This is a genomic window from Ornithinibacter aureus, assembly GCF_009858245.1.
Classification (GTDB): Bacteria; Actinomycetota; Actinomycetes; order Actinomycetales; family Dermatophilaceae; genus Fodinibacter; species Fodinibacter aureus.
The window spans coordinates 3415713-3473383 of record NZ_VMSB01000001.1 but is presented as its reverse complement, the minus strand read 5'-3'; the positions used below and the strand labels follow the sequence as shown (position 1 = coordinate 3473383).

The 57671-nt window shown below is 69.4% G+C and carries 41 protein-coding genes, 3 rRNA genes and 3 pseudogenes (2 of these 47 cut by a window edge); 20 read left to right on the top strand and 27 right to left on the bottom strand.

The features are described 5' to 3' along the window. Nucleotides 1–424, top strand: the 3' portion of a protein-coding gene (locus tag C8E84_RS16555) for a coenzyme F420-0:L-glutamate ligase (protein ID WP_246197002.1). Its footprint begins 770 nt before the window's first position; 424 of the gene's 1194 nt are visible here — the last part of the coding sequence; its start codon lies beyond the left edge, outside the window; the stop codon is at nucleotides 422–424. 135 nt (nucleotides 425–559) lie between these two features. Here the strand turns inward: C8E84_RS16555 and C8E84_RS16550 are convergent, their stop codons facing one another. From C8E84_RS16550 to C8E84_RS16520, 7 genes are all read right to left on the bottom strand, one after another. Then, nucleotides 560–1336 (bottom strand): endonuclease domain-containing protein, encoded by a 777-nt coding sequence (locus C8E84_RS16550; protein ID WP_246197001.1) that lies wholly within the window; start codon nucleotides 1334–1336, stop codon nucleotides 560–562. Between the two features lie 434 nt (nucleotides 1337–1770). Continuing rightward, nucleotides 1771–2703: a DNA-3-methyladenine glycosylase family protein gene (locus C8E84_RS16545; RefSeq protein ID WP_159903901.1), complete on the bottom strand. Its 933-nt coding sequence runs from the start codon at nucleotides 2701–2703 to the stop codon at nucleotides 1771–1773. Between the two features lie 21 nt (nucleotides 2704–2724). Beyond that, the gene (locus C8E84_RS16540; RefSeq protein ID WP_246196999.1) at nucleotides 2725–3534 is read right to left on the bottom strand and encodes a class I SAM-dependent methyltransferase; all 810 of its coding nucleotides are present in this window, start codon (nucleotides 3532–3534) and stop codon (nucleotides 2725–2727) included. Next, a complete protein-coding gene (locus tag C8E84_RS16535; RefSeq protein WP_159903899.1) occupies nucleotides 3531–4511 on the bottom strand; it encodes a lysylphosphatidylglycerol synthase domain-containing protein in 981 nt (326 codons plus the stop codon). The genes C8E84_RS16540 and C8E84_RS16535 overlap by 4 nt, the downstream gene beginning before the upstream one ends. A gap of 15 nt (nucleotides 4512–4526) precedes the next feature. Continuing rightward, on the bottom strand, nucleotides 4527–6455 hold the full coding sequence (locus tag C8E84_RS16530) for a glycosyltransferase family 4 protein (RefSeq protein ID WP_159903897.1): 1929 nt from the start codon (nucleotides 6453–6455) through the stop codon (nucleotides 4527–4529). Then, a complete protein-coding gene (locus C8E84_RS16525) occupies nucleotides 6448–7593 on the bottom strand; it encodes a glycosyltransferase family 2 protein (RefSeq protein ID WP_246196998.1) in 1146 nt (381 codons plus the stop codon). Before C8E84_RS16525 ends, C8E84_RS16530 begins: the two co-directional genes overlap by 8 nt. A 195-nt stretch (nucleotides 7594–7788) precedes the next feature. Continuing rightward, nucleotides 7789–8796, bottom strand: coding sequence for a DNA topoisomerase IB (locus tag C8E84_RS16520; protein ID WP_159903895.1), 1008 nt, complete (start codon nucleotides 8794–8796; stop codon nucleotides 7789–7791). A 90-nt stretch (nucleotides 8797–8886) separates the two neighbouring features. Here C8E84_RS16520 and C8E84_RS16515 point away from each other — a divergent pair, with 90 nt between their 5' ends. Together C8E84_RS16515 and C8E84_RS16510 are read left to right on the top strand one after the other, a co-directional pair. Next, the gene (locus C8E84_RS16515) at nucleotides 8887–9681 is read left to right on the top strand and encodes an inositol monophosphatase family protein (protein ID WP_343041762.1); all 795 of its coding nucleotides are present in this window, start codon (nucleotides 8887–8889) and stop codon (nucleotides 9679–9681) included. Between the two features lie 192 nt (nucleotides 9682–9873). Then, on the top strand, nucleotides 9874–11187 hold the full coding sequence (locus tag C8E84_RS16510; protein ID WP_159903037.1) for an ISL3 family transposase: 1314 nt from the start codon (nucleotides 9874–9876) through the stop codon (nucleotides 11185–11187). A 98-nt stretch (nucleotides 11188–11285) separates the two neighbouring features. Here C8E84_RS16510 and rrf read toward each other — a convergent pair. The 5 genes from rrf to C8E84_RS16485 form a co-directional block, all read right to left on the bottom strand. Next, nucleotides 11286–11402, bottom strand: a 5S ribosomal RNA gene (rrf, locus tag C8E84_RS16505). Nucleotides 11403–11488: 86 nt separating this feature from the next. Next, nucleotides 11489–14620: ribosomal RNA gene (locus C8E84_RS16500) — 23S ribosomal RNA — on the bottom strand. 379 nt (nucleotides 14621–14999) lie between these two features. Continuing rightward, nucleotides 15000–16532: ribosomal RNA gene (locus C8E84_RS16495) — 16S ribosomal RNA — on the bottom strand. Together the 16S, 23S and 5S rRNA genes form the textbook arrangement of a ribosomal RNA operon. Before the next feature lie 629 nt (nucleotides 16533–17161). After that, nucleotides 17162–19330 carry a hypothetical protein gene (locus C8E84_RS16490; RefSeq protein ID WP_159903893.1) on the bottom strand — a complete coding sequence of 723 codons (2169 nt, stop codon included), beginning with the start codon at nucleotides 19328–19330 and terminating at the stop codon, nucleotides 17162–17164. Further along, on the bottom strand, nucleotides 19327–19731 hold the full coding sequence (locus C8E84_RS16485; protein WP_159903891.1) for an FAD synthase family protein: 405 nt from the start codon (nucleotides 19729–19731) through the stop codon (nucleotides 19327–19329). Before C8E84_RS16485 ends, C8E84_RS16490 begins: the two co-directional genes overlap by 4 nt. 87 nt (nucleotides 19732–19818) lie before the next feature. Here C8E84_RS16485 and C8E84_RS16480 point away from each other — a divergent pair, with 87 nt between their 5' ends. Then, nucleotides 19819–20598, top strand: coding sequence for a TIGR03089 family protein (locus tag C8E84_RS16480; protein WP_246196997.1), 780 nt, complete (start codon nucleotides 19819–19821; stop codon nucleotides 20596–20598). Between the two features lie 60 nt (nucleotides 20599–20658). Here C8E84_RS16480 and C8E84_RS16475 read toward each other — a convergent pair whose 3' ends face one another. Continuing rightward, complete coding sequence (locus tag C8E84_RS16475; RefSeq protein WP_159903889.1) at nucleotides 20659–22416, bottom strand: peptidoglycan-binding domain-containing protein; 1758 nt, start codon at nucleotides 22414–22416, stop codon at nucleotides 20659–20661. A gap of 388 nt (nucleotides 22417–22804) precedes the next feature. Between C8E84_RS16475 and C8E84_RS16470 the strand changes: the two genes are divergently transcribed. Then, on the top strand, nucleotides 22805–23605 hold the full coding sequence (locus C8E84_RS16470; protein ID WP_159903887.1) for a CoA transferase subunit A: 801 nt from the start codon (nucleotides 22805–22807) through the stop codon (nucleotides 23603–23605). A 3-nt stretch (nucleotides 23606–23608) separates the two neighbouring features. Continuing rightward, nucleotides 23609–24247, top strand: a complete 639-nt coding sequence (locus tag C8E84_RS16465; protein ID WP_159903885.1) for a CoA transferase subunit B — start codon at nucleotides 23609–23611, stop codon at nucleotides 24245–24247. 28 nt (nucleotides 24248–24275) lie between these two features. On the opposite strand, the gene C8E84_RS16460 is transcribed toward C8E84_RS16465, so the two are convergent. Beyond that, a complete protein-coding gene (locus C8E84_RS16460; protein ID WP_159903883.1) occupies nucleotides 24276–26261 on the bottom strand; it encodes a SpoIID/LytB domain-containing protein in 1986 nt (661 codons plus the stop codon). A 242-nt stretch (nucleotides 26262–26503) separates the two neighbouring features. Between C8E84_RS16460 and C8E84_RS16455 the strand changes: the two genes are divergently transcribed. Next, the gene (locus tag C8E84_RS16455; protein ID WP_159903881.1) at nucleotides 26504–27202 is read left to right on the top strand and encodes a glycosyltransferase family 2 protein; all 699 of its coding nucleotides are present in this window, start codon (nucleotides 26504–26506) and stop codon (nucleotides 27200–27202) included. Further along, on the top strand, nucleotides 27199–27561 hold the full coding sequence (locus C8E84_RS16450; protein WP_159903879.1) for a DUF2304 domain-containing protein: 363 nt from the start codon (nucleotides 27199–27201) through the stop codon (nucleotides 27559–27561). The genes C8E84_RS16455 and C8E84_RS16450 overlap by 4 nt, the downstream gene beginning before the upstream one ends. Nucleotides 27562–27635: 74 nt before the next feature. On the opposite strand, the gene C8E84_RS16445 is transcribed toward C8E84_RS16450, so the two are convergent. The 4 genes from C8E84_RS16445 to C8E84_RS16430 all read right to left on the bottom strand — a co-directional run bounded on the left by C8E84_RS16445 (nucleotide 27636) and on the right by C8E84_RS16430 (nucleotide 33102). Beyond that, complete coding sequence (locus C8E84_RS16445; protein ID WP_159903877.1) at nucleotides 27636–28373, bottom strand: ABC transporter ATP-binding protein; 738 nt, start codon at nucleotides 28371–28373, stop codon at nucleotides 27636–27638. A gap of 4 nt (nucleotides 28374–28377) precedes the next feature. Continuing rightward, a complete protein-coding gene (locus C8E84_RS16440; RefSeq protein WP_246196996.1) occupies nucleotides 28378–29172 on the bottom strand; it encodes an ABC transporter permease in 795 nt (264 codons plus the stop codon). A gap of 100 nt (nucleotides 29173–29272) precedes the next feature. Beyond that, nucleotides 29273–30355 carry a LicD family protein gene (locus C8E84_RS16435; protein ID WP_159903875.1) on the bottom strand — a complete coding sequence of 361 codons (1083 nt, stop codon included), beginning with the start codon at nucleotides 30353–30355 and terminating at the stop codon, nucleotides 29273–29275. 131 nt (nucleotides 30356–30486) lie between these two features. After that, nucleotides 30487–33102: a glycosyltransferase gene (locus C8E84_RS16430; protein ID WP_159903873.1), complete on the bottom strand. Its 2616-nt coding sequence runs from the start codon at nucleotides 33100–33102 to the stop codon at nucleotides 30487–30489. 94 nt (nucleotides 33103–33196) lie between these two features. On the opposite strand from C8E84_RS16430, the gene C8E84_RS16425 reads away from it, so the two are divergent. Together C8E84_RS16425 and C8E84_RS16420 are read left to right on the top strand one after the other, a co-directional pair. Then, nucleotides 33197–35296, top strand: coding sequence for a DUF6541 family protein (locus C8E84_RS16425; protein ID WP_159903871.1), 2100 nt, complete (start codon nucleotides 33197–33199; stop codon nucleotides 35294–35296). A 95-nt stretch (nucleotides 35297–35391) separates the two neighbouring features. Further along, a pseudogene (locus C8E84_RS16420) lies at nucleotides 35392–36725 on the top strand (ISL3 family transposase). A 110-nt stretch (nucleotides 36726–36835) separates the two neighbouring features. Here the strand turns inward: C8E84_RS16420 and C8E84_RS16415 are convergent. Continuing rightward, nucleotides 36836–38326 carry an LCP family protein gene (locus C8E84_RS16415; RefSeq protein ID WP_159903870.1) on the bottom strand — a complete coding sequence of 497 codons (1491 nt, stop codon included), beginning with the start codon at nucleotides 38324–38326 and terminating at the stop codon, nucleotides 36836–36838. A 407-nt stretch (nucleotides 38327–38733) separates the two neighbouring features. Here C8E84_RS16415 and C8E84_RS16410 point away from each other — a divergent pair, with 407 nt between their 5' ends. Further along, complete coding sequence (locus tag C8E84_RS16410; protein WP_246196995.1) at nucleotides 38734–39792, top strand: LCP family protein; 1059 nt, start codon at nucleotides 38734–38736, stop codon at nucleotides 39790–39792. Nucleotides 39793–39828: 36 nt separating this feature from the next. On the opposite strand, the gene C8E84_RS16405 is transcribed toward C8E84_RS16410, so the two are convergent. Beyond that, nucleotides 39829–40995, bottom strand: coding sequence for an acyl-CoA dehydrogenase family protein (locus C8E84_RS16405; RefSeq protein WP_159903848.1), 1167 nt, complete (start codon nucleotides 40993–40995; stop codon nucleotides 39829–39831). A 126-nt stretch (nucleotides 40996–41121) separates the two neighbouring features. Here C8E84_RS16405 and C8E84_RS16400 point away from each other — a divergent pair, with 126 nt between their 5' ends. Genes C8E84_RS16400 through C8E84_RS16390 form a run of 3 tightly spaced genes read left to right on the top strand, consistent with a single transcriptional unit; the run spans nucleotide 41122 to nucleotide 44755 of the window. Then, nucleotides 41122–42270, top strand: coding sequence for a glycosyltransferase (locus C8E84_RS16400; protein WP_159903866.1), 1149 nt, complete (start codon nucleotides 41122–41124; stop codon nucleotides 42268–42270). Continuing rightward, nucleotides 42267–43265 (top strand): glycosyltransferase family protein, encoded by a 999-nt coding sequence (locus C8E84_RS16395; protein ID WP_159903864.1) that lies wholly within the window; start codon nucleotides 42267–42269, stop codon nucleotides 43263–43265. Before C8E84_RS16400 ends, C8E84_RS16395 begins: the two co-directional genes overlap by 4 nt. Continuing rightward, complete coding sequence (locus tag C8E84_RS16390) at nucleotides 43262–44755, top strand: lipopolysaccharide biosynthesis protein (protein WP_159903862.1); 1494 nt, start codon at nucleotides 43262–43264, stop codon at nucleotides 44753–44755. Before C8E84_RS16395 ends, C8E84_RS16390 begins: the two co-directional genes overlap by 4 nt. A gap of 10 nt (nucleotides 44756–44765) precedes the next feature. Here the strand turns inward: C8E84_RS16390 and C8E84_RS16385 are convergent, their stop codons facing one another. The 5 genes and pseudogenes from C8E84_RS16385 to C8E84_RS16365 all read right to left on the bottom strand — a co-directional run bounded on the left by C8E84_RS16385 (nucleotide 44766) and on the right by C8E84_RS16365 (nucleotide 49109). Beyond that, nucleotides 44766–45767 carry a hypothetical protein gene (locus tag C8E84_RS16385; RefSeq protein WP_159903860.1) on the bottom strand — a complete coding sequence of 334 codons (1002 nt, stop codon included), beginning with the start codon at nucleotides 45765–45767 and terminating at the stop codon, nucleotides 44766–44768. Nucleotides 45768–45770: 3 nt separating this feature from the next. After that, complete coding sequence (locus tag C8E84_RS16380; RefSeq protein ID WP_159903858.1) at nucleotides 45771–46244, bottom strand: hypothetical protein; 474 nt, start codon at nucleotides 46242–46244, stop codon at nucleotides 45771–45773. A gap of 110 nt (nucleotides 46245–46354) precedes the next feature. Beyond that, nucleotides 46355–47431: an IS110 family RNA-guided transposase gene (locus C8E84_RS16375; RefSeq protein ID WP_159903856.1), complete on the bottom strand. Its 1077-nt coding sequence runs from the start codon at nucleotides 47429–47431 to the stop codon at nucleotides 46355–46357. A 245-nt stretch (nucleotides 47432–47676) separates the two neighbouring features. Beyond that, nucleotides 47677–48502: pseudogene (locus C8E84_RS18265) on the bottom strand (IS5 family transposase); the annotation flags it as partial. Further along, a complete protein-coding gene (locus tag C8E84_RS16365; protein WP_159903854.1) occupies nucleotides 48408–49109 on the bottom strand; it encodes a GNAT family N-acetyltransferase in 702 nt (233 codons plus the stop codon). The gene C8E84_RS16365 and the pseudogene C8E84_RS18265, both read right to left, overlap by 95 nt. A gap of 158 nt (nucleotides 49110–49267) precedes the next feature. On the opposite strand from C8E84_RS16365, the gene C8E84_RS16360 reads away from it, so the two are divergent. After that, entirely contained in the window at nucleotides 49268–50464 is a 1197-nt protein-coding gene (locus C8E84_RS16360; RefSeq protein WP_159903852.1) for a glycosyltransferase, read from the top strand. A gap of 16 nt (nucleotides 50465–50480) precedes the next feature. Here the strand turns inward: C8E84_RS16360 and C8E84_RS16355 are convergent. Then, nucleotides 50481–51333 (bottom strand): annotated as a pseudogene (locus tag C8E84_RS16355) (Gfo/Idh/MocA family protein); the annotation flags it as partial. On the opposite strand from C8E84_RS16355, the gene C8E84_RS16350 reads away from it, so the two are divergent. Next, nucleotides 51302–51766 carry an LCP family protein gene (locus C8E84_RS16350; protein ID WP_343041756.1) on the top strand — a complete coding sequence of 155 codons (465 nt, stop codon included), beginning with the start codon at nucleotides 51302–51304 and terminating at the stop codon, nucleotides 51764–51766. The pseudogene C8E84_RS16355 and the gene C8E84_RS16350 overlap by 32 nt on opposite strands. A 36-nt stretch (nucleotides 51767–51802) precedes the next feature. On the opposite strand, the gene C8E84_RS16345 is transcribed toward C8E84_RS16350, so the two are convergent. Continuing rightward, nucleotides 51803–52969, bottom strand: coding sequence for an acyl-CoA dehydrogenase family protein (locus tag C8E84_RS16345; protein ID WP_159903848.1), 1167 nt, complete (start codon nucleotides 52967–52969; stop codon nucleotides 51803–51805). Between the two features lie 156 nt (nucleotides 52970–53125). Between C8E84_RS16345 and C8E84_RS16340 the strand changes: the two genes are divergently transcribed. The 4 genes in view from C8E84_RS16340 to C8E84_RS16325 are tightly spaced (at most 46 nt apart) and all read left to right on the top strand, a layout consistent with a single transcriptional unit that may run on beyond the window. Then, nucleotides 53126–54385 (top strand): nucleotide sugar dehydrogenase, encoded by a 1260-nt coding sequence (locus tag C8E84_RS16340; RefSeq protein ID WP_159903846.1) that lies wholly within the window; start codon nucleotides 53126–53128, stop codon nucleotides 54383–54385. Nucleotides 54386–54431: 46 nt separating this feature from the next. Beyond that, nucleotides 54432–55556 (top strand): glycosyltransferase family protein, encoded by a 1125-nt coding sequence (locus C8E84_RS16335; protein ID WP_159903833.1) that lies wholly within the window; start codon nucleotides 54432–54434, stop codon nucleotides 55554–55556. After that, nucleotides 55553–57034, top strand: coding sequence for a lipopolysaccharide biosynthesis protein (locus C8E84_RS16330; protein WP_159903831.1), 1482 nt, complete (start codon nucleotides 55553–55555; stop codon nucleotides 57032–57034). The genes C8E84_RS16335 and C8E84_RS16330 overlap by 4 nt, the downstream gene beginning before the upstream one ends. Next, nucleotides 57031–57671, top strand: partial view of a glycosyltransferase gene (locus C8E84_RS16325; protein ID WP_159903830.1) — the 5' portion only. It continues 547 nt past the right edge of the window; 641 of the gene's 1188 nt are visible here — the first part of the coding sequence; it begins with the start codon at nucleotides 57031–57033; the stop codon falls past the right edge of the window. Before C8E84_RS16330 ends, C8E84_RS16325 begins: the two co-directional genes overlap by 4 nt.

The following is a 57671-nucleotide window of genomic DNA, read 5'->3' as shown; positions in this document are numbered from 1 at the left end:
CCTCGGGCACGTCGAGGCGGTGCGGACTGCGCTGGGTGCGGCGCCGGGCAGCGACGAGGCGCTCGAGGTGGGCGTCGCATCGGCCGGTGACCGCGACGACGTGGTGGCCCGGGTGGGTCGCGTCGTCGCGCTGGCCCTGCTCGAGGTCCCCGAGGGGTCGGCCGACGTCGACGTCCGATCGGCACGGGGAGCCGACGCCGCCAAGGACACCACGCAGGACGGGGCCCGCGGAGCAGCCGTCGCCGAGATCGCCCTCGCCGCGCCCGAGGACTACGAGCTCGGCCGCCTGGTGACCCGCCTCGAGGTCGCGGCACACAGTGAGGGCCTGCGCGCCACCGTCACTGCGAGAGGTCCGCTCTGCGTGACGCTGACCCTGTCGGAACCCGATCCAGCGGTCACATCGCACGCTTCGCGGCAATCCTGAGAGAGCCTCAGGGGGTGCTGTACAGGGTCGTTTCCCCGGGCAAGGAATTCCCTTCACCCGGCAACGACGCCAGCACCAAGGGATGCCAACCGCGCAACCAGCCGCGCCCCTGACACCCCACCCCGCCGGCCGAGTTCAGGCAGCCGCGGCGCTCAGGAGTCGGTGCGCCTCAACGACCTGAGCCATGAACTGATCAGGTACCAACCGCAGCCCGAGCACGGGGACGCGGAGCACGCGCTCTTCCCGCAGGACGACCGAGTTCTGGCGCAGCGCATCGTCGACGACATGGAGCGCGAGAGCGTGGTGCCCTCCATCGACCTCCACCACAAGACCGACGTCCTCCCACGCGGCATCGAGATACACCCGGCCGCTCGGGAGAGCCCTCACCACCTGTCGGCTCGGCTCGGGGAGTCCGTACTCACGGCAGAGGCCAGCGAAGTCGAGCTCACCCAACGAGTGTGCCCCGTTGCACAGGTCACCAAGCGTGACCCTCAGCAGCGCTTGGCGAGCCGGAGACATGCGGGTCCTGCACTCGTTCCAGGCCGCGGACAACCGTTCAGGCGTGGTGAGCCTCTGCTGCAGCACGAGGCAGAGAATCAGGACGGCCTGCCGGTCGCTCACAGCCCACGCCGCGCCGTTGATCGCCGCCAACGGCACGTCAACTCGAGGCAAGCCCGACCTGCGGGAGGCAGGCATGATCCGCCGCCGGTGTCGTCGCACTCCCTCGACCTGCCTGCTCCGATTCGCCTTCGGCACGGAGACATCGATGACCGACGGCTCGTACATGGTGAGGCCGGAGGCGACCAGCGCTGACACTCCGTCGAGGACGGACCCAGCACCGGTCTCCCAGACTGCGCGCCAGAGCAGGGCTCTGCCCGTGGGCTCCCCATTGCCGACGACGACGGTCTGCACGCCCCTCGTGAGCCATCGGCCGGCCGAGACCTCACTTCGCACATCGGCACGGGTGATGCCGACGGATCGCAGGTCGGACCGATGGGCAACCCCGTCGTGGTCACCTGCGACCGACTCGGCCAGTCGGGCCCGATCCGGTCGAGCCAGTCTCGACCGTCGGGGCCTTGGGGCGGTGCCAGCCTGAGGTTGCGCGCTCTCCATCGGCCAACTCTCGCGCGGATCCACGACTGATTGGCGATATCCACAGGTCGCGGGTGCCGATGAGCTTGCTCAGAGCTGCTCATGGGGTGCCAACCGCGCAACCAACCGCGCCCCTGACACCCCACTCCGCCGTCATCCCCACCCCAAGGGATGCCAACCGCGCAACCAACCGCGCCCCTGACACCCCACCCCACCAGGCGCCCCCTCCGCGAGCCACCCGACACCAGGTCCGATCAGCGCCCGCGCACGGGCAGGTGGGTTCGCGGCGACATCCGCGGGCCGCGCCGAGGCCGATTGGCCCCGGCCAGCTCGAGCAGCCGCTGGACGCGGTAGCGGTGCCCGGCATACGGCTGAAGCAACTCCGCCAGCCCGTCGTCGTCGACGGGTGTGCCGGTCAGCGCCCAGCCGATGTTCTTCGCCACGTGGTAGTCGCCGAAGCTCACCTCGTCGGCCAGCCCCAGCGCCCGCTGCGCCACCTCGGCCCACGTCCAGCGCCCCACTCCGGGCAGCGCCTGCAGCCGAGCACGGGCAGCCTCCACCGGCAGGTCGGCACACTCCTCGATCCGCCTCGCATGACGAACCGCGTGCACGACGGTGCGCGAGCGAGCCGGATCGACACCGGCGGCCAACCACTCCCACGACGGGATGCCGGCCCACCCCGCCGCGCTCGGTGGCACCTTGAGAGCGAGGTCGGCTCCCGGCCCGGGCGCAGGCTCCCCGAAGCGGGTCACCAATCGCCGGTACCCCGAGAAGGCCTCCTGCCCGGTCACCTTCTGCTCGATCACCGAGGGCACCAGCGCCTGGAGCACCAGACCCGAGCGCGGCACCCGCCACCCGGGGAAGACCCGCCACGCCTGCGCCACGGGGGCGTGGTGCGGCTCGAACCCCGCGGGGTCGTCTCGCTCACCGACGAGATCGGGCACCTGCTCGAGGGCCCACGCCGAGCCGGCCCCCCAGGCCTGCGCCGCCACCTCGCCCGCGGCAGCAGCGACCGACAGCCTGAGCGTCACCGGGCCGTCGGGCGTGAGCCAGCCGAACCACCAGGCGTCATGCTCGCGCCGGCTCGTGGGGTCTCCCCCGCCCCGGCGGAACACCGAGACCACCGCCCCGAGCGGCACCGGCCGGGAGGTGTGGACCACCCGCGAACGAGGCTCATTCACCGGCATCCGAACGGGTCGCCTCCCGAATCAGGAGCCGAGGTGGCGGGGAGCCACCCGCAGGGCAGGACCGCTCGGGGTGGACGCACCCTTGAAGGCAGCCCACACGTAGGTCGGCACGAGCGGCAGGGCCGCCCGGAACACGGCCGGCGGCACCCGGCGCGACCACGCGGGCACGTTGTCACCAGCGGCGAACGCGCTGGGGTCCGACAGCACCGGGACGGTGTAGTCCCACACGTCGAAGTCGGCGAAGAGGCGGCGCAACCCGGCCGGGGTGTAGTAGCGCTCGTAGTAGTGCTCGCCCTTGCCGGTCAGCCATATGTAGCGGTCCGCGGCACCGCGCGGCAGCCAGGACAGGAACGGCAGCCGGTGGTGCGGTTCGAGCACCTGCCAGCGGTGGCCGATGCCGAGGTAGAGCACCCCGCCCGGGCGCAGCACCCGGTGGATGTCGGCGACGACGGCTTCGGGGTCGACCACGTGTTCGTAGATGTGGTTGAGCACGACGATGTCGAACGTGTCGTCGTCGGACGGCAGCGCCTCACCGCGGGCCACCCGGAAGTCGACCCGCTCGCCGAAGCGGGCCCGGGCCTTCGCCAGCCCGGGTTCGTCGATGTCGACGCCGGTCGTGCTCGCCCCGGCGAGGGCGAGCTCGTCGGCGATGAAGCCCGCCGAGCAGCCGACGTCGAGGGCGCGCAGCCCGTCGAGCCGCTCGACCCCGAGGGCGTGGCGCACGACCGCGATGAGCTTGGCCGCCTTCTGCCGCCGGGCCTGCTCGTCGAGCATCTTGGCCATCGTCTCGGAGTAGGCCAGCTGCTCCTCTCGGCCCTGGTCGTCGGTCACGGGGTCGATCCTAGGAGGTGGTGGCGACGCCCCCAGGCCCAGGCGGCGCCGGCGAGCACGAGGTCCGCGAGGACGGCGAGGAACCGGGCGACGACGACCACCGCGGTCGCCGCCGGCAGCGGCATGAGGGTGACGAGCAGGAGGGCGAGCAGGCCGTCGCGCACCCCGACGCCGGCTGGCACGAGGATGCTGAACATGCCGGCCGCGGACGCGAGCGCGAAGCCGCACACGCTCGTGACGAGCAGCGGGCCGAGCGGCACCTCGGGTGCCACGCTGCGCGCGAGCACGAAGGTCCCGAGCCCCGTGGAGACCCACGCGCCGACGAACCAGGCCGAGGTCAGGGCGATCGCCCGCCCCGACAGCTCGTGCTCGAGGGGCTCTCGCCGCAGCAGCCGCAGCCCCCGGGTGATGGCGGCGTTGAGCAGCCGGGGCCACAGCAACACCGCCCCGAGACCGACGGCGAGCGCGATCCACCACCACGAGAAGGCGTCGGCGTCACGGTCGACGAGCCGCGGCAGGGCGGGGACCCCGAGCACGCACCCGGTGAGCACCGCCAAACCGATCGACAGGATGCCGACGACGGCCATCCGCCGCCGTGGCACGTGCAGCCGGGCCCCCATCTCGGTCTGGGCCACGACGGACCAGACCGACCCGGGCAGGTACTTGCCGAGCTGCCCCACGAGGAAGACGCTGGATGCCGGTGCCGCCGGGAGGTGGGTGCCGAGGTCCGCGAGCAGCACGCGCCACCCCATGAGGGTGAGCACCGGCGCGGCGACGACGAGCACGAACGCCAGCGCCACGGTGGCCCAGCCCATCTCGCCGAGCTCACCCGAGACCTGCGCCCAGTTGCGCCAGAGCGCGACCCCGGCCGCCGCGAGGACCACCGCGAGCGCCACCCAGCGCAGGGTGTCGAACAGGCTGCGGCGCCGCCCGACAGCAGCCTCGGTCGGCAGCGCGTCGTCGCCCAGACCGGTCATGTCAACGCCGCCACGTCAGCGCCGCCGGAAGGTCAGGCGGAGCATCGCGTAGGCCGGGGAGTCGCCGCCCGTGGCCTCGGCGCGGGCGTCACGCATGCGGTCGAGCACGTCACCGTCGGCGTCTCCGACGAGCCTCAGCCCGAGGTCGTCGGCGCGCGCGAGGATGCCGCGCACGTCGGCTGGGCGCACCGCGAAGTCGGGGTCGTCGTCGCCGATGGGCAGGGTGAGGATGAGCAGCCCGCCCGAGCGCAGCGCCCAGGACGCCTGGCCGATGGCGACGTCGACGTCGGATGCCGTGCAGCCGCCGGGATGCAGCCGGGTGATGACGTCCAGGCTCGCGGTGTCGATGTCGAGCACGGCGACGGCGGCACGGTGACCGGTCAGCTCGAGCTCGACGGGGGCGAACCCGACGGCCCTGGCCCAGCGACCGAGCGGGCTCCCGCTGCCGGACTCGTCGACGATGACCGAGGAGCGGTGCCCGTCGTCGCGGATGCGCACCACCGCGGCGAGCGCCCCGAGGGCCGCCCAGGCCGCCACCGGCTCGCCGGGCCGGGGCAGCCCGAGCCCCCGGGCGATGGCGACGGCGTCGACGGCGTCGGAGTCCAGGGCCAGCACGTCGGTCGCTCGCACCCGCGACGGGATGTCGCCCGGAGCGATCTCGACGACGGGACGACGGCGCGCCCGGATGCCGGCCACGGTCGCCTTCGCGCGTGCCACCGGGCCGAGCCGGAGCCCGGCCCCGTCGACCTCGGACAGGGCCTCGTCGACGGGGTCGAGCGGGGCAGCGGCAAGCGCCTCGATGCCCCCGACGTAGTTCGCCCACGGCCCGGAGAGGTCAGGGGGGCGCACGGCCGAGCGCAGCGCCTCGGTGGCGCCGGGCTCGGTCAGACGGCGCAGGGCCTCGACCAGGGCCGCCCGGTCGCCCGGTGGCACGAGCAGCCCGTCGACGCCGTCCCTGATCTGCTCGGGGAAGGTGCCGACGGTGGTCGCGAGCACCGGCAGGCCATGCTTGCGCGCGAGCAGCACGTTCTGCGACGCGGTGGCCGAGCGGTAGGTCAGGGCGAGCACGTCGTGCTGGGCGAGCAGCCCGGCGATCCGGTCGGCGGGCACGTACCCCGGGTGCAGCTCGACGCGACCCACCACGCGCGGGTCGTTGGCGAGCTCGCGAACGGTGCGACCGGCATCCCCCCACAGCTCCCCCGCGATGGTGAGGTGGATGCCGGGCACGTCGCGCACCGCGTCGACGAGGAGGTCGACCCCCTTGTAGTCGCGCACGATGCCGAGAGCGAGCACCCGCACGGGGGTCTCGCCTGCATCGGCGTCGTTGGCCACGCGGGGCTCGGGGTCTCCCCCGGGCAGGTGCGGTGGCAGGTCGAGCTCGCGCACGTGGTGCGCGACGAGGGTGGCCGCGAGGCGGGCCTGCTCGTCGGAGTGGACCACGACGGCATCCACCCGCTGCACGAGCGCCTCGACGAGCTGGCGGGCACCTGGGTGGCTCTCGTGCGGGAGCACGTTGTGGGCGATGAGGATCGTGCGCGGGCCGTGCCCGGATGCCGTGGCGCGGCCGGCGCCGGCGGCGCGCAGCAGGGCCAGGTGGGCGGGGACCACGGCGGGGATGACGTGCACGACGATGATGACGTCGACGTCACGCAGGCGTCGACCGGCGCGCAGCCAGGTGTCCGGGCGGGCCCAGGAGAGCACCCGCAGAGTGCGCGGGAACGGCTCGACGTCGGGGGCGCCGCCGGGCACGGACTGCTCGCCGGGGTAGAGCGCACTCGGGTAGAGGTGGCTCCACGACACGAGGGTGACGTCGTGACCGGCTTCGCTCAGCTCGTGCGCCAGGGTCGTCGTGTGGGCCGCCACCCCACCCTTGAAGGGGTGCGTGGGGCCGACGAGCGCGACGGTGAGCGCGGCGCTGCCCGACGACGCGTCGCGCTCAGACACCGTCTCGCGATCTCACCACGAGGTCGGAGAGCAGGGCCAGGCTGGCGATCATGATGCCGCTGACGATGAGCAGCACCGTGCTCGCCGGGAAGTAGAACGGGTGACGCACCATGTCGACGACCGCCTTGCCGACGCCGAGGACGATCATCCACAGCGCCGGGGGCATGAGCACCTTGAGCGGGTCGAAGTACATCACCATGCGCAGCACCTGGAGGATGTAGCGGTAGGCGTCCCCGACGAAGTGGAACTTGCTCACCCCGGCGCGCTTGGCGTAGCTGGTCTCGACGTACTTGATGTCGTGCTGGTTGGACAGGAACGCGATGGTGATCGTCGTGACGCAGGAGAACCCGGCCGGCAGCAGGCGCAGGTAGGGCAGCGACACCTCGCGGCGGAAGGCCCGCAGACCCGAGTTCAGGTCGGGGATCTTGGTCTTGGTCAGCCACTGGGCGATGTTGCGGATGAGCCACTTGGCGGGCACGCGAGCCCACTTGTGGGTGCCCTCCTCGGTGGTGCGGGCGCCGACGACCTGGTCGTAGGTGGCGTCGTCGCGCAGGATCCGCACGAGCTCGGGGATGCGCTCGTTCTCGTAGGTCATGTCGGCGTCGGTCCACACGACGATCTCGCCGCGGGCCTGCTGGGTGCCGATGCGCCGGGCCGTGCCCGAGCCGCCGTTGCGCCGGAACGGCAGGATGCGCAGGTTCGGGTAGTTCTGCTGGGCGTGGCGCAGCACGTCGAGGGTGTCGTCGGTGCTGGCGTCGTCGATGCAGAGCAGCTCGTACGTCAGCTCGCTGGCGGTCATCGCCGCGGTGATGCGGTCGATCTCCTTCAGCACGTGCGCGCCCTCGTTGTAGCAGGGCAGCACGATCGTGACGTACGGCGCGGGGCCGGGGCCTGCGGGGCCGTCCTCGATCGGGTAGCTCGGGTGGCCGGTGCGCGCTCCGGGTGCGGCCACCTCGCTGGCGCCGGTCGGGGATGCCGGGCCGGCCGGGTCGTTGCTGCGCCCGGCCATCTCCCCGGAGCGCACCGAGATCTTCTCGGTGGGGGCCGCGTGCAGGTGCGCGTGGTCGTCGGCGCCAGCGGGCGTGGGGACTGCTCGAGTGTCGGCGCCCGAGGGCACGGCTTCAGGGTGCTCATTCATCACCCGTGAGCCTACCGGCGGCGCGCTCCCCCACTGGCTTCGAGCACCCCCACCCCCGCCTCAACTTTCTCGCTCGGTGCCAGGACCTTCACCTTCACAGGACATCCTTTCCCCTGCGAAGGTCAACCTTGTGGTGTGAGCACGACGGGCTGGCTCCGCTCGTGGGGCAGATGTCGTTGGTGCAGGCTGCGTCCGTCAGTCGGCTCCGTCGATGAGCCGCCCGACGGCCTTCTCGATGGCCGCCTGCCGTGCGGTGTCGTCGCGGTACTTCTTGGAGAGAGTGCCCGCGACAGTGACCCCGGCCTCGTACTGGTCGATGACCCGTGGGTCGATGTACGACTTCTTGGCGATCGTCGGGGTGTTCCCCAGGTACGCGGACACCTCCTCGACAGCGGCCTTGACCGCACGCTTCTGCGAGGCCTTGGTGTCTCCGCGCTCCGGGGACTCTGCCAGGGCGACGGCAGCCAGGACGGTGGCGTGCCACGTGCGGAAGTCCTTGGCCGTGAGGTCCTCGGCGACCATCTCGGAGATGTAGGAGTTGACGGCGCTGGCGTCGAGGTCGGCCCAGCGCGCCGGCCCGCGGTAGGCCAGCAGTCGGGTCGACCCGCCGCGCCGCTTGCGCATGAGATTGAGCGACTCGATGACGTGCGGGTCGCTGATGGTGATGGAGTGCTCGATGCCGGACTTCCCGACGAAACTGAACACAAGGTCCTGCCCACGGCGCCGCACGTGCCGCCGCTCCAGGGTGGTCAGGCCGAACGAACCGTTGGCGTCGGTGTAGGCGTCACTGCCGATGCGGAAGTAGCCGAGGTCGAGCAGCCGGGTCGCGGTCGCGGCTGCTCGGGCTAGCGGCATCCCTTCGGCCCGCAGGTCGCCGATGATCCGCTCACGTGCCTTGGCCAACCGGGTGCCGGCCCCCTTGACCCGGTCGAACTTCAGCTCGTCGCGCTTGGCTCGCCACACCGGGTGGTAGAGGTACTGGCGCCGACCCGCGGCATCCGTGCCGATCGCCTGGATGTGCCCGTTGGGCCACGGACAGATCCACACATCCTGCCACGCCGGCGGGATGGCCAGACCCCGGATTCGCTCCACGTCCTCCTTGGGCAGACGGGCTCCGTCCGAGTCGAGGTACGCGAACCCCTTGCCTGCCCGGCGCCGTGTCCACCCCTTCATCTGCGGGGACACCCGCCGCAACCTGGCCATGCCTGCGACTCTAGGTGCCCGCGGGTCGTGGTTGAGGCTGCGCCTCGACCCAATCGCGCTGACGGCACGTAGATGTGACACGGTTGCTCCATGCCCGGATTGTCGACGGATGCCGTTCTGGACCTGCTGCGTGATGTCGCCGCCGAGGTGATCACTCCTCGCTTTCGCGCACTGGCCGCTGGTGAGGTGATCGAGAAGAACCCCGGTGACCTCGTGACGATCGCTGATCGTGAGGCCGAGGTGATCATCACGGCCGCGTTGCTCGAGGCCTACCCGGATGCCGTGGTGCTGGGCGAGGAGGCTCATTCGCTCGACCACTCGGTGATGGAGCGCTATCTCGCGGCGGAGCATGCATTCACGGTCGACCCGGTCGACGGGACGAAGAACTTCGTCCACGGGTCGCCGGACCATGCGGTCATGGTGTCCGAGACCGTGGGTGGGCAGGCCGTGCGCGCCTGGATCTGGCAGCCCGAGCACCAGGTCGCTTGGGTCGCCGAACGCGGGGCCGGCACCTGGCGCGACGGCGTCCGCCAGCACGTCAATTCAGTGGCAGCTGATGAGCAGCCTCGTGGGGTGACGTCGATCTGGGCGATGCGCGACCAACAGCTGGGCACCCTCCCCCGGATGGGACTGTCCTGGGTGTGCTGCGGAGTGGACTACCCGAAGCTCATCTCGGGGGATGCTGACTACATCCTCTACAGCCGCACCAACCCGTGGGACCACGTCCCCGGATCGCTCATGGTCACCGAGGCCGGCGGCTTCGTGGGCCACCCGGACGGGACGGTCTACAGCGCCCGGTCCTTGCGACCTGGCCTCATCCCCGCAGCGGACCACGCGACCTACGTCGCCGTGCAACGGCACGCTCAGGCTGCCTTCACCCGCTGACGGCCCACACTCTTCTGGACAGGCCTGTTCTTCGCTGGGGAAGCGTTGTCACGCAGAGTGTGGGTTTATCGGCTCTTCCCAATCGAGGGTGTAGGGCCTGACTTCGCCGTGGTCGGCGCGTCGGTGCGGGGATAGGCGTCGAGGCCTTCGCAGGATGGAAGTTCTGACGCTGCCCACCTGGAAGACCTCGACGTGCCTGACGCTACCTTCACCAGCCCTGACCTGACCACGTTCGCCCGCCTTGACGAGCTCGGCCTCGAGGCGGTGGGGCAGCGGGTGGAGCGTGACCGTGCGGTGATCGCGTGCCGGGTGGTCGAGCCTGATCAGTGGTGCCGGCGGTGTGGGTGCGAGGGCGCACCGCGGGACACGGTTACCAGGGTGTTGGCGCACGAACCGTTCGGGTGGCGCCCGACCACGCTGGTGGTGACGGTCCGTCGGTACCGGTGTGCGCACTGCGGCCACGTGTGGCGCCAAGACACCACCGCCGCGGCGGAGCCGCGGGCGAAGTTGTCACGTCAGGGGCTGCGGTGGGCACTGGAGGCGATCGTGCTCAAACACCTCACGGTGGCGCGGGTCGCCGAAGGACTCGCGGTCGCGTGGAACACCGCCAACAACGCCGTCCTGGCCGAGGGCAAACGGGCCCTGATCGACGACCCGGGACGCTTCGACGGCGTCACCGCGATCGGCGTCGACGAGCACGTGTGGCGCCACACCCGCACGGGCGACAAGTACGTCACCGTGATCATCGACCTCACCGGGATCCGTGACGGCACCGGTCCAGCCCGGCTGCTCGACATGGTCGAGGGCCGCTCCAAGGCGGCGTTCAAGACCTGGCTCGCGCACCGCCCCCAAGCGTGGCGTGACGCTGTGGAGGTGGTCGCGATGGACGGGTTCACCGGGTTCAAGACCGCCACCGCCGAGGAACTACCCGACGCGGTCACCGTCATGGATCCCTTTCACGTCGTGCGCTTGGCCGGGGACGCCCTGGACACCTGCCGGCGCCGCGTCCAACAAGACCTGCACGGCCACCGCGGCCGCAAGAGCGACCCGCTCTACCGGGCCCGGCGGACCCTGCACACCGGCGCTGACCTGCTCACCGACACACAGGCCGAGCGGCTCACCGCCCTGTTCACGCCAGACGAGCACGTGCAGGTCGAGGCGACCTGGGGCATCTACCAGAGAATGATCGCCGCCTACCGGCACGAAGACCGCGCGACAGGACGTGAGCTGATGGTCAAGCTCATCGACTCCGTCAGCACCGGCGTCCCCACCGCGCTGGTCGAGGTCACCAAACTCGGCCGGACCCTGAAGACCCGAGCCGCTGATGTCCTGGCCTACTTCGACCGCCCCGGCACCAGCAACGGACCCACCGAAGCCATCAACGGTCGCCTCGAGCACCTACGCGGATCAGCCCTCGGGTTCCGCAACCTCACCAACTACATCGCCAGATGCCTCCTCGAATCCGGCGGCTTCAGACCCCAACTCCTACACCCTCGATTGGGATGAGCCGGTTTATCGGGTGACCCGATAAACCCGTCGGGAGATGTCTGGGGTATGGGAAAAGGGCCCACCAGGTGTGTGGTGGGCCCTCTTCGTGAATGTTTGTCCGGCTGCGTCCTACTCTCCCACACCGTCACCAGTGCAGTACCATCGGCGCTGAAGGGCTTAGCTTCCGGGTTCGGAATGGGACCGGGCGTTTCCCCTTCGCTATGACAGCCGAAACTCTATGGAGATGTCAGTGGTTTCCCGACCGTATCTCGGGAACTGCACAGTGGACGCGAACACGCATTAAGAATCTTTTGGTGTGTGTATCAAGTTGTCGGCTTATTAGTACCAGTCAGCTACATGCATTGCTGCACTTCCACGTCTGGCCTATCAACCCGGTAGTCTCGCCGGGAGCCTCTCACACCTGATGGTGCATGGAAACCTCATCTTGAAGCGTGCTTCCCGCTTAGATGCTTTCAGCGGTTATCACTTCCGAACGTAGCTAATCAGCGGTGCCCTTGGCAGGACAACTGACACACCAGAGGTTCGTCCAACCCGGTCCTCTCGTACTAGGGTCAGCCCTTCTCAAGTTTCCTACGCGCACAGCGGATAGGGACCGAACTGTCTCACGACGTTCTAAACCCAGCTCGCGTACCGCTTTAATGGGCGAACAGCCCAACCCTTGGGAGCAACTCCACCCCCAGGATGCGACGAGCCGACATCGAGGTGCCAAACCATGCCGTCGATATGGACTCTTGGGCAAGATCAGCCTGTTATCCCCGGGGTACCTTTTATCCGTTGAGCGACGGCGCTTCCACAAGCCACCGCCGGGTCACTAGTTCCGACTTTCGTCCCTGCTCGAGATGTCTCTCTCGCAGTCAAGCTCCCTTGTGCACTTACACTCGAAACCTGATTGCCAACCAGGCTGAGGGAACCTTTGAGCGCCTCCGTTACCTTTTAGGAGGCAACCGCCCCAGTTAAACTACCCACCAGGCACTGTCCCTGATCCGGATCACGGACCGAGGTTAGATATCCAGAACGACCAGAGTGGTATTTCAACGTTGACTCCACACACACTGGCGTGCATGCTTCACAGTCTCCCACCTATCCTACACAAGCCGTACCGAACACCAATACCAAGCTATAGTAAAGGTCCCGGGGTCTTTCCGTCCTGCTGCGCGTAACGAGCATCTTTACTCGTAGTGCAATTTCGCCGAGTTCGCGGTTGAGACAGTGGAGAAGTCGTTACGCCATTCGTGCAGGTCGGAACTTACCCGACAAGGAATTTCGCTACCTTAGGATGGTTATAGTTACCACCGCCGTTTACTGGGGCTTAAATTCTCAGCGTCGACCCAAAAGGTCTAACCGGTCCTCTTAACCTTCCAGCACCGGGCAGGCGTCAGTCCGTATACATCGTCTTGCGACTTCGCACGGACCTGTGTTTTTAGTAAACAGTCGCTTCTCCCTGGTCTCTGCGGCCCTTCACCCTAGTGAGCAAGTCACTTCAGGGTCCGGGCCCCCCTTCTCCCGAAGTTACGGGGGCATTTTGCCGAATTCCTTAACCACGATTCACTCGATCGCCTTGGTATTCTCTACCTAACCACCTGAGTCGGTTTGGGGTACGGGCGGCTCGAACCTCGCTAGAAGATTTTCTTGGCAGCATAGGATCACCCTGCTTCCCGCATTCGCGGTCACTATCAGGTCTCAGGCTATGTGAGCTGCGGATTTGCCTACAGCTCGCCCTACACCCTTGGACGTGGACAACCATCGCCACGCGGAGGCTACCTTCCTGCGTCACTCCATCGCTTGACTACTACAAGGTCGGGTCGCGCGCTCCACCACCACCCCACCCCCTCGAAAGGGAATGGTTACGTGGTGGCTTCAGGCGCTTAGCATCACTCGGTTCGTCATGGGCGGTTCTTCGCCGGTTCCGGAATATCAACCGGATGTCCATCGACTACGCCTGTCGGCCTCGCCTTAGGTCCCGACTTACCCAGGGCAGATTAGCTTGACCCTGGAACCCTTGGTTATTCGGCGGACGGGTTTCTCACCCGTCTTTCGCTACTCATGCCTGCATTCTCACTCGTGTGGCCTCCACGGCTGGATCACTCCGCCGCTTCCCTGGCCACACGACGCTCCCCTACCCATCAACACGCTTGGACCACCAACCCGCAGGTGTGGTGGCCGGGCAATGTGTCAATGCCACAGCTTCGGTGGTGTGCTTGAGCCCCGCTACATTGTCGGCGCGGAATCACTTGACCAGTGAGCTATTACGCACTCTTTAAAGGGTGGCTGCTTCTAAGCCAACCTCCTGGTTGTCAATGCAACTCCACATCCTTTCCCACTTAGCACACGCTTAGGGACCTTAGATGGTGGTCTGGGCTGTTTCCCTCTCGACTACGGAGCTTATCCCCCGCAGTCTCACTGCCACGCTCTCACTTACCGGCATTCGGAGTTTGGCTAACGTCAGTAACCTGGTAAGGCCCATCGGCTATCCAGTAGCTCTACCTCCGGCAAGAAACACGTGACGCTGCACCTAAATGCATTTCGGGGAGAACCAGCTATCACGGAGTTTGATTGGCCTTTCACCCCTACCCACAGCTCATCCCCTCAGTTTTCAACCTAAGTGGGTTCGGTCCTCCACGACGTCTTACCGTCGCTTCAACCTGGCCATGGGTAGATCACTCCGCTTCGGGTCTAGACCCAGCGACTCAAACGCCCTCTTCGGACTCGCTTTCGCTACGGCTTCCCCACACGGGTTAACCTCGCCACTGAGCACTAACTCGCAGGCTCATTCTTCAAAAGGCACGCTGTCACCCCACAAGGAGGCTCCAACGGATTGTAGGCAAACGGTTTCAGGATCTATTTCACTCCCCTCCCGGGGTACTTTTCACCTTTCCCTCACGGTACTTGTCCGCTATCGGTCACCAGGGAATATTTAGGCTTAGCGGGTGGTCCCGCCAGATTCACACGGGATTTCTCGGGCCCCGTGCTACTTGGGTGCTTCTCAATGGAGTTCACGACATTTCGTCTACGGGGGTCGCACCCTCTATGCCGGACCATTCAAAGCCCTTCGACTATGACGCAAATTTTTGACTCCACGCCAGCGTGTCAGCACTGACAAAAGAAGTCCCACGACCCCTTAGCTGCAACCCCTGACAGGTATCACACAACTAAGGTTTAGCCTCTTCCGCTTTCGCTCGCCACTACTCACGGAATCGCGGTTGCTTTCTCTTCCTGTGGGTACTGAGATGTTTCACTTCCCCACGTTCCCTCTACCCGCCCTATGTGTTCAGGCGGGAGTGACTGGACTTGCCTCCAGCCGGGTTTCCCCATTCGGAAATCCTCGGATCACAGTCTGGTTATCGACTCCCCGAGGCTTATCGCAGATTCCTACGTCCTTCTTCGGTTCCTGGTGCCAAGGCATCCACCGTTTGCCCTTAAAAACTTGATTGCACAAAGATTTTAAGATGCTCGCGTCCACTGTGTAGTTCTCAACATACGGGCGGCACCATCACCACCACCGGCGCCTACCAAACACACAGCCTGGCGGTTCAACCGTGATGACAGCCCACAACCACCCCACACTCGGGGTAGCCCAGAAGAAACAGGCACAAAGGCCCGATCCCTCAGGACCCAACAACGTGTCAAGCACCAAACCCCGCCCCCACCACCTTCCACACCCACCACCCGCGAACGAGTGACCGGCTGTACTAGCGACAGACACGACACCTGGTGCCAACTAATCGATGTTCCACCCTTGAGCACCCGGTGCCCCACACTCGGAGGCAAACCAGGGCCTGGACCAGACAGAGCTGGCCAGTGCTCCTTAGAAAGGAGGTGATCCAGCCGCACCTTCCGGTACGGCTACCTTGTTACGACTTAGTCCCAATCGCCAGTCCCACCTTCGACGGCTCCCTCCCACAAGGGGTTGGGCCACCGGCTTCGGGTGTTACCGACTTTCGTGACTTGACGGGCGGTGTGTACAAGGCCCGGGAACGTATTCACCGCAGCGTTGCTGATCTGCGATTACTAGCGACTCCGACTTCATGGGGTCGAGTTGCAGACCCCAATCCGAACTGAGACCGGTTTTTTGGGATTCGCTCCACCTCGCGGTATCGCAGCCCTTTGTACCGGCCATTGTAGCATGTGTGAAGCCCAAGACATAAGGGGCATGATGATTTGACGTCATCCCCACCTTCCTCCGAGTTGACCCCGGCAGTCTCCCATGAGTCCCCAACCACCCAAAAGTGTTGCTGGCAACATGGAACGAGGGTTGCGCTCGTTGCGGGACTTAACCCAACATCTCACGACACGAGCTGACGACAACCATGCACCACCTGTACACCGACCTTACGGGGCACCCATCTCTGAATGTTTCCGGTGTATGTCAAGCCTTGGTAAGGTTCTTCGCGTTGCATCGAATTAATCCACATGCTCCGCCGCTTGTGCGGGCCCCCGTCAATTCCTTTGAGTTTTAGCCTTGCGGCCGTACTCCCCAGGCGGGGAACTTAATGCGTTAGCTGCGGCACGGATCTCGTGGAATGAGACCCACACCTAGTTCCCAACGTTTACGGCGTGGACTACCAGGGTATCTAATCCTGTTCGCTCCCCACGCTTTCGCTTCTCAGCGTCAGTAGTGGCCCAGAGACCTGCCTTCGCCATCGGTGTTCCTCCTGATATCTGCGCATTTCACCGCTACACCAGGAATTCCAGTCTCCCCTACCACACTCTAGTCTGCCCGTACCCACCGCAAGTCCGGAGTTGAGCCCCGGATTTTCACGGCAGACGCGACAAACCGCCTACAAGCTCTTTACGCCCAATAATTCCGGACAACGCTCGCACCCTACGTATTACCGCGGCTGCTGGCACGTAGTTAGCCGGTGCTTCTTCTGTAGGTACCGTCACTTGCGCTTCTTCCCTACTGAAAGAGGTTTACAACCCGAAGGCCTTCATCCCTCACGCGGCGTCGCTGCATCAGGCTTTCGCCCATTGTGCAATATTCCCCACTGCTGCCTCCCGTAGGAGTCTGGGCCGTGTCTCAGTCCCAGTGTGGCCGGTCGCCCTCTCAGGCCGGCTACCCGTCGTCGCCTTGGTGAGCCATTACCTCACCAACAAGCTGATAGGCCGCGAGTCCATCCCCAACCGAAAAACTTTCCACACAGAAACCATGCGGCTCTGTGTCATATCCGGTATTAGCTTCGGTTTCCCGAAGTTATTCCAGAGTCAGGGGCAGGTTACTCACGTGTTACTCACCCGTTCGCCACTGATCACCCAAGAGCAAGCTCTCAAGATCACCGTTCGACTTGCATGTGTTAAGCACGCCGCCAGCGTTCGTCCTGAGCCAGGATCAAACTCTCCGTTGATGTCGAAAATCCCCAACCCCAACAGGGCCGAGAAAATCCATAACCACAAAGTGTCACAAACCCGGCTGAGCACAAACAACCAGCAAAAAGCTGATCATTCATTGTCAATCAAAGGAAAAACATCGCCAACCCAAACCCACCACCACCCACAACGAGCAGCAGCACACCTGAGCCAACGACAAAAATATTGGCATCGATTATTGACACGCTGTTGAGTTCTCAAAGATCGGACGCGCACCACCGACGAACTCAGAAAGTCCCTCGTCTGGGGCTGTACCGTGGTTTCCATCGCCAGAGGCGAGGCAACCGTTCTAACTTACCCGCGTCCCTGCTTGGGCGTCAAATCCGCCTGCTCTCTCGAGCCGGCCGGAGACGATCGCGCTTGGATCTCGGCGGGTCCCATACTGTAGCACCGTCTCCGGGCCCAGTTCCAATCCGCTGCCCGAGGCACTCGAGGTGCTCCTGGCCACGACGTGGTCGGGTGTCTGCTCCGCGGGACCGGCCTGCTTGGTGCGGGATGTGCATCCCACCGCTTGGCGTCCGTTGCTCCCTCACGGGCTGACGACGAGAACTGTAGACCGACTCCACGGAGCCCACCAAATCGGCCGGCACCCCGGGGGTGGCGATGCTCAGCCGGCAGGCGCCAGCCACACCCTGACGGGCAGCGGATCCGTGCCGGTCGGCCGCGTCACCAACACGTGCTCGTCCTCCCGAACGGCCACGTCGGCGACGAGCTCGCCGCGAACGCCAAGGGTCGAGAACACCTCGGGTTCCAGAGCCGCACCGCCAGCGCCGACATCGGGTGAATCCGCACCGAGGAGGACGAGTCGCCCGCCCCTCTCCCCCACCGCCGCCGACACCTCATCGACGACGGCGCGCAGGGCAGCCGGGTCTCGCCGCAGGGACGTCGTCGTCGAGACTGTCGGGATCGCGCACATGCCCCGCACCACCTGTGGCCACTCGTTCGCGGCTCGAGAATCCACCGCCATCACGACGTCCCCGGGTTCGAGGGAGTCGCACACCCGCTCCACGGCCGCCAACGAGCCTTGCTCCACCCCACCCGAGCGGTGGGGCCAGGTCGCCGCGAGCGCCGGCCCGACGACGAGCAGGCCGAGCACCGCTGCACCCAGACGGCCGGCCCACACCCTGCCGGCGGGTGCCCCCGCCTCGGCAGTGCGCTCCACGAGCCACTGCCCGGCAACCACCACGAGCACGACCACCAGCGGCAGCGCGATGAGCAACCGGCGATCGGCCCACGGGTGATCCGGGGTGATGCCGGGACGCACCAGGGTCAGCAGGGTCGACCCCGACGCCACCACCAGTGCAGGCACCCAGGCCTCGATCCGGCCCAGCGCCACGGACGACACCGCACGGCGCACGAGAGCCGCGAGGACGACGAGCGCCACCGCGAGCGCCACCGGGCCGAGGTACCACGACAGCCACGCGACCGACTGCTCGGCGTAGGTCCGGCCACCGTCGACCGGCAGGCCCAACCGCTCCTGCATCCCCGCGACGTACCGGGCCCCGGGGTCGTTCGGGTCCTGACGCACGACGAGCCACAGCGGGCGCGAGGCGAGGCCCACCCCCACGACGACCACAGCTGCCGCGGCCACGTCGGGAAGGCGTCGAACCACGCCCGGGGGCAGCGGCATCCGCACCCCCTTCCTGCGCAGGGCAACGGCCACCAGCGACGCCGCCCCCACCACCACGGCGAGGGCCACCAGTGGCAGGAGGCTGCCCGCGATGGCCGCCACGTACTGCCACGACAACGTCACCGCGGCCACCGCGGCCACCGCCAGCGAGGTCAGCATCCCGACGAGGGCCGGGCGCACCCACCTGGCTCCGAGCACCGCGCCCAGTGCGAGCACCGGGAGGACGAGCACGGCCTCGCGCAGGACATCGATGCGCACCAGCCCGGTGCCGCCGAGCAGCACTCCCGCGACGAGCGCAGCGCGCCCTGCACCGTCCGGCCACGCCAGCGATCCGTCGCGTACGCGACCCTGTGACGACTGGTCACCGACGAAGCCCGGCCCCGGCACGGCACCCGGCCCCGGCACGGCCTCCGACGCCTGAGCCACCGCGATCGTCAGGGCCAACAGCGCACCGGTCACGGTGAGCATCGCGAGCGGCTCCGAGTAGGTGGCGCGCGCCGTGTGCACCACCGGGAACAGCAGCCCGACCACCAGCGCCGACACCACCCCAGCCCAGGCGCTGACCACCCGCGCCACGAGCAGCCCCAGCGCAAGGAGGGCCAGACCCATCGCCACGGCGGGAAGGACGAGCGCCACCGGCCCACCACCGGCCCACCACCCGAAGCCGTAGACCACGGCCGGCCCGACGACGAACTGCGGCTGGACGGCCGGCTCCTGCGGTGTGCCCACCTGGAAGAAGGCCGGGCTCGCGAGGGTCACCCCGTCGAGCGCGAGCACCGCCGGACCACCGACCGATTCGGCGTCGACGCCGACGACCCGTTCATGGGTGGTCGCGAGGCTCACGGCCGCCTGGAGGTTGCTCGCTGCATCGCGCCTCGGGAGCACCTGCTCCGAGTGGGTCGCGCCGGCCCACACCGTGAACCCGAGCGCGACGGCGACGAGAACGCCCGAGGCCGCGACCGGCATCCGAACGCCTGGAACGCTGCGGGCCCACCAGCCACTCAGCCCGGCCACCAGCACCGCGACGGGCCACGCGAACGCCGGCGACCACCACCCCAGCCCCGACAGCACAGCCCCCACCGCGCTCACGAGGACGACCCACAGGGCAGCCCCGAGCGCCACCGACGTCAGGAGACGGGACCTCACGAACCCAGGCTGGCGATGTGCTCGATGATTCCGGTCGTGGACACCGACGGCGTGCGCGGGAGGTAGACGACCTTGCAGACGTCGCCCACCCAGTCGAACTTGCCCGCCCAGTCGTCACCCATGACGAGGACGTCGGCGCCGTGCTCGATGATGTAGTCGCGCTTCTGCTCCAGGGACTCCTCGACGAAGACCTCGTCGACGACGCGCAGGCTCGCGACGATCTCCATCCGCTCGTCCTGCGAGTACACGGGGGCGCGGCCCTTCTTGGCCAGGTTGAGGGCGTCTGCCGAGACGCCGACGACCAACCGGTCACCGAGCGCGGCGGCACGCTGGAGCACCCGGATGTGCCCGACGTGGAAGACGTCGAAAGTTCCGAAGGTGATCACCGTGCGTTCACTCATGGCGCGAGCCTAGTGCCGGATTGCGACCGGGCGGGCAGGGCAGCAACCCGCGTGGCCCTGTCGGGCGCGCCGGTTATGGTCGCCTGCGTGAGCACCGCGCACCCGACCCCGGCCCACCTCCTGCGCGCCCTCGTCGCCGCCGACCCCGGGCGACCGCGGATCACCGTCTACGACGACACCGAGTCCGCCACCCGCGGCGAGCGCATCGAGCTGTCCGCGCGCGTCCTCGCCAACTGGGTGGCCAAGGGGGCGAACCTCCTGCGCGACGACCTCGACGTCGGGGGCGGTTCGGTCGTGCGGCTGGACCTGCCGCCGCACTGGCGCACGCTCTACTGGGCGCTCGCGACGTGGTCTGTCGGCGCGGCTGTCGACGTGCCCCGCAGACGGGCGTCGGATGCCGTGGGCGCGCCGGCCGCTGGCGACTCCGGTGTCGCCGGGGTCGACGTGGTGGTGACGGATGCCGTCGACGTCGCCTCGGCAGCGACCGCGTCCGGGGCCGACGTGGTGTTCGTGACCCTCGCGGCACTGGCCCGCTCGGCCGCGGTGCCCGTTCCGGCCGGTGCGGTGGACGAGGCCCGCGAGCTCGCGACCCACGGTGACGTGTTCGATGCGTGGGACGAGCCGGAGCCCTCGGACGTGGCGCTGCGCGTTCCCGGCGACGACGCGACGACCTACGCAGCCGTCGTGCCCGCGGCTGGCGCGAGGGACGAGCGGGTGCACACCGGCACGCCGGACACCGCGGCGTTCCTGCGCCTCGCGCTCGAGGTGTGGGCGGGCGACGGCTCGCTCGTCCTCTCCCGCGGCGACGCGGGCGGCGACGTGCTGGAGTCACGGTTCGTCGCCGAGGGCGTGACGCGCCGGGTCTGAGCGCTGACCCACGGCTCGCAGCCCCGGTCAGCGGTCATCAGGCGACCGCGGTGAGCGCGGTCAGCGAGGCATGCGCGCCTCGACGGCCTTCCAGGTGAGGGTGCCGACGACACCGGTCTGCGAGAGCTTGGCGCTCGCCTGAGCGGACTTGACGGCAGCCTCGGTGATCGGGCCGAAGGAGCCGTCAGCGGTGATGCGCAAGGCCTTCTGCAGCGCCACCACGGCCGCGCCGGTGGAGCCACGCTTGACGACCGTTCCCCAGTACGGCAGGAGGGGGTGTGTGGCGAGCTCGAGCGCAGCCCAGGTCTTCGCATCCACGACCCCGGTCACCGCGAGCCCCTTGGCCGTCTGGAAGCGCTTGACGGAGGTGAGGGTGAGGGAGCCGAACGAGCCGTCGACGACGAGCCCACCCAGCCCGCGCTGCAGCACCTTGACCGCCGCGCCACTGGAGCCGACCTTGAGCACGGTGCTCTTGTACGGCGTGTAGGCGGTCGCGAGCGAGGTGACGGACGACCCCGACGGCGCGGGAGCGGTGGTCGTCGTGGTGCCCATGAGGGACTTCCACACCGCGGCGTCGACCACGCCGGTGACAGGGAGCTTCTTCTCGCTCTGGTACTCCTTGACCCGGGCCTCGGTGAGGCGGCCGAAGGACCCGTCGGCCGTCAGCTTGCCGATGGCCTTCTGCAGGGCCGTCACGGCCTCGCCCCTGGACCACAGCTTGAGCGTGACGCCTGCGTACTTGGCCAGGGGGTGCGTCGTCGGGGCGGGGGCCGCCGTCGTGGAACCCGCGATGAGCGCGTTCCAGACCTTGGAGTCGACGACACCGTTGACGGTGAGCCCCTTGGCCTGCTGGTAGGCCTTGACCTTGGACTCGGTTGCCGGCCCGAAGGACCCGTCGACCGTCAGCCCACCGAGCGCCTTCTGCAGCGCCTTCACGGCAGTGCCGGTGGACCCCCGCTTGAGCACGACGTTGACGTACTGCTGGAGGGGGTGGGCCACCCGGCTGGGCACGAGCTTGAGCGCGACCATCTTCGACCACGTGGCGTTGTCGAGCTTCTTGGTGGCGGTCAGCTTGTTCTTCGTCTGCCAGGCGCCGAGGGCCGTCGCCGTGATCGGCCCGAACTTGCCGTCGGCGGTGACGCCGATGGCCTTCTGCGCGAGCACGACCTCCGGGCCCGTGGCGCCCTGAGCCAGCAGCGGGTAGCCGCTGGCGGTCATCACGGGAGCGGGCGGGGGCGTGATCGGCAGCGCCGGGGTGTAGTTCGCGTTCGTCAGGGGGTCGGTCACCGCGACGCCGCTCCACCACGAGGAGCGCATGCGGGCGCCGTCCCAGTTGAACGAGAAGTGGATGTGGTCGGTGTGCGGGGACACGCCGTAGTACGGCGCCCAGCCGCGGCCCGGGTCGTAGGCGCGCCACTGCTGGCGGTTCCAGATGATGTAGTTGATGCCGAAGCGCTTGGCCATCGCGCCGGGGCGGCCCTGCGCGTCGGGCGCCGCCAGCCACCGCGTGAGCGCGTTGGCGAGCGCGAGCTGCTCACTGTTGTTCGCGTTGATCATCCAGTCCAGGGCGCGGCCCTCACCGTGCTCGGCGGCGCACGTGCGCAGGATGCCGTAGGTCCGGTTGCCATAGGTCGTGTTGAGCAGCTTCGCGAACGCCACCGCACCGGGCTGGTTGTACGTCAGACACTGGGTGCCCTTCTGGTACGGCGCGGCGACGTCGAGCGCCGACGGCAGGGCCTTGGTCGGCTTGGGGTACGGGATCGTCGTGGCCTCTGCGGACCCCGCCACGAGGGGAAAGGCCAGTACGGATGCCGACACGGCACCAAGCGTTCGCACAGGAAGCCGGCGACCTCTGCGGGGCTCGGCCTGCGCGGAGGGCGTGGGCTCGACAAAGGGCTCGGTCAGCGGGCTTGACACGGGGCGGTGCTCCTCGGACGGCGGGTCGCCTCGTGGAAGCCGAGGCGGCCCGTCATCCCGATGAATCACAGACGTCACACACGTCCCACGAGATGACTGGGCCACACAGTTGTCCCACCTGCCCCCACTGCCCCGCAACCCGCTCTGCCAAATTACAATGATGTACTTCATTTGGTGGCCCATTTGCCCGCAAGATGTCCTGCCCAGTGACACTCCTGAAACAGATCTTCCTGTGAGGCGGGGCGCCTCGATGGTCGGATGAGCTCCGTCGGGTCACTAGAGTGCGGGCATGGACAAAGTCGTCGCCACCCCTGCCGACGCCGTCGCCGGAATCTCTGACGGAGCCACGCTCTCCGTCGGCGGGTTCGGGCTGTGCGGCATCCCCTCCGTGCTCATCGCCGAGCTGCACCGACAAGGCGTTCGCGACCTCGAGGTCGTGTCGAACAACTGTGGTGTGGACGACTGGGGCCTCGGCATCCTGCTCGCCGCCCGACAGATCCGCCGGATGGTCTCCTCCTATGTCGGGGAGAACAAGGAGTTCGCCCGCCAGTACCTCGAGGGTGAGCTCGAGGTCGAGTTGACGCCGCAGGGCACCTTGGCCGAGCGGCTGCGCGCGGGGGGCAGCGGCATCCCCGCCTTCTTCACGCCCACGGGCGTCAGCAGCCAGGTCGCAGATGGCGGCCTGCCCTGGAAGTACGCCACCGACGGCTCGGTCGCAGTGGCTTCTCCCGCCAAGGAGGTCCGGGTCTTCGAGCACGACGGCGTCGAGCGCGAGTACGTCCTCGAACACGCGATCGTCGCCGACTACGGGCTGGTGCGCGCCTGGAAGGGCGACCGACACGGCAACCTCGTGTTCAACAAGTCCAGCCGCAACTTCAACCCCCTTGCCGCCATGGCCGGCCGCATCACCATCGCAGAGGTAGAGCAGCTCGTCGAGCCCGGCGAGATCGACCCCGACGACGTGCACCTGCCCGGCATCTACGTGCAGCGGGTGCTGCCGCTCACCGCTGAGCAGGCCGCCGACAAGCGCGTCGAGCGCCGCACCGTCACCGCGGCACCCTCCCCCGCCGACGCCCCGAAGGAGATCTGAGCCATGCCCCTCACCCGTGAGCAGATGGCCGCGCGCGCGGCCGCCGAGCTCGAGGACGGAGCCTACGTCAACCTCGGCATCGGCCTGCCGACCCTCGTGCCCAACTACGTCCCCGACGACGTCGAGATCGTGCTCCAGTCGGAGAACGGGATCCTGGGCGTCGGCGCCTACCCCCTCGAGGAGGCAGTCGACCCCGACCTCATCAACGCGGGCAAGGAGACGGTGACCGTTCGCCGGGGGGCGTCGTACTTCGACTCGGCCATGTCGTTCGGGATGATCCGCGGCGGCAAGGTCGACGCGGCGATCCTCGGGGCCATGCAGGTGTCAGCCACGGGCGACATCGCGAACTGGATGATCCCCGGGAAGATGGTCAAGGGGATGGGCGGTGCGATGGACCTCGTCCACGGCGCCAAGAAGGTCGTCGTCCTCATGGAGCACGTCGCCAAGGACGGCTCGCACAAGATCGTGCAGCAGTGCTCGCTCCCGCTCACCGGCAAGGCGGTCGTGCAGCGGATCATCACCGACCTCGCGGTCATGGACGTCACGGAGGCGGGCCTCGTGCTGCGTGAGCTCGCTCCCGACGTGACGGAGGAGCAGGTGCGCGAGGCGACCGGCGCCCCCTTCGTGGTCGACCTGCCCTGAACGGGACCCCGTCGTGCCGCGCCGACGGTCAACTGAGTGACGCTGCCTCGAGGACGCTGGCGGAGAGAGATGCGGTGCCGCCCACCGCGGAGATCGTCTCGAGCAGCGGGGTGGACTGAAGCGTCCGCGCGGCTTCTTCACCGAGCCCACTCGGGGGTGCCAGGACGAGCAGCCGAGCCCTTGTCCCAGCCACCAGGGAGTCCACCAAACTGCGATCGGACCCATTGGTGATCACCACCTCGCTCGTCACCGGGACCCTGGCGCGGTAGAAGTCGGCGACCGCGCTAGAGCTGGCATAGCGGTCGGAGCCGGCCAGGCGAACAACGGACAGTCCACGGTTCCTCATGTCCGCCACGACCTTCTCGGAAACGACCGAGGGCCCACCGACGACCCGCGCCGCGGTGGCGCCGGTCGCACGCAACGCGCGCAGGGTGGCCGGTGCGAGAGCAGCGGCGGGCGTCAGGAGTATGGGCTCGTTGACCGCTGTCGCCGCCCCAGAGGCACCGAGCGCGTCGGCGAGACCGTCGCCACCCGCAAGGACGACAGCCGTCACGGTGCGCCGCTGAGCCATCAGCTTCGCCACCGCCTCCGAGGTCCCGAACCGGTCGGCCCCGGCCACCCGCACCACCGTCAGGCCGCGGGCCCGCAACGAGGCGAGCACGGAGTCCGACACGACCGCGCGGCCACCCACGACGTAGGCCGTCCGCACCTTCGAGCCGCGTCGATCCAGCTCCTTGACGGTCTGCGGCGGCAGCGATCCGCGCTTGGTCAACAGCAAGGGGGCTCCCAAGGTGCCGGCAAGCGGCCCGGAGACCGCCGCGTCGACCAGCGTCGAGTCGCCTGCGGCAATGACCACCGATGTGGCCGAGGGGGCGACACTGGCTGCCACGGCCGCGCCCACGGCATACCGGTCGGCGCCGTCGAATCGTCGGGTCAGGTGGCGGACTGCGATGGAGTAGACGCCCACCCTGGTGCGGAACTGCTCGCCGGTGATCGTGGCCGCCCTTCCGGCGGTCGATGTCGCGACAGCCCTGCGGATGCCTCCGTTGGCGGTGCGGTCCCGAAGGTCGAGACGGGCGATGTCGGGGAGCCCGAAGGCCTTGGCGACGGTGGCCCCGTTAGGGCTCAGCTTCCAGGATGCGCGCGGGTTGCTCGCCCGCAGGCTCCAGGGGTCGGCCACGCCGCGCAGGTACGGGAGCGGAGTTCCACCCCAGACATCCTCGTTGCTTTCCGACCGTCCGCCGTGCGAGGAGGAGTAGTAGGCACGGACAACCGACCCGCCGCTCCGGACAACGTACCCCGTGGATGAGGATCCAGTCGCTCGCACGGCCGAGCGCCAGGCCGGCCAGTACGGGAGATCCGAGGCCGCCGGATAGCCGCCGTACACCTGGTCGCTCGTCGTGTCGTAGACGTGGCACTGGCAGACCGAACGCACGCCCGAGGAATAGGAGCGCAGCGCATAGCCACGGGCCGCTGCCGCCTGGGCCTTGAGTGCCTCTTTGGGCCACGACCACGGCATCTCACGGATGTAGTCGAGGTACTCGTCGTGGAGCCGGACATGGTTGACGGCCTCCAGCGTCGCCCCCGCTCCCGGGTAGATGACGGTGCGCCCGTCGCGATAGACCCTGCCACCGATCGACATCCCCGTGCGGTCCGCGGCTGCGGCCGTGTCCCAGGTGAGCGTCACCGAGGAGCCGCTAAGCGAGGTGGCACCGGAGCATCCTCCGCAGGAGACCTTCACCGATGCACCGCTTCGTACGAACGAAAGACCATCACCGAGCCCTCCGGTCATCGAGCGGGTCGTACCGGAGGGGACGCTCACGGTGAAGTCACCACCACCTGCCGCGATCGCGACGGAGGAGGCAGAGAGCGAAGCGGCAGCGTGGACGATGTTGACCCGGAGTATCTGGGTGTCCGTCACCGCGTCGTAGGTCGTGCCCGTGTAGTAGTGCCGCAGGATGCGTGAGGCAGACCAGCCGTCCTTGGCCATCTCCATGGCGCCGTACTGGCTCATCCCCAAGCTATGCCCCCAGCCGGAGCCCCGGAGCACCCAAGTCGAGGCGCCCGTCAGCGACGCCGCGCCCAGAGTCGCCGCCTGAGACGCAGCTCTGGCCTCTACACCGACTGCCGTGGTGATAACCAAGACGAGGGCGAGCGCGGATGTCGCGGCGCTGCGCAAGGTGTTTCTCACCCGCGTGAGTCTGTCACATCCGCCCCGGGAGTCACAGCCACTTGGTCTGCGTACGATGGCCCCTGATGGAAAGCAACACGATGGGCACGAGCACCAGCTACGACGATGTGTGGCTGGTGATCCCGCTGTACAACGAGGGACAGGTGATAGGAGACGTTGTCGCCGAGGCGCGTCGCACATTCCGTCACGTCGTATGTGTCGACGACGGCTCCACCGATGGGGGTGCTCGCCACGCCCGGGCCGCCGGGGCCGTGGTCGTGCAACACCCGGTCAACCTCGGGCAGGGAGCGGCACTGCAAACCGGTTTCGAGTTTGCCAGAGCCCAGAGCGGCATGCGGTGGGTCGTGACGTTTGATGCCGACGGCCAGCATCGCATCGAGGACGTGGTGGCCATGGTCGACCTGGCCCGAGGGCAGCAGCTCGACGCTGTCTTCGGTTCGCGGTTTCTCGACGAACGCAGCACGCCGGGCTGGGCGAAACGCTTTGTGCTCCGACTCGCCGTCGCATACACGAACGCGACCACGAGCACTCGACTCACGGACGCGCACAATGGCCTGCGCGTCCTTTCCCGGGACGTGGTTGCCCAGCTCGACATCACTCAGAACCGCATGGCCCACGCATCCGAGCTCGTGGCGCAGGTTGGTGCCTTGAAGGTGCCCTACGGAGAGGTGCCAGTTCACATCCTCTACACCGACTACTCACGCTCGAAGGGCCAGTCGCTGTGGAACTCCATCAACATCCTGGCGGAGCTGATCCTGCGGTGAGCGTCCTCCTCATTCAGGTCATCCTCATCGCGCTCGTGCTCGCGGTCGTCGTCCGGCTCTTCCGGTCTCGTGGCGCCCGGGCACAGGCCATTCGAAGAGTGGGCCTGATCCTCTTCGCGGTGTTCGCCATCGTGTCGATCCTCTTCCCGTCGGTCTGGAACACCATCGCCGTCCTCGTCGGCGTGGGTCGCGGTACGGACATGGTCCTGTACGCCCTGGTCGTGGCCTTCCTGTCGTCGACGGTCACCACATACCTCCGATTTCGAGATCTGGAGATCACCTACACCCGTCTTGCCCGGCGCATCGCGCTCGATGAGGCCCACCAGCCGCCGCGGCACGAGGATCCCGCCGACTCATGATGTCCGGCCGACTCACCGAGGTGAGACGGCGGAGGAGGTGCCCGGACGGGAAGTCTTGTCCGGTCCTGCAGGACTCAGCGGTTGTCCTCGTTGTACCGCGCCAGCACATCATCCATGGGCCCGTCCATGACCATCCGCCCCGACCGGAGGTACAGGCCACGAGCGCCGAATCTCTTGAGGTCCTTCTCCGAGTGTGACACCAGGAAGAGGGTTCGCCCTTCGGACAACAGGCTCTCCATCCGCGTGTAGCACTTCTCCCGGAAGGCCTTGTCGCCGACCGCGAGCACCTCATCGACGAGGAAGATCGGCTCGTCGAGCGAGGAGATGACGGCGAAGCCCAGCCGCACCTGCATCCCGGAGGACAGGTGGCGGTAGGGGCGGTCGAGGGCCGCGCGTACCTGCGGGCCCGCGAAGTCGACCATGTCCTCGAAGCGCTCCTCGATCTGGTCCTTGGAAAGCCCGTGCAGGCCGGCCTGGACGTACAGGTTGTCGCGGCAGGTCAGCTCGCCGCGAAAACCCCCCGTAAGCTCGATGAGGGGGGCGACCCCGCCGTCGACGTGCACTGTGCCCGTGTCTGGTAGGAGCACGCCCGCGATGGTCTTCAGCAGGGTGCTCTTGCCGCTGCCATTGCCCCCGACAAGGCCGACGGCCTCGCCCTTGCGGATGTCGAAGGAGATGTCTTTGAGGGCCCAGAAGGTATCCGAGGTGGTCGTGGCGCGACCGTGGAACAGCAGGTCGCGAACCTGCATCTTGCGGCGACGAGACGTGTAGAACTCGACCCCGACGTCCTTCGCGCTGATGACCACGCTCATCGACTCAGATCTCCTTCAGGACGGAGCGCTCGAGCCGCGAGAACATCCAGAAACCGAGGACGACGAGCAGGAAAGACATCGCCGCGCTCACCCCGACATCGACCCAGGAGACGGATCGCTCGAACAAGCCGCCACGGTAGAGGGACAGAATGCCGTTGAGGGGGTTGAGGACGAGCGCCGCCCGCAGCTGATCGGGCACCGAATGCAGGCCGTAGAGCACCGGGGAGAGGTAGAAGAAGAAGCGCAAGAGGATGCGCACGACGCGCTGCATGTCGGTGGCGAGCACAGTGATCGGGGCGAGGAGTAGCCCCAGTCCCACCAATAGGAGGAACTGGAGCACCATTCCGAGCGGGAACAGCAGCAGTTCCCAGTCGAGGTTGACTCGTCCCACCACGAGGTAGTAAATGACGAAGCCGACGAGGATCGGCAGCGACAGGACGTACTCGACGCCCTTGGCGACCACGCACCGGATGACCCACACCTCGCGGGGCAGGTTCGTCGAGCGGACGAGGCGCGCCTCCTGGATGAGGCTCTTCGTCGTGTCGTTGACCGACCCCGTGAACCACTGCCACGCCAGCAGGCCAGACAGCAGGTAGAGGAAGTACGGGGTGTCGGCGACCCTACCGGCCTTGAAGATGAAGGTGAAGACGACGAAGTAGACACTCGCCATGAGGAGGGGGTCAAGCACCGTCCACACGTACCCGAGGATGCTGCGCGAGTAGCGCACCCGCAGGTCGCGCTGAACCAGGGTCCCGAGGATCTCACGCCGACGCCACACCGCCGTGATCCGCTTGATCAACGCGGGAACCTCGATTCGGCGTCGGCGGACAACTGCGGGCACCCGTGAGGGTGCCGTGGCGACGATACGGCACGGCGACCCACCTCGCGTAGAGGCGGCATCAGATGTCGCGCTCCAACCGCAGGATGCCGTCCACGTCGCGCAGCATGCCCTCCTCGACGAGCGTCGCGCGCAGCTTGGCGTACTCAGCGGGGTCGCCGTGGGCGAAGTGGGCCAGGCGGGTGAGGAAGAGTGCCACGGACCGGAACGACCGGGTGATGACGAGGTTGGGTGTGCCGGTCGTGCAGTTGAACTGGGTCACGGGGGTGCGCCAGTCGCCGTAGTTCTCGGTGAGGTAGCGGTCGGCGTCAGCCGGGCCGAGGACGGGCACCCCGGCGAGCGTGTAGTCGGCGAGGTCGAACGGGCTGTTCTCCCAGCGGTGGATCGACGACCCGTGCCAGATTCGGCCACCCTCGAGGTGGTGCACGAAGACGTCGACGTTGATGCCGTTCTCGTGGATCAGCTTGACGAGCGCGGGGGCGCGCTCAACGGCAAACCGGCTGGGCCCGGTCTTGATGACGGTCTGCGCGTGGTCGAGCTTCTTGACGACAAAGCGCGGCGATCGCCCGAGGGCCTCCACGAGGCGATCAAGCACCTCGGGGCGCTCCGGGTCGAATGTGACGCCGACGTCGATATCGTAGTCGTGCGCAAGGAACCCGCCCTCACGCACGATGCCGAGAAAGGTGCCGGAAATGACGTACCAGCGCCACTGCTCAATGGGGAGCGCCACCGCGAGGTCCCGCAGGGCCGTGTGAGCATCCTCGACCGAGAAGTCTCCCTCGCGGTCGAAGGACGGGCCCGACACCTCGCCGTGGGCGCTGCTGATGAATGGCAGCAAGGCGTCGGCGTGCGCCCGAAAGTCCGCCTGCAGGGTCTCGATGTCCTGCGCACCCGCGTCGAGCTGGGCATGGATGCGGGCCGCCCGCACGAAGAGGTCGTCCGCTCGCCACAGGTGCTCGGGCAGGGCGCGGCTACGGTGCGCAATAAACGCCTCGAGCGCATCGAGGTCGCCTGGCTCGGCCCCGAGGGTGAAGTCGAAGAAGTCGTCGGTCACCGTCTCGACACCCGGCCAGCCGCGGCGCAGTACCCAGCCAGCGAGCCGGAAGCCGTACTTCGTCTCGTCACGCATGAACTGCGTGCGCACCAGTCGAGCGATCGAGGGCCGGCCCGTTACCGCGAGGGTTCCGGCAAACGCAGCAGATCCCACCCCGTGGCGGAATGCAGGCGTATGGGTCCGGTTCAAGAAGTTGAGGAGCGAGTAGGACTTGCTGAGCACTACTCGGCTCCGATGGCTCGGTAGAATTCGGCCATCGCATCGGCGTTGTACTGCGCCGCGTCGAAGGGCGGGTTGGGCACCTCGCCGCGGAGTGCTGCGCGCAGACCTTCGGCGAGCGCCTCGTCTGTACGATCGACAACGAGCCCTGTTCCCGCGGGAAGGGCCCCCGACACGGAGCCGAAGGCTGTCGAGACGACCGGGAGGCCCAGAACGAGTGCCTCAAGGATCACCATGGGCTGGCCCTCGTAGTCACTGGACAGCACGAAGATGTCACATGTCCGCATGAGGGCCCACGGGTTGTGCAGCAGGCCGGTGAAGTGCACGGCGTCCCCTAGGCCCAGCGATCGTGCGAGTTCCCTCGTGGGCTCGAACAACGGGCCGTTGCCGATGACGACGAGCTCGACGTCGCCACGCTCCGCACGCACCTGCGCGAACGCACGAAGAAGGCGGCCGTGGTTCTTCTCGGGTGACACGCGACCTACCGTGACGAAGCGGGTCACCCCGGAGCGGACCGGGACGGACTGCAGTGCGAGGCGGCGCGCGATCTCGGGCCCCAGGTGCGGCACCTCGTGCTGCGCCGCGAGGACATCCGGGGTCAGCGGCCGCGTCGGCGCATCCGCATCGTCGTCAGGGAGCCACTCGAGAAGATGGTCCCCCGGCCATTGGGCGGCCATAGCCGGGTCACCCTCGGCCGCAGCGCGGATCGCCTCGGTGTCGATGGTGTTGCGGGCGTAGACGAACTTGTCGGCTGGCGCGAACTCGGCGAGACCTCGTGCATTGATATCGCGCAGTTCCGGGCTCACCGAGACGAGGTTGTCGTAGAACCGGTAGGACGAGAACACCGCCCCGAGATGCTGCTCAAACGGCCGCACACCGTCGACGACACGCATCTGGTCAGCGCGGAGGTCGTTGTGCATCCAGATCGAGCGGTGGTCGGTGGGAGCCTCGGCCATCAGAAACGACCAGAACGGCGAGTAGCCGCTGAAGTCGATGAGGTGGTCAAAGTGCGCCGACCCCACGCATCGGCGCCACTCACGGTTGAGCAACGCGAGCATCGTCTGGAGCTGGACGGGGGACATCCGGCCCCCCTTCTCCAGGAGTCGGCGACGCTTGGAGCGGTGCAGCTTCCCTGTCGTGAACTTCCCGATCCTCGCGAGCCGCCGAACTCCCGGCGGGATCCGCCCTGCGTTGATCGCGCGGTCCCCGCTTGAGTGGTGGCGGTACACGACGGTGACGTCGAAACGCTCGTGGTCGATGCTGCGCAGAAGGTTGATCGCCGAAGTCGTGATGCCATTGGATTTCAGACCGCCGAGGTACACCAACATCGTCGTGCGACCATCACGGCGGATCGGCTCGACAGACCGGCCATCGCGGCGTCCCCGCCAGACGGCGTCGACGATGCGCCGGGACGCCTGCCCGTCGTCCTTGGCCGCGAACCTGGCCCGGGCCGCCTGGTACACCTCGCGATGGCTGACCAGCGGGTCGGCAGGGGAGCCCGAACCCACCGAGGCCACCAGGTCGGCGGCTTCGTCGAGGCTGGTGACCAGGGGGCCGGGCAGCTCGGACTCGGTCAGGTACAGCCCTCGAAGGTTGATGTAACCCTCGAGGTCGGGGGCGAACAGGACAATGGGGACTTCGGTGGCGAGCGCGTCGAAGGCAATACTGCTGAAGTCCGTCACGAGCACGTCGGTGACTCCGAGGACGAGATTCGAGGGGATGTGGTTCGGGACCAGCATCCCGGCGACCTCACCGTGCGACCGAGCGAGGTCGTACACCTGCTGGTGGACCTTGAGGACCACCCGGTGGCCCGGGCCGAGCCGCTGCCGCAGCGCCTTGACCCGGGCCACGAGCTCGAGCGCATCGTCCACAGCGCGGGCGAAAGAGGCGCCGCGCCAAGTGGGCGCGTACACCACTAGGCGGTCGTCGGCAGCACCGAGGTCGACCCCTGCGCGGGACAGCCGGCCACGCACCTCTGCTCTGCCTTGCGCGTCGAGCACCTGGCGGTCGGTGCGAGGGTTGCCCTCGTCGATGACGAGCCCGGGGTAGACGTTGAGCAGCCCGTACGCCGACTCGTACATCGTCGACGTCATGTACGGCGAGCTCGACACGACGTAGTCGCTCATGAGGAAGTTGCGCAGGACGTTGCGCGTGGCCGCGACCTGGCCCGGCTCGTCGCGTCCCATCTTCTTCATGGGGGTGCCGTGCCACGTGTTGAGGTACACCTGCCCCTCACGTTTGGCGAAGCTCGGCGGAAAGGTTGCGTTGTTCACGAGGAACCCCGCAGTGGCCAGCGCCCGCACGTATGCGTAACTCCCGCGGGTCACGGTGGAGACGCGCGGGTGATCGACCAGGTCGCCCAACGCTCCTTGACGATCGATGCCCTCCTTGAGCACCCAAATGTGGTGAAGGTGTTGCAGGTCCTCGGCAGCCATCAGTTCCCGGAAGATCGCCTCAGGGTGACAGAGCACGCCTTGGCCACCGAATGCCTCATAGAGCACGATTTCTGGCCGCACCGGCAGGCGAGAGGTCGCGTGGTACCACTCGTTCCGCACCGCACTGCGAACGGAGGCCGGAAGCTGGAGCAGCGTACCGGCGGAAATCCGTGCCTTGGACATGGATCGGCGACTCCTCGTGGAGGTGGGGGCGAACAGTTGAACGAGTCTATCGGCCGAGAGGCACCGTCCCAGACTCGTCGCATAGCCTATGCGGGTGCTGACCCCCGGGACCCATGCGTGGCCGGACGTGATCGTCCCCGTCCTCGTGGCCCTCGCACTTCTCGTGGTCCCCGGCGCGGTGACACTCCGACTCCTGGGAGCGAGGGCGCTCCTCTCTCTCGCGGCCGCGCCAACCGTCTCGACCCTCATCATCGTCGGCGGGGGGAGTGTGACGGCTGCCCTCGGCCGCCCGTGGTCGATCGTTATCGTGGTGTTCGCGACACTCACGACTTGGCTCGTCGCCGGGATGTGTTCCGCACTCATCACCCGGCTGCGTCGGCGGCACCTCGACTCCGCGAGGGAAGACTCTGCGAGTGCGGCCGCTGCCGCGTCACGAGGTGACGCGCCCATGGCGCCGGCGTGGGCCGACGCCGCTTGGCTGCTCGTCGGGACTGCCATCGCTGCCGTGATCATCGGGTGGGTACTCATCCATTCGACCGACTCGCCCGAGCAGTTCCCCCAGCACCCAGATACGATCTTCCACCTCGGGACCACGCAGTGGATGGCCCAGAACCTCGACGTGTCGTTCCAGCACGGCCTGCGTTTCACCGGAACCCTGACCAACACAAGCTACCCGGTCGGCTTTCACTCGATGGCCGCCACGGTGTCCTTGATCACCGGCGTCCCCGCGGTCGTCTCCACCTCCGCCCTCGTCCTCGCCACCGCTGCGGTTATCTGGCCCTTCGGCATGGGTCTGTTGTCGAGGACCGTGTTCGGTGGCGCCGTCGCCGCAGGGCTGGGCGCACTGTCCTCGGCCCTCTTCATCGCCTTCCCCTTCATGCTTATCGGCTTCGGGCCACTCTGGCCGAACCTCTACGGACAGGCCATGGTTCCTGCCGTGCTCAGCGCAGCACTCGGGGTCATCGGGATCCTGGCGCGCAACGGACAGAGCCCAGGGACCCCAGCGACCTGCGCCGTTGTCATCCTCGTGGCCCTGCCTGGCCTCGCGGTGGCCCACCCTCAAGCGGTGCTCACCGCCGACGTTCTGGCCGCAGTGGCAACATGGACGGCGGCTGCACGCCGGATGTGCGGTGGCCCCGGGACCCCCCATCGGAGACTCACCTTCCTGGTCGTCAACGCCGGGCTGGCAGCAGCGGCCCTCGCATCCGTGGCACTTGCACCGGCTTCGATGCGCGACACCGGGGAGCCCGGGCCCGAGATGACGTCTGCTGACGCGTTGTCCGACATCGCCGGCCTGGCCCCACGAGACGCGGGGGCGGCGCCCGCGATGGCTGTCGTGGTCGTGCTCGGCATAGCGGTCGTGCTCATCCTGCTTCGCACCGCACTGTGGATCGTGCCCGCCCTGGCGCTCTTCACGGCGGCCTACTTCCTCAACACAGCCGTTGACGATACGGTCGCACGGTTGGTGACGTGGCCATGGTTCAACAACGCGATAAGGCTCGCTGGCGTCGCCGTCCTTCCAGCTGCTCTTGCGGCCACGGCCGCGCTTCTCGCACCCGCTCGCCTTATCGCTCCTCGCCTCACCGGTGGTGGCAGTCGAGCCTGGATGGTCGAGTCGGCGTGCGCCGCGGGACTCGCGGCCCTGCTCGTCATCCCCACGGGCGCCGGGATCCAGCGCGACATTGAGTGGCTCTGGCCCTATTACCACCCCGGCACCGCACGATCCTGGGTCAGCCCAGAAGAGCTGCTTGACCTGCGTGAGCTGGCGGGAAGCCTTCCGGAGGGCGCGGTCGTCGCGGCCAGTCCGTGGAATGGCGGCTCGTACATGTACATCGTGGCGGGAACACAGATGTTCTGGCCCACCGAGAAGACGAACACAACGACGGAACGTCGCCTGCTCGCCTTGCTCCTCAACGACATCGACACGAACCCGGTGATCTGCCGCTTCGCGAAGGAGGCAGGCATCACCCATGCGCTGACGGGAGGGGTTCCGTTCCTGTGGGGGGAGGAGGAGGCGCGGATGGAGTTCGGTGGCGTCGACGGGATCCACGAGTCACCCGCGTGGCGGGAGGTTGCACGTTCAGGGGACTACCGACTGTTCGAGCTCACGCAGTGCCCCCCTGAGAGTCGGCCCCAGGGGGACCGCGTCGACGTTGAGACGTTTCCCGGCTCTTCATACCTGAGGGTGGGGTGAGCACGACGCGCGTGGGCGTGGGCTGAGGAGGTTTGGGGTCGAGGTCCCCGAGGATCTGAGGACTCTCACATCACCAGATCTCAAGGACCTCGACGATGCCGAAGCCTACGTTGTGCTGCTCTCGTGCGGGCGGCTACTGCGACCGTTGTGATCTCCTCGTCGGCCTGCCGGGCCTGCATGTGATCGGCGTGGATCGTGATGAGGGAATCGGCGCGTTCACGGTCACCGTGGAGTCCGAGCCGGAGGTGATGGGCTGCCCGAGGTGCGGGGTCGTCGCGCATGGTCACGGCCGGCGCGAGGTGCGGCTGGTCGACGCCCCGTGGGCGGGCCGACCGGTCACGATCATCTGGCGCAAGCGTCGCTTCGTGTGCCCGGACCCGGGGTGCCCGACCCGCTCGTTCGTGGAGCAGGACGAGGACATCGCCCGACCGCGGGCGCTGCTCACGGTGCGGGCCTGTCGGTGGGCGATCGCCCAGCTGCGCCGTGAGCACGCCTCCATCCTCGGGCTGGCCTGCCAGCTCGGGACGACGTGGAAGACGGTGTGGACCTCGATCAAGCCGGTGCTCGAGCAGGCCGCCGCCGACCCGACCCGCTTCGAGGGGGTGTCCACCCTGGGGGTCGATGAGCACGTGTGGCGCCACGTGTCGACCAAGCCGATCGAAGACGGCGGGCGGGGCCCGAAGGAGCTGACCGGGATCGTGGACCTGACCCGTGATCAGCACGGCCGCACCCGGGCCCGGCTGCTGGACCTGGTCCGGGCCGCTCCGGCGCCGCGTACAAGGCCTGACTGACCGAGCGCGGACAGGCGTTCCGCTCCGGGGTGAGCGTGGCGACGTTGGACCCGTTCCACGGGTACAAGAACGCCATCGACGACGAGCTCACCGACGCCGTCGCCGTGCTCGACGCGTTCCACGTCGTCAAGCTCGCCACACAGGTCGTCGACGACGTGCGGCGCCGGGTCCAGCAGGACACCTGCGGGCACAGCGGACGACGCAACGACCCGCTATACCGGATCCGCAACATCCTGCGCGCCGGCGCAGAACGACTCACCGACCGCCAACGCGCCCGGCTCACCGCGGCGTTCACCGCCCGGGACGAGCACGTCGAGGTCGAGGTCGCCTGGTTGTGCGCCCAGCAGGTCCGCTCGGCCTACCACCAGGACACCCCCGCCGCCGGGCGGGCCATCGCCGAGAAGATCCTCGCCACGTTCATCTCGTGCCCGATCCCCGAGGTCGCTCGCCTGGGCCGGACCCTGAAGCAGTGGCGTGAGGCGTTCCTGGGGTACTTCACCACCGAGGGCGCGAACAACGGTGGCGCCGAGGCCGTCAACGGGCTCATCGAGCTACACCGAAGGGTCGCTCGAGGCTTCAGAAATCGCGGGAACTACAGACTCCGCATGCTCCTCATCGGAGGAGGGCTCGCCCTATGAACCCCACCCTCAGGTATGAAGAGCCCGTTTCCCAGCCTGGTTGGGTGGGACTCTCTGTCGGTTTGCCAAACGCCAACACCGCTGCCGGGTGGCGTTCGACGGTCATTCCGCTAACCCGCAGTGCAGACGCCAGCGAGGTCGTCGGTGGAAGCGTCCGGATCGGCACCTGGCCTCTCCATGACGGCCTGCTTCTTCGGCTCCGATTCCGTCGGGGTCTCAGTGGCGCGAGCGGGGGGCGCGGGTTCCGCGTCGGCCTTCTCGGACCGTGCGATGGCCTTGTCGACCGCAGCGTGCACGACGGCCGGGTCGTAGTCCCACGGCTTGATGAGCGGAGGCACGAAGTTCACTGAGGTGATCTTCTGCTGCTTGGTCTTCACGGCCAGGTCACCCAGGGTGGCGAGCGCGCCCTGCGGGATGTCGGTCTGGAAGACGCCCTTGGTGGCGTTGGCGATGTCGCCGAAGTTCAGCACGACGGTCTGGGGGTCGAGCTGGCGGATCATCGCGGTCACGACACAGCGCTGGCGGGCCATCCGCTCGTAGTTCGTGGAGTTGGCCCGGCTCCGGGCGTACCAGAGCGCGTCGTGGCCGTCGAGATGCCGCTCCCCCGCCTCGATCCAGCCCTTGATGTTGGCCTGCGAGCCGATCGGCGTGCGTCGCTGCACGGTGATGTCCAGGCCACCCACGGCATCGACGAGGCTGCGGAACCCCTTGAGGTCGACCAGCACGTGGTACTGGATGTCGAGGCCGGACAACGCCTCGACGGCCTCGGTCGTCGCCACGAGGCCCGGGTCCTGCGTGCCGGGCGGGAACTCGTCGGCGTGGTCCTGCCCCCACGTGTAGAGCCCGTTGAGCAGGCACTCGTCGCCGCAGGTCCACCCCTGCGGCATCAGCCCGGCCATGACCGAGCCCCGTCGGAAGGTGATGTTCTCGGTCTCGCGGGAGAAGCCGAACAACACGGCCCGGCCCGTCTCGGCATCGACGCTGGCCAGTTGGATGCTGTCTGGTCGCAGGCCCTCACGTCCGCGACCGCTGTCTCCGCCGAGCAGGAGGATGTTGAACCGGCCGTCCACGGCTCCGGCCGCGTCCCCGGCACCGAACACCGAGGTCATGGCCGTGCGGGCAGCCCCGACGTTGACCCCGGCGTAGGCGGTGGCCCCGGGAAGAGCCACGAGCAGGACGACCAGGGCGACGAGCAGGCGGCGGCGGTCGGATCGGGCGAGCCGGTCAGGGCGACCGATCCGCCAGGCGTCGACGAGCAGCACCAGCCACATCGCGGCCATGGCGAAGAGGAGCGCCTGGAGCACGGCGAGGGTCCACCGGTGCGTGAGCACCGTGAGCGCCGCCGCACGGTTCACGAAGGCCAGCAGGCCGAACAGGGCCGCCACCGCCCACACCCCGAACCAGCCCTTGAGGGCGAAGCGCCCGAGCGTCGGGTTGCCGACGGCGAGCTGGGCCGAGCCGGGCAGCACGACGGTCAGGCCGAGCAGTGTGTAGGCACGGCGACGGTCGCGGCGCAGGTCGCCCGGGGTTCGGGTGTCGACTCGGATCGGCGCGTCGGTCGCGGCTCGATCGAGCACCGCAGAGCCGCGCTGTGATCCCATGACTGCCGAGTATCGAGCCTGACGCCGCCGTGGCGGACGAGGCGCGCCGCGGTGGGGGTCGCTTCGCGATCAGGCAGATCCCAGACTCCGTTGGCAGACTGGGGCCGACGTGACCCCGAGCCCGAGAGCACTGGAACGACATGAACGACGACCACGCACGACCGATCCCCCAGGGCAGGCGCCCGGCGAGACCGGCCGACGAGGACGTCTACGTCGTCGACACGAGGCGCGCTGCACGGCCCGCCACAAAGCCGGCTGCCAAGTCGGCTCCGAAGCCGGCCCCGAAAGGGGCCAAGGCAGCGCCGGCACGAGCCAGCCAACCCACCCGGACCTCGACAGCCAAGCCCCGGCGACCAGCCGCGGCCCCGCAACCGGGCCACACGGCATACGATGAACTCGGTCGACCGGTGGCGCCCCGACAACCCACGCCCCCGACACCGCCGCGCGGTCCCCGCGCCCCGCGTGCGCCCCAGCCGCCCCGGCCCGGACGGGCGCGGCGCCTGTCGAGGCTGATCCTCGCGGCGCTCGCGGCCTGGCTCGTCTTCATCGTGGTCACCCCGATCCACGCGTGGTCGCAGGTTGCCCGTGAGGACACCACCCCCACGACGCAACGGCCGGCCGATGCCAGCGGAAGCACTTACCTGCTCGTCGGCTCGGACAGCCGCGAGGGGCTCACTGCCGCAGAACGCAAGGCGATCGGTGTGGGTGGCGACGCCGAGGGGCGCCGCACCGACTCGATCATCCTCGTGCACACACCGAGCGGGTCGGGCAAACCCGTGCTGATCTCCATCCCCCGCGACAGCTTCCTGCCGATCCCCGGGCACAAGACCAACAAGGTCAACGCGGCCTTCGCGATCGGGGGCCCGAGCCTGCTCGTCGCCACGCTCGAGGAGGCCACCGGCCTGCCCATCGACGGCTACGTCGAGATCGGGCTCGGCGGTTTCGCCGGCGTGGTCGACAGCCTCGGGGGCGTCGAGGTGTGCGTGAAGAACGACATCAAGGACGCCAAGGCCCACATCGACCTCAAGGCCGGCTGCCAGGAGTTGGACGGCAAGAACGCGCTCGGCTACGTCCGGGCGCGCTACTCCGACCCTCGCGGCGACCTCGGGCGCGCGGAGCGACAGCGTCAGTTCCTCGGCGCCGTCATGAAGCAGGCCGCGAGGCCGTCGACGGTGCTCCTCCCCTGGCGCTGGTGGGGATTCACCCACACGGCGACGTCAAGCGTCGTCGTGGGCGAGGACACCTCGCTGCTGGACTCCTACCGGATCCTGTCGACGATGCGAAAGGTCTCCTCCGACCAGGCCCTGAGCCTCGTCGTGCCGCTGTCGTCGACGAGCACGACGACGAGCGCGGGCAGTTCGGTCATCTGGGACGACGAGCGGGCCGATGCCCTGTTCACCATGCTGCGCGAGGGCACACCGATCGACAGCCCTCCCGCGGGCACCGACGGTCGACCGCGAGGCTGACCCCCGACGCCCTCCCGCGACGACGAGCTGGCCGGCTCATCCCTTCAGGAGCTGGCGGGCCATGACGATGCGCTGCACCTGGTTGGTGCCCTCGTAGATCTGGGTGATCTTGGCGTCGCGCATCATCCGCTCGAGCGGGAAGTCGCGGGTGTAGCCGGCCCCGCCGAGCAGCTGCACGGCATCCGTGGTCACCTTCATCGCGACGTCGGACGCGTAGCACTTGGCGGCCGCACCGAAGAACGGCAGGTCGGGGTCGCCGCGCTCGGACTTCGCGGCCGCGACGTAGACCAGCTGCCGCGCCGCCTCGAGCTCCATCGCCATGTCGGCGAGCATGAACTGCACGCCCTGGAATTCGGCGATTGCCGTGCCGAACTGGCGCCGCTCCTTGACGTACGACAGCGCGTGGTCGATCGCACCCTGCGCGATGCCGACGGCCTGCGCCCCGATGGTGACCCGGGTGTGGTCGAGCGTCGCGAGCGCCAGTTTCAGCCCGGCGCCGACCTCGCCGACGACCCGGTCTCCGGGGATCCTGGTGCGCTCGAAGATCAGCTCCCTCGTGGGCGACCCCTTGATGCCGAGCTTGCGCTCCTTCTCGCCGAAGCTGAACCCGGGGTCGTCCTTCTCGACGACGAACGCCGTGACGTTGTTGCCTCGCGGGCCATCCGGGTCGGTGACCGCGAGAACGGTGTAGTACCGCGAGACACCGGCATTGGTGATCCACGCCTTCTGGCCGTTGAGCACCCAGTCGTCGCCGTCGCGCACGGCACGGCACTTCATGGATGCCGTGTCCGAGCCCGCCTCGCGCTCGCTCAGCCCGTAGGAGAACGTCGTCTCCCCGGCGGCCAGCGGGGTGAGGTAACGGGTCTTGAGCTCCTCGGTACCGCCCAGGATCACCGGCATCGAGCCGAGCTTGTTGACCGCCGGGATCAGCGAGGCCGAGGCGTCGGCCCGCGCGACCTCCTCGATGACGATGCACGTCGCCAGCGCGTCGGCACCCACCCCGCCGTACTGCTCGGGAACGTGGGGTGCGAAGAAGTCGCTGGCCACGAGCGCGTCGTGCGCCTCCTGCGGGTAGCGCGCCTCCTCGTCGACCGCGGCGGCCCACGGTGCGATCTTGTCCGCAGCCACCGCGCGCACGGCCTCGCGGATCGCCTCGTGGTCCTCGGAGAGGCGGTAGGTGTCAAAGTCAGGGTTCCCGCTCATGGCGCCCATGTTACTGGTGGTATCACCGGTCGTCGGCGGTCCCGTCCCGCAGAACGCGGAGGACGCCACCGCGGTGCCCGGGCGTCACGACGGTGCAGGTCAGGCGCCCCCGTAGACTCCCCCGTCGTGAGCCGCCCCCAGATCCTCTCCGTCTCGCTGTCACCGATCACCCGGGACGCCCGGGTGCTGCGGCAGGTCGAGGTCCTCGCCCGGCACGGAGAGGTCACGACGGTCGGTTACGGCGAGCCCCCGCCCCACGCCAGCCACCACCTGCGCGTCGAGGACGGCCTGGACTCGCTGCCGCGCACCCCGCTCGGCGTCGCGAAGCTGGCCGCCCGACGCCTGGAGTCCGCAGAGCTGGACGCTCCCGGCATCCGCCGCGCGCTCAAGCTGTTGGAGGGGCGCCGCTTCGACCTCGTCGTCGCCAACGACGCGCGTGCCCTCCCCCTGGCCCACGACGTGGCCGACGGGGCACCGGTGTGGGGTGACATGCACGAGTGGGCCGCGGAGGAGTTCTCGCACGTGCGCACCTGGCGCCTTCTCGTGGCGCCGCTCATGGACCACCTCTGCCGGGTGTACCTGCCGCGGTCATCCGCGGTCACGACGGTGTGCGAGCCGCTGGCCGAGCGGTACGCCGAGCGCTACGGCATCGCACGCCCGTCGATCGTCCGCAACGCCGGCCCCTGGCGTGACCTCGCGCCCACTCAGGTGGAGGAGGGCCGGCTGCGCCTGGTGCACAGCGGGGGCGCGATCCCCGGGCGCAACCTCGAGATGCTGGTCGCGGCCACCCAGGAACTCCCGCACATCACCCTCGACCTCTACCTCGTGCGGGCCGGGGACGGTGGCCGCTACCTGCGCGAGCTGGAGACCCTGGCGGCCCGCTCGGGCCGCGTGACGATCCACGACCCCGTCGCCCCGGGTGACCTGCCGGCCACGCTGAACCGGTACGACGTCGGGGCCTTCTGCATGCCGCCGATCAACATCAACGCGGAGTACGCCCTCCCCAACAAGTTCTTCGACTTCGTCCAAGCCCGGCTCGCCCACGCTGTGGGCCCGGCCCCGGAGATGGCGCGTCTCGTGCGGCAGCACGACCTCGGTGTCGTCGCCGACGACTTCGACTTGGCGTCGTTCGTCCGCGCCCTGTCCACCCTGGACGCCGACGCCGTGCGCGCCGGGAAGCAGGCCTCGCACGACCACGCCCGTGAGCTGTCGAGCGAGCAGGACGAGGCCGTGGCCTCCGCCGTCGTCACCTCACTCCTGGCGGCGGGCGGATGACGACGTGCGCCGTGCACGTGGGGGATGCGGCCCGGACCGCGGCCCACCTCGTCGCCACGGCCCGGGCCCGGGGGCTGCCGTGGGACCACATGCCCCTCGCGAGCACCCGCACGGACTGGGCGGGGCCGGTGGCCGGTGTGCAGCGGGCCGTGCTCGGCGCCACCTGGCTGGGCCGCCTCGCCGTCGCCGCCCAGCGCCACGACGTTGTGCACGTGCACTCGGCGACGACGGTGGCGCACAGCCGCCGCGCTGCCCCGCGCTACGTGCTTCACTGCCACGGCACCGACGTGCGCACCACGCAGTACGATCCCACGCTCGGCCCCTCGGTGCGCCGGGCCCTGGCGGAGGCCGAGGCGGTGCTCTACTCCACACCTGACCTCGCCGAGCACGTCCTGCCGCACCGAGAGGACGCCAGCTACCTCCCCGTGCCCGTGTCGGTCGACGACCTGCCGCAGTGGTCACCCGACACCGCCCAGCCCCGCATCGTCTTCGCCTCGCGGTGGGAGGCAGCCAAGGGCTTGGACGGACAGCTGGACACCGCCCGGCGCCTCGTCGCCGCACTCGGGGAGCGCGCCGAGGTACTCGGTCTCGACTGGGGCCCGGGCGCCGACGCGGCGCGGGAGGCCGGGGTGAAGCTCGTGCCGCGCGGGGGACACACCGAGTTCCTCGCCTGGCTCGCCGGGTCCACGGCCGTCGTCGGCCAGGCGGCCGGCATCCTCTCGGCAAGCGAGCTGGAGGCGATGGGCACTGGGGCTCCGTTGCTCCTGCCGACGGGGCTCCCGCTCTATGCCGGGCTGGCCGGCACCCCGCCGCCCGTCGTGGGCGGGAGCCCGGCCGCGGTGGCCGAGGCAGCCATGGCGCTCGCCGGAGGCGCGTCCCACGACCCCGCCGTCGGCCGCGCGTGGGTACGCGACGAGCACGGAGTCGAGCAGGCCGTCGACACCGTCGCCGCCCTGTACGCCGCCATCGTGGCCGAGCGCCAGGCCGACCGGTGAGCGGCTTCCGCGGCCGGCTCGCCCGGCTGGTCCCCCACCTGCGCCCGCTGGGGCTGGAGTCCACAACCCAGGGGACGATCGCGCAGCGGGGAGCGCTGTCGATGGCCGGGTTGTTGGCCCAAGGCGGCCTGCGGTTCGCGACGAGCTGGCTCATCGGCCAGGTCGCAGGGAAGGTCGTGCTGGGCACGGTGGCGGCGGCAATGTCAATGGGGACAATCCTCGCGCTCCTCTGGCCTACGACGACCGGCAGCGCCGCCTCGAAGTACATCGCCCGGGCCCGGGGGGCGCAGGACACCGTCGAGTTGCACGCGGTCACGGCCCACTTCCGCCGGCGCGCTCTCCAGTCGGGGATCGTGCTCTCGCTGCTGGCCTTTCCCCTCTGGGCGACCGTCGGCAACGGCCTGTGGCCCGAGGCCTGGGCTGTCTCGGCGTTCACGGCGGCGTATGCCGGGTACACCTTCACGCGCGGCGTCCAGTACGGCACGGGTCAGGTGGCGCGGGCGACCCTCTGGGACATCGGGTGTGCCGCGATAGGGCTGGCCGTGCTGGTCGCCCTGCTCCTGCTGGGAGTCCGGGGCCCGGCTCTGCTGAGTGCACTCGCCCTGTCCTATGCCGCCTATACGCTCGGTGGCCTGCCCCGAGGCGTGGACCGCGGGGCGACCCTGCCGGCCGGCCTGCGCAGCGAGCTCGACCAAGTAGTGCTGCTCGGAGTGGCCGGCTCGGTCGCGAGCTCGGGCTTCCTGCAGATCAGCATGATCGTCGCCAAGAACCTCGACGCCGCCGAGGCCGGTCAGTTCGCGGCCGCGATGACCACCGCCACGCCAGCGTCGCTGCTCGCCGTCTCGCTGAGCCTGGTCCTCTTCCCTGCGCTGGCCGAGGAGTGGGGGCGCGGGGACAAGGCCCTCTTCCGTACCCAGACCGACCAGGCCACGCGGGTGCTGGTGCTGGCGATGGTGACCGTCCTCGGGTCGATGATCCTGTGCTCGAGGCTGGTCATGAGCCTGTGGGGCCCGCAGTTCGACGCCGAGACCCTCGTTTTCCCCCTGCTCCTGCTCGCCATCCTCGCGAGCAACATCGCGACGGCCAGCGTCAACGCGCTGGCGACCCGGAGCAAGAACCTCATGCAACTGTCCAGCGGGGCCAGCCTGATCGGCCTCGCTGTCGGGGCCCTCGTGTGGGTATTCGTCATCCCCTCGCTCGGCATCGTCGGCATCGCCATCGGCTACCTCGCGGGTACCCTCGTGGGCGCCCTGGTGCCGCTCGTGACTGAGTGGCGGATCGGCGGGCACCGGTGGGGGCTCCTGCTCGGCCGGGCGGCCCTCGGGCTGGTCCTGCTCATCGGCCTGTTCGTCGCGGAGCGGGCGCTGGGGGTCCCGGTCCTGGCAGAGCCCCTGATCGCCCTGCTGTTCTGCCTGGTCTGGTGGACCCTATCCCGCAAGGACCTGCGCCTCGTCCCTCGGCGGCGCCGCACCCCGCACCCGTCGGCCTGAGGCCGGTCCCTCACCCCGGCAGCACGGCGCGCAGGGCCCGCTTCACCGGCGCGGGCGTGCGGTAGATCGCCATGTAGGTGAGCCTGCCCCGCAGACCTTCCAGCAGGGTGTCGCCGCGAGGTCCTCCGGGAACGTCGGGCACGGGTCGGAGCGCCCCGATGGGGCCCTCCGCGAGCCCCACGCCCCAGCGCTTCGCCCATGACCCCCCGGAGTACCAGACGCGGTAGCCGGACGAGGACTTCACCAAGGTCGCCCGGTAGATCACCCGTGAGCTCCATGTGCCGGCGCGGGGACGGAGCACCGGACGCCGTTGGCTGAGTCGGAAGGACAGACCGTCCGCGCTCACGGCGTGGAAGAGGGCGCACCGCGACGCGTTCGCGCGCTCCGGGTATGCCGCGCACAGGGCCTCCCAGCCCAGGTCCGTGGCCACGACGTCGACGTGCCACAGGCGGTGACCGGGGATGTCGATCGGACATGTCGTCGGCTCCCGGAGCGAGATGAGCTCCGGCCCCTGCGTGCGCACCAGCCTCGACCCCTGGTCGCCGGGGTTCGAGTCGGCCTCGACGTGCCACATGGACCACCGGCCCTCGTGGTGGACCAAGGCGGGGGACACGATCCGATGGCCCTCGTGGAACACCGTGGGCTCGGTCCACTCGATGCCATCCCGGCTCTTGGTGACGAGGAGCTGCGCGTCCTGCGCCCCGCGCACGCACCCCCGGAAGACCAGGTGCAGGACGCCGTCGACGAGGGAGAGGTCGGTGTCCGACCAGTGGCGCGACGGGTCGGTGGGCGCCGGGACGACCGGGTCGGGTGCTCCCGGGAGCGGCTGCCACCGCACGCCGTCGTCGGACACGCGCAGGCAGGGGTTCTCGAACCGGTCCACGCCGAACGGGTAGGGGGTGCAGGCCATCAGGTAAGGGAACCCGGCGAACCCTCCGGGCACGTACACGACGTCCGGGTGCGCCATCTGCCCGGAGCCGTCGGGGGTGGGGATCAGCAGTGCGCGACTCATGAGTCAGTAGGTGTCCAGGTCGCTGCCGAAGACCGCCCACGCATCGTGGCGGTGGACGTTGCCCGGGATGACGCGGGTCGTCAGCTTGCGGACAATGAGGGGCAGCGCGCCGCGCGAGATGAACCCCGCACGGCGCAGCAGCGGGTCGACCGCGGTGTGGTGGGTCGTGGCGACCAGTTCGCTGCGCCCCTCCTCGGCCGCGCGTGCTATGACACCGGCCAGGGCCACCGACATGGCGTGCGGAGTGCTCCCGACGAGCTCGGTGAGCACAGCCCGGTCGGCCGCCAGGTCGCGCCCCCACACCGCGATGGCGTCGGGGCCGTCGCCGTCGCCGACGACGATCCACTCGTAGGCCTTCCCGAACCCCGGCGCGAGGCGCCAGGTGAGGTACTCCACCGTGCGGTCGACCCGGCACCCCTGGGTGGCCCCGTGCTCGGCGTGGAGGGCCGCCAAGGCCTCGGGGTCGGCTTGGCCCACCCGGGCACCGCCACTAGGGCGTGTCTCCTAACGCGTCAAGCCAGATGAGGACGGCGCGGAGGAGCGCGCCGGCTCGGTAGGTCAGGGCGAGCTTGATGCCCCTATGGATGTCAAGCGGCCGAGCTGGCTCGTGAGGATGGGTCCGGCGTTGCGGTGATGTCGCGGTAGAGCTCGCGGCTGATGTAGCGCTTGAGGCAGCGGATCGCTTCGCGGCGGGTCTTGCCTTCGGCGATGCGGCGGTGGACGTACTGCTGGGTGCGTGTGTCCCAGCGCAGGCAGGCGATGGTGATCGTGTAGAGGGCGGAGTTTGCTTGGCGGTCGCCTCCTGTGTTCAGTCGGCGTCGATGGGTCTTTCCCGAGGATGCCTGGATCGGGCTGACCCCGCAGAGCGCGGCGAAGGAGCCTTCGCTGCGCAGGCGTTCGGGGTTGTCCCCGGCGGTGAGCAGCAGCGCGGCGGCGGTGTCCGGTCCGACGCCGTACCGGCGCAGCAGCCGCGGCGCGCGGGCCTGCACGGCCGTGGTGATCTGGTCTTCGAGCTCGTTGATCTCGTCGGTCAGGGTCAGGATGCGACGGGCCAGGAGCCGCAGGGTCAGCGCGGCCGCGGTGGCGCAGTCGCTGGCGGCCGAGACGGTCAGCTCGGCGCATCGGCGGAACAGCTTGGGGTTGCTCAGCCCTGTCATTGACTCGCGCAGGGCGGGGTCGGCGCGGACCAGGACGGCCTTGAGCTGGTTGATGGCCTGGCTACGGGACTTGACCGCGGATGCCTTGGCCAGCTTGAACATTCGCAGCATCTCGACCTGCCCGTCACCGGCCTTGGCGATCGCGGTGGCGCGCCCGGACAGCACCGCCCGTGCCGCGGTTTCGGCGTCGAGGGTGTCGGTCTTGCCACGCCGGCGCCGCTCGCTGCGGTCGCCGCGGTTGACCTCGATCACGGTGATCTTCTCAGCGCGCAGGTAACGCGTCAGGGCGGCGCCGTAGGAGCCGGTGCACTCGACCCCGGCCCGGTGCAGGGGCCCAAACCCGCGGGCCCACGCCAGCAGCTCACGGTAGCCCGCGGCGGTGGTCGGGAACGTGCTGGTGGCCAGCAGGACACCCAACGTGGTGAGGACCGCGGCGACGTGGGCGTCCTTGTGTGTATCGACACCCAGCACCACCTCGGCGGAGTCGGGTGGCGTGGTTGAGGGCATGCTTGGCACGGTCGTTCGTCTCCTGACTGCTTGGGAACGGATAGCCGTCGTCCGGTCGGCTCAGGCGGTCAGGACTGTGATGGTGCCCTGTTACTGGCAAGGCCCCTATAGAGACACGCCTGGTCGACCGGACGGCAGCAAGCACCGCCCCGGGCGCGCGGTCGACAGATCAAACTCAAGGCACCCAAGGCCAGTCGTAACGCGGGCCAGACCACGACCCGGGGCGGCACTCGTCCATCCTCACAGTCGTAGCGGGTGGCCAGGGCCCGCCACTGCTTGAAGGTGTTGAAGCTACGTTCGACGACGTTGCGGTTCTTGTACCGCTGCTCGTCGAACGCCGGGGGTCTGCCGCCCTTGGCGCCGCGGCGTTTGCGGTTGGCCTTCTGGTCCTCGGGTTCGGCGATGACTGCGGTGATGCCCCGCCGGCGCGGCAGAGCGCGGTGTCCGCGGCTGGAGTACGCCTTGTCGCCCAGCACCGCATCGGGGGTGGTGCGGGGACGTCCGCGGCCGTGCCGGGGGACGCGTAGAGCGTCCAGCAGGTGCGGGAACATCCGCGAGTCGCTGCCCTGCCCCGGTCCCAGCAGGATGACCAGCGGCCGGCCGTGGCCGTCGCACAGCTGGTGGATCTTGGTCGACAAGCCACCGCGGGAGCGGCCGACGGCGTGGTCAGGCGGCTCCTCGCCCAGATTCTTGTAGTTCGGTAGGTCCCCCTGTGACCTGCGCAGCTCGGGGCAGGTTCGTGCCGTGCTGATGAGCGCGGGTGACGGTGGAGTCCACGCTGACCTCCCAGTCGATCAGCCCGGCAGCGTTCGCGCCGGCCAGCAACGCGGCAAGGACCCGGTCCCAGGTGCCGTCCCCGGCAAGGCGCCGGTGCCGCTTCCACACCGTCTGCCACGGCCCGAACTCCGCTGGCAGGTCACGCCACGCGATTCCGGTGCGGTACCGGTAGATGATCCCCTCGACCACCTGCCGGTGATCACGAAAAGGCTTGCCCTGCTTGCCATCCGAGGACGGCATCAACGGTGAGATCAACGCCCACTGGGCGTCGGTGAGGACCCGGGTTCGTGACATGACGCCAACAATCCCCGACAACCACGCTCACCTTATGGAGACACGCCCTAGCCCCCGAGGGGATGAGCCGCGCGGCCAGGTCGGCCGCGCGCCCGGCCCAGCCGGGTACCCGCGGGTGCGCGGACGGCCGCAGCACCCGGGAATGGTGCGGGACGTCACCGGTGTGGTCCCAGTCGAGCTTGGTGACGAAGCCCGGGTAGCTGGCGCTGTTCGGGAAGCCGAACAGGACCTCGACGCCACGGTCGGCGGCGAAGGTCATCGCCTCCTTGGCCAGCGTGGTGAACATGCCCTGCCCGCGGTAGTCGGGATGGGTCATCGTGTCGAGCGACTGCGCGCCGAGAAGCACCTCCGACCCGACCGCCAGCCGGACCGGCCACAGGGCGTACTGCCCCACGAGCCGCCCGTCGTCCTCGGCGACAGCGAGCACGGGTGGGCCAGCGGGGTTGGCATCGAACTTCCAGGAGTGGTGCTCCTCGCCCCGATCGTGAGCGAACACGACGTGGAAGGGCTCTTGCAGCGCCGAGGCGTCCTCGGCGGTCCCGGGTCGCACGGTCCACGTGCGGGGTGTCCTCGGCATCGGGTACGGGTCCTTTCCAGGGTTCGTCACCGCGACCCTAGCGCCTCACGGGCGGCGCACGTCGCCCCCGCCCCACCCCGTCGGCGACGCCCCGCCCGGGCGATAGAGTGCCACCTCGTGGACACTGTCGACGCTCCTGCCGCACCCTCATCGGCGCCACCGGAACCCACGTGCGTCCCCATCCCCGCATGAGCCGTCGCCGTCCCCCGGGTGCCACCCGGGTCGCCATCGCGAGCCGCCTCTTCCCACCGGAGTCCGGCGCCGCGGCATACCGCCTCGGTGCTCTGGCCCGGGCGCTGACCGACCGGGGTGTCGAGGTCGACGTCGTCACCACCCGGCCCCCGCACGGCCAGGTGCCCTCCGACGCCCCGGGCGTGCGTGCGTCGCGGTGGCCCGTGCTGCGCGACGCGGGCGGCAACGTGAGGGGTTACGTCCAGTTCGCCAGCTTCGACGGCCCCCTGCTGCTGCGGTTGCTGCTCCGCCGACGACCAGACGTCGTGGTCGTCGAGCCCCCACCGACCACGGGCACGGTGGTGCGCCTGGCCACTACCCTGCGCCGGGTGCCGTACGTCTACTACGCGGGTGACGTCTCCTCCACCGCCGCCGAGGGCATCGGCGTGCCCCACGCAGTGGTGCGCGTGCTGCGCCGGGTCGAACGCTTCGCCATGGGGGGCGCGGTCGAGGTGCTGGCCGTGTCGGAGGGTGTCGCGGAGGAGGTGCGCCGCCTGACCCGCGGGCGGGTGCCCGTCCCGGTGGTGGGCACGGGAGTCGACACCGAAGTGTTCGCGCCCGTCGCGCCCGTCGCGCAGGCCGGGGATGCCATCGACGCCAGCCCTCCCACCGTTGTCTACGCCGGCACCATGTCGGAGGTGCACGGGGCGTCAGTCTTCGTCGAGGCGTTCGCCCGGGTCGCCGACGAGGTCCCCCACGCCCGACTCGTCGTCTTCGGTCAGGGCACGCAGGAGGATGAGCTGCGTGCCCTCGCCGCGCGGCTCGTCCCCGGCCGGGTCGAGTTCCACGGCGTGGTGCCCGGTGCGGTCGTGGCGCGAGCCATGACGACGGCCCGGGCGGGCCTCGCCTCGCTCCACCCGAACGTCGGGTACAACTACGCCTTCCCGACGAAGATGTTCGCCGCCACGGCGTGCGGTGCGCCCGTGGTCTACGCCGGACCGGGTCCGGGATCGGCGATGGTCGTCGAGCACCGGCTCGGCTGGGCCTGTCGGTGGGACGTCGACGAGGTGGCCGCCGCGCTACGCAGCGCCCTCGTGGTGCCGCCCACCCCGGAGGACCGGGAGCGGCTCACGGCGTGGACGGTCGCGCACGCCAGCCAGCGGGCCGTCGCCGCGACCGCCGCCGACGTCGTGCTTCGCGCGGCCGGAGCCTGATCGCCGGGCCTGCGCGTCAGGTGTCGATCGCGATGGTGCTGCCGGTACGGGCCGACTCCAAGCAGGCCCCCGCGACGAGCACTGTGCGCAGCCCCTGCTCCATCGTCACGATATCGGCGTCGAAGCCGAGGACGGCGTCGCGGAACTGCTCGTGCTCAACCCTGAGCGGCTCCGGCTTCGGGATGGCGTAGCGGACGACGTCGCCCTCGGAGACCCCCTGAACTTGGAGATGGCGTCCCATGCCTGCTCGATCTCACCGTTGGCGTGAAAGGTCAGGTCGGCCTGAGGGTGTCAGCGACGAACGAGCCCTTGCTACCGGTAATGACCGTGACGCGCTCCCTGAACGGCGAGAGCCAGTTGACGAGGTGGCTCGTGATCGTGCCGCCGGCGAGCTGGCCCACGACGGCGACCATGTCCTCGTGCTCACGACCCGAGCGGTGGGTGGTGCGGGCGGCGACCGAGGCGTACTCCTGCTGGGTCACCCAGGCCGTGAGGTCGATGTCGTGCGTGCCGAGGTCCTTGACGACGCCGACGTCGGCGATCCGCGCGGGGAAGGGCCCCTGGCGCCGCGTCACGACCTGGTAGATGTGACCGAGCTCGCCCGCCTCGATGCGTGAACGAGCCTGCTGCAGAGCCGGGTTGTAGCGCTCGATGTGCCCGACGGCGCCGACGAGCCCCCGGGCGGAGAACGCCAAGGCCACTGCCGTCGCCGAGCGGGTGTCCTGGGCGAGCGGCTTCTCGATCATCGCGTGCACGCCGGCCTCGGCCAGGGCCAGCCCCACCTGCTCGTGGTAGGCCGTCGGCACCGCGACCATGCAGTAGTCGAGGCCGTGCGCGATGAGCGCCTCGATGTCGGCCTCCACCGGCCGGCTGCCAGGAGTTGGACGGCAAGAACGCGCTCGCTACGTCCGGGCGCGCTACTCCGACCCTCGCGGCGACCTCGGGCGCGCGGAGCGACAGCGTCAGTTCCTCGGCGCCGTCATGAAGCAGGCCGCGAGGCCGTCGACGGTGCTCCTCCCCTGGCGCTGGTGGGGATTCACCCACACGGCGACGTCAAGCGTCGTCGTGGGCGAGGACACCTCGCTGCTGGACTCCTACCGGATCCTGTCGACGATGCGAAAGGTCTCCTCCGACCAGGCCCTGAGCCTCGTCGTGCCGCTGTCGTCGACGAGCACGACGACGAGCGCGGGCAGTTCGGTCATCTGGGACGACGAGCGGGCCGATGCCCTGTTCACCATGCTGCGCGAGGGCACACCGATCGACAGCCCTCCCGCGGGCACCGACGGTCGACCGCGAGGCTGACCCCCGACGCCCTCCCGCGACGACGAGCTGGCCGGCTCATCCCTTCAGGAGCTGGCGGGCCATGACGATGCGCTGCACCTGGTTGGTGCCCTCGTAGATCTGGGTGATCTTGGCGTCGCGCATCATCCGCTCGAGCGGGAAGTCGCGGGTGTAGCCGGCCCCGCCGAGCAGCTGCACGGCATCCGTGGTCACCTTCATCGCGACGTCGGACGCGTAGCACTTGGCGGCCGCACCGAAGAACGGCAGGTCGGGGTCGCCGCGCTCGGACTTCGCGGCCGCGACGTAGACCAGCTGCCGCGCCGCCTCGAGCTCCATCGCCATGTCGGCGAGCATGAACTGCACGCCCTGGAATTCGGCGATTGCCGTGCCGAACTGGCGCCGCTCCTTGACGTACGACAGCGCGTGGTCGATCGCACCCTGCGCGATGCCGACGGCCTGCGCCCCGATGGTGACCCGGGTGTGGTCGAGCGTCGCGAGCGCCAGTTTCAGCCCGGCGCCGACCTCGCCGACGACCCGGTCTCCGGGGATCCTGGTGCGCTCGAAGATCAGCTCCCTCGTGGGCGACCCCTTGATGCCGAGCTTGCGCTCCTTCTCGCCGAAGCTGAACCCGGGGTCGTCCTTCTCGACGACGAACGCCGTGACGTTGTTGCCTCGCGGGCCATCCGGGTCGGTGACCGCGAGAACGGTGTAGTACCGCGAGACACCGGCATTGGTGATCCACGCCTTCTGGCCGTTGAGCACCCAGTCGTCGCCGTCGCGCACGGCACGGCACTTCATGGATGCCGTGTCCGAGCCCGCCTCGCGCTCGCTCAGCCCGTAGGAGAACGTCGTCTCCCCGGCGGCCAGCGGGGTGAGGTAACGGGTCTTGAGCTCCTCGGTACCGCCCAGGATCACCGGCATCGAGCCGAGCTTGTTGACCGCCGGGATCAGCGAGGCCGAGGCGTCGGCCCGCGCGACCTCCTCGATGACGATGCACGTCGCCAGCGCGTCGGCACCCACCCCGCCGTACTGCTCGGGAACGTGGGGTGCGAAGAAGTCGCTGGCCACGAGCGCGTCGTGCGCCTCCTGCGGGTAGCGCGCCTCCTCGTCGACCGCGGCGGCCCACGGTGCGATCTTGTCCGCAGCCACCGCGCGCACGGCCTCGCGGATCGCCTCGTGGTCCTCGGAGAGGCGGTAGGTGTCAAAGTCAGGGTTCCCGCTCATGGCGCCCATGTTACTGCTGGGTATCCGTCGCCCGCGCTGGTCCGGGTACCGGTCACGCGCCAGCCCCTCGCGGCGCCTCGCGGCGCGCGACAGGCCCGGCCGCGGGGGACCCTAGACTGTCACCCGTCCCGCTGCCCCCTTCCCCCGAGGTACCCCATGTCCCGCGCCGCCGTCGTCATCGGGCAGGGCTACGTCGGCCTCCCCCTCGCGCAGGCGGCGGCGCTCGCCGGCTGGACCGTGCACGGGCTCGACGTCACCGAGAGCCTCGTGGCCGCGCTCAACGGCGGGCGCTCCCACGTCGACGACCTCTCAGACGCCGACATCGCCGAGATGCTGGGCGCGGGGTACCGCGCCACGACCGACCAGCGGGTCATCGCGGACGCCGACGTCGTCGTCATCTGCGTGCCCACCCCCCTGTCGGAGGACGGCGGCCCGGACCTCGGGGCGGTGCTCGCAGCCACCCGGTCGTGCGCCGAGCACCTGACCGCCGACACGGTCGTCATCCTCGAGTCGACGACCTACCCGGGCACGACCGACCACCAGGTGCTGCCCCTGCTCGAGGCGGCCGGGCACGTGCTCGACACCGACTTCCACCTCGCCTTCTCCCCCGAGCGGGTCAACCCCGGGTTCCCGGAGTACGGCATCCGCAACACCCCCAAGCTCGTCGGCGGGGTGACGGCCGCCAGCACCGAGGCCGCCTGCGCGTTCTACGCGGACTTCGTCGACGAGGTGGTGCCGCTGTTGGGCGCGAGGGAGGCCGAGACCGCGAAGCTGCTCGAGAACACCTACCGCCACGTGAACATCGCGCTGGTCAACGAGATGGCGCGGTTCTGCCACGACCTCGGCATCGACATCTGGGAGGTCATCCGCGGGGCGGGCACCAAGCCGTTCGGCTTCCAGACCTTCCGTCCCGGCCCTGGCGTCGGGGGGCACTGCATCCCCATCGACCCCAACTACCTCAGCCACGAGGTGCGGCGGCAGCTGGGCTATCCCTTCCGCTTCGTCGAGCTGGCCCAGGAGATCAACAGCGGGATGCCGGCGTACGTCGTCTCCCGCGTCGCGGACCTCCTCAACGACACCGGCCTGGCCACCCGCGGGGCTACGGTGCTGCTGCTCGGGGTGACGTACAAGCCCGACATCGCCGACCAGCGCGAGAGCCCGGCCGTCCCCGTTGCCGAGCGCCTTGTCGAGAAGGGCGCCGACGTGCGCTTCCACGACGCATTCGTCGAGACCTGGCACCTGCGCGACCGCGAGCTCACCCGGGTGCCCGACCTCGCCGCCGCCGTCGCCGAGGCCGACGTCGTCGTGCTGCTGCAGGACCACCGCAGTTATGACGCCGACGCGCTGGCCCGCGACGCGGTGGTGTTCTTCGACACCCGCGGGGCGACGACGTCGCCCGCGGCGCACCGCCTGTGACCCGGCCCGCGACCCGGCCGACGGCGCGGAAGGGCGGTGGCCCGTCATGGCGCGCGTCCTCGTCCTGACCGTCGCGCACCCTCCGGAGGACGCGCGGATCCAGCACCGTGAGATCGGCGCCCTCGTCGGGCACGGCCACGAGGTCACCTACGTCGCGCCCTTCTCGGCCTTCGGTGCCACTCCCCCGCCCGACCTGCGCACCATCGACGTCCCCCGCTCGCAGGGCAGGCCCGTGGTGCGCGCGCGAGCCGTGCGGGCCGCCGCCAGGGTTCTGGCGCATGAGGCGTCACGGCACGACGTGGTGCTCGTGCACGACCCCGAGCTGCTGCCGGCGCTCGCCGTGGCGCGGCTGCGTGGTGGCCGGCCGGGCCCGGTGCTCGTGTGGGACGTCCATGAGGACGTGCCGGCCCAGATGTACATGCTCGACCTGCCCCGCCCGGTGCAGCGCGTGGGTGCCGGGGCGATCGGCGCGGCCGAGCGAGTGGCCGAGCACGGCATCCGCCTGCTCCTCGCCGAGTACGACTACCAGGGCCGGTTCCGGCACGAGCACCCCGTCGTACCGAACACCGTGCTCGTCCCCGACGAGGCGCCGGGGCCGGCGGAGGAGCAGCCCAGGGTGGTCTACCTCGGGGCGCTCACGCGGGCGCGCGGCTCCGACGAGCTCGTCGCCGTGGCCGAGCGGCTCCCGGGCGTGACCTTCGACGTGCTCGGCAACGCCTCGCCGTCGGTGCACGACGACCTCGGGCGCGCGGCGCAGCGCCTCGACAACCTGCGCTACCACGGCTTCGTGCCCAACACCGAGGCACTGCACCGCCTGCGCGGTGCCCTCGCCGGGCTGGCGATGCTGCACCCCCACCGCAACTACGCGCAGTCCCGGCCGACCAAGGTCATGGAGTACATGGCGCACGGCGTGCCGACGGTCACGACACCGAACGAGGCGTCTGCGCAGATGGTGCTGGAGGCGGATGCCGGCGCCGTCATCGGGTTCGGTGACGTCGAGGGTGCCGTCGCGGCCATCCAGGGCTGGGACGCCGACCGCACGGAGCAGCACCGGCTCGCGCTGAACGCTTACGCGACGGCGCGGGAGCAGTACTCCTGGCAGCGCGACGGCGCCCGGTTCGCCGAGGTCATCGGGCAGTGGGCTGCCGCGCGCTCGTCGCGGCGCCGATGACGACCACGGGGGCTGCCGACTGGCGCCCGTGGGGCCCGCGGCCGGTCATCGCCCCGGGGACCCGCAGCTCGCTCGCCCGCGGCAGCGCGCTCTCGGTGGCCGGGCTCGTGGCTCAGGGGGCCCTGCGGTTCCTCACGGCCTGGCTGGTCGGCACGATCGCCGGACGGGAGTGGGTCGGCCAGGTGGCCACTGCGATCTCCATCGCGACGTTCCTGTCGCTGCTGTGGCCGACGTCGGCGGGGGCGGCGATGTCGCGGTTCGTCGCCCGCGCCCTGGGCGCCGGTGACGTCGACGGCGCCCGGTCGCTCGCGCGATTCGTGACTGCGACGGCGGTCGTGGCCGCCGGCGTCGGGGCCGCGGTGGCCGTGCCGGCGTGGCGCGTCATCGGGGACGGCACGCTCGCCGAGGGCCTGATCGTCGCGCTGCTCGTGGTGGCGCTCGGGGGCTACGGCCTTGTGCGCGGCTCGCTGTTCGCCCTGGGGCGCGTGGAGCGGGCCGCGGCCTCCGACGTGCTCACCAGCGTCGTGGGCCTCGGCGGGCTGGCCGCCCTGCTCGCGGCCGGCGCGAGGGGCGTGACCCTCACGGTGCCGCTCGTCGTGGCCAACCTGCTCTACGTCGGGCTCAACTGGCCGGCCGGCACGCGGCACGCTGCCGCCCAGGGGCCCCCACGCCGGGAGGTGACGACGTTCATCGCCCTCACCACCGTGGGCACCCTGGCCAGCACCGGCTTCCTCCAGCTCTCCCAGGTCGTGGTGCGCACCACCGGCGACGCCCACGAGGCGGGGGGCTACGCCGCGGCCCTGACGCTGGCGACGCCGGCCTCGCTGCTCGTCACCGCCCTGTCGCTCGTCCTCTTGCCGACCCTGGCCGAGGCGCTGGGCCGCGGCGACCGGCCGGCCTTTCTCTCCCAGACGGATGCCGCCATGCGCGGCATCGCCACCGTCATGGTGGGGGCGCTGGGCACCCTGGCCGTGCTCGCCCGCGTGCTCGTGGCCGTCGTGTGGGGCCGGGACTACACCGAGGTGGCCGACCTGCTGCCGGTGCTCAGCCTCGCCATCCTCGTCACCACGCTGGGGGTTGCGAGCGTCAGCGCGCTCAACATCGAGTCCCAGCGCGGCGTCGTCACGACCACGGTTGCGAGCGTGTCGGGCATGCTCGTCGGCATCCTCGTCTGGGTCGTCGCCGCACCGGAAGGGGGGACTGTGGCCGTGGCAGCGGGGTACCTGGCGGGTGTCACGGTGCTGGCCGGCATCCCCGTCGTCGTCGTCATGCGCCGCCACGGTCAGCGGTGGAGCCGGCTACTGCTCACCGTGGCCGGTGCCGTGCTCGTCGCCGGGGCGGCCGTGCTCGTCGAACGGCGCAGCGGGTGGGGGCCCTGGCTGGACGTCGCCCTCGCCGCGGCCTTCGCCGCCGGCTGGTTCGCCGTGCAACGGCGCGACGTGCGCCGGGTGGCCGGCGCGTTCAGGGGCACGGCATGACGGTGAACCGCCCACGCGTCGTCATCGCCTCGCGGCTCTTCCCGCCGGAGCCCGGCGCTGCCGCCTACCGCCTTGGGGCCCTGGCCCGCACGCTCGTCTCCCGAGGTGCTTCGGTGCGCGTGCTGTCGACCCGCCCCCCTGGTGGCCTACGGCCCCAGGACGCCCCCGGCGTGCGCGTGTCGCGCTGGCCGGTGCGCCGTGACGCCGGAGGCAACGTCCGCGGGTACCTGTCGTTCGCGAGCTTCGACGGGCCGCTCGCGGCGCGCCTGCTGCTGACCCGCGGCGTGGACCTCGTCGTCGTCGAGCCGCCGCCGACGACGGGTGCCGTCGTGCGCGTGGTCACCGCGCTGCGCCGCCGACGCTACGTCTACTACGCGGGCGACGTGTCGTCGGCAGCAGCCCAGGGCATCGGCCTGCGGGGGCCCCTGCTGTCGGTGCTGCGCCGGCTCGAGGCGTGGGCCATGAGCGGCGCCGTGTGCGTGCTCACCGTCAGCGACTCGGTCGCCGAGGCCATCGCCGACCTCACCGGGGACCGTGTGCGGGTCGTCGTCGTCGGCACGGGCGTCGACACCGGCGTGTTCCGGCCGCAGCCCGACGCGCCGGCCACGGCCGCACCGACGTTCGTCTACGCCGGCAC

Coding starts and splice junctions, on each gene's coding strand:
- C8E84_RS16335 (WP_159903833.1), top strand. CDS start 54,432: ATGGCGCGCGTCCTCGTCCTGACCGTCGCGCACCCTCCGGAGGACGCG.
- C8E84_RS16375 (WP_159903856.1), bottom strand. CDS start 47,431: ATGCCCTCAACCACGCCACCCGACTCCGCCGAGGTGGTGCTGGGTGTC.
- C8E84_RS16535 (WP_159903899.1), bottom strand. CDS start 4,511: ATGACCGGTCTGGGCGACGACGCGCTGCCGACCGAGGCTGCTGTCGGG.
- C8E84_RS16340 (WP_159903846.1), top strand. CDS start 53,126: ATGTCCCGCGCCGCCGTCGTCATCGGGCAGGGCTACGTCGGCCTCCCC.
- C8E84_RS16460 (WP_159903883.1), bottom strand. CDS start 26,261: ATGAGCCAGTACGGCGCCATGGAGATGGCCAAGGACGGCTGGTCTGCC.
- C8E84_RS16465 (WP_159903885.1), top strand. CDS start 23,609: ATGCCCCTCACCCGTGAGCAGATGGCCGCGCGCGCGGCCGCCGAGCTC.
- C8E84_RS16405 (WP_159903848.1), bottom strand. CDS start 40,995: ATGAGCGGGAACCCTGACTTTGACACCTACCGCCTCTCCGAGGACCAC.
- C8E84_RS16485 (WP_159903891.1), bottom strand. CDS start 19,731: ATGAGTGAACGCACGGTGATCACCTTCGGAACTTTCGACGTCTTCCAC.
- C8E84_RS16360 (WP_159903852.1), top strand. CDS start 49,268: ATGAGCCGTCGCCGTCCCCCGGGTGCCACCCGGGTCGCCATCGCGAGC.
- C8E84_RS16525 (WP_246196998.1), bottom strand. CDS start 7,593: ATGAATGAGCACCCTGAAGCCGTGCCCTCGGGCGCCGACACTCGAGCA.
- C8E84_RS16350 (WP_343041756.1), top strand. CDS start 51,302: ATGAGCGCCTCGATGTCGGCCTCCACCGGCCGGCTGCCAGGAGTTGGA.
- C8E84_RS16515 (WP_343041762.1), top strand. CDS start 8,887: ATGCCCGGATTGTCGACGGATGCCGTTCTGGACCTGCTGCGTGATGTC.
- C8E84_RS16545 (WP_159903901.1), bottom strand. CDS start 2,703: ATGCCGGTGAATGAGCCTCGTTCGCGGGTGGTCCACACCTCCCGGCCG.
- C8E84_RS16430 (WP_159903873.1), bottom strand. CDS start 33,102: ATGTCCAAGGCACGGATTTCCGCCGGTACGCTGCTCCAGCTTCCGGCC.
- C8E84_RS16470 (WP_159903887.1), top strand. CDS start 22,805: ATGGACAAAGTCGTCGCCACCCCTGCCGACGCCGTCGCCGGAATCTCT.
- C8E84_RS16385 (WP_159903860.1), bottom strand. CDS start 45,767: ATGAGTCGCGCACTGCTGATCCCCACCCCCGACGGCTCCGGGCAGATG.
- C8E84_RS16345 (WP_159903848.1), bottom strand. CDS start 52,969: ATGAGCGGGAACCCTGACTTTGACACCTACCGCCTCTCCGAGGACCAC.
- C8E84_RS16455 (WP_159903881.1), top strand. CDS start 26,504: ATGGAAAGCAACACGATGGGCACGAGCACCAGCTACGACGATGTGTGG.
- C8E84_RS16520 (WP_159903895.1), bottom strand. CDS start 8,796: ATGGCCAGGTTGCGGCGGGTGTCCCCGCAGATGAAGGGGTGGACACGG.
- C8E84_RS16395 (WP_159903864.1), top strand. CDS start 42,267: ATGACGACGTGCGCCGTGCACGTGGGGGATGCGGCCCGGACCGCGGCC.
- C8E84_RS16415 (WP_159903870.1), bottom strand. CDS start 38,326: ATGGGATCACAGCGCGGCTCTGCGGTGCTCGATCGAGCCGCGACCGAC.
- C8E84_RS16445 (WP_159903877.1), bottom strand. CDS start 28,373: ATGAGCGTGGTCATCAGCGCGAAGGACGTCGGGGTCGAGTTCTACACG.
- C8E84_RS16330 (WP_159903831.1), top strand. CDS start 55,553: ATGACGACCACGGGGGCTGCCGACTGGCGCCCGTGGGGCCCGCGGCCG.